The following is a 55,749-nucleotide window of genomic DNA, read 5'->3' as shown; positions in this document are numbered from 1 at the left end:
GTCGCTCTCGCGCCCGTCGATCCAGCGTTCGCCGCCAGGGGTGACTTCGCGCTTCCAGAACGGCGCCCGGGTCTTCAGGTAATCCATGATGAAGGCACAGGCCTCGAACGCCGCTTGCCGATGGGCACTGGCCACGCCGACGAAGACGATGGGCTCGCCCACCTGCAGCCACCCGACCCGATGCACCAGGCGCACCCGGTTCAGCGGCCAGCGCGCCTGGGCCTGTTGCACGATGCCCTGCAGCGAGCGTTCGGTCATGCCCGGGTAGTGCTCCAGGAACAGGCTCTGTACCGCCTCCCCCAGGTTGAGGTCGCGCACATAGCCAACGAAGGTCACTACGCCACCGACACTGGAGTCGCCGGCCTGCAGCCCGGCATTGAGTTGATCCAGGTTGAAGGCCTGGGTCTGCACCTGAATGTCCATGCCTCAGCCCCCGGTCACTTGGGGAAAGAAGGCGATTTCATCGAAGTCCTCGATCACCGCGTCGAGCTTGCACAGGTCCTGGTTCAGCGCGCACATCAGGCTGTTCTCCCCCAGCACCGCGGCCCAGGTTTCACCCCGGGCCATCAGCCGCCGACGCAGGTCATCGACGGTGCGCAAGCCGGCGTCCAGCGGCAGCTTCTCACCGCCGCTGCCCAGTTGTTCGCGATAGCGGGCAAAGTAATTGACCAGAATCATGGTGCGTCTCCTGCGATGAAAACCCCTGACTTGCCGCCCTGCTTGCTCAGCAGGTGCAGGCCCTCGATGAGCATGCCGCGATCCACCGCCTTGCACATGTCGTAGATCGTCAGCGCCGCGACGCTGGCGGCGGTCATGGCTTCCAGTTCGACCCCGGTGGCGCCGTTGAGCCGGCAGCAGGTGGTGATCTGCACCCGGTCCGGCGGCAGCGCCTGCAGCTCGACGTGGATAGCGCTGAGCAGCAACGGGTGGCACAGGGGAATCAGCTCATGGGTCTTCTTCGCCGCCATGATCCCGGCGATGCGCGCCACGGCGAACACGTCGCCCTTGGGATGCCCCCGGTCCTGGATCAGTTGCAGGGTGCTCGGGTGCATGCGCACCCAGGCCCGGGCCCGGGCCTCGCGCTCGGTGGCCGGCTTGCTGGTGACATCCACCATGCTGGCCCGGCCCTGGGCATCCAGATGAGTGAGTGGGTTCATGTGCAACCTCGGATAAGGACAGTGGTTCAGCTCAGGACATAGTCCACCGGCAACAGCACCGGCGGCAGTTCGGTGGCCCCCTGGGCCTCGAGAATCTCGCGCTCGATGTTGCGCACGATGGCGTTCAGCGGCAGGTCGTTCTCGTCGTGGCCAAAGGGGTCTTCCAGCTCGTCGCCAATGGCGTCCAGGCCGAAGAAGGTGTAGCTGACGATGGCGGTGAAAATCGGCGTCAGCCAGCCCAGGGGCTCGGCCATGGCAAAGGGCAGGAGGATGCAGAACATGTAGCTGGTGCGGTGCAGCAGCAGGGTGTAGGGAAACGGCAGCGGCGTGCCCTTGATCCGCTCGCAGGTGGTTTGCGCGCCGGTCAGCGTCGCCAGGTGATTGGCCAGCAGCTGGTAGCGCCACTCGCTGATCCGGCCCGCCAGGGCCTGGTCCGAACACTGGCGCGCCACCTGGCGCAGGAGACTGTCCGGCAGGTTGCTGGTATTGGCCGGCGGCAGCTGGCTGAGCCAGGTTTCGGCGGCGCCCAGTTCATCTTCCTGGCGCAGCCGGGCCTTGAGGGCGTGGGCGAAACCGCAGAGGTCGCCGAGGATCGCGCGGCGCGCTCCGGGCTCTTCCAGCACCTGGGTTTCGCGGATCAGCGAGCGCACCTCGGTCACCACCGTGCCCAGGGCCTTGCGCGCCTCGTACCAGCGGTCGTAGCAGGCGTTGTTGCGAAAGCTCATGAAGATCGACAGCGACAGGCCGAGCAGGGTGAAGGGCGTGGCGTTGACCTTGGAAAAGTACGCCGGGTGCAGAGTCTCGATCAGCACGATGGCCGAGGCCAGCAGGGTCACCAGCAGGCTGCGCAGGGCGATGCGCTTGGCAATCGAGCCCTTGAGGGAAATCAGTACGCTGATCAGGTTGGGTTTGGATCTGACGATCATCGGGGCGAAACCTGTGCACGAAGGAAAACGGTAAAGACCGGTGCTTCAACCGCCGGTCATGTTCATGAAGCGCACCACCTGCACCTCGTCGTTGAGTTCGAAGTGGTGGCGGTAAGGCTTGAGTTTCATCGCCTCGACCACGGCCCGCCGCAGGCGCTCGGAGTCACCGGGATGGGCCCGCAGCACGGCCTTGAGGTCCACCGAATGCTCGTTGCCCAGGCACAACAGCAAGCGCCCTTCCACCGTCAGCCGTACACGGTTGCAGGTGCCGCAAAAGTTGTGGCTGTGGGGCGAGATGAAGCCCAGGCGGATCTGCGGCGCCTCGGCCAGGCGCCAGTAACGCGACGGCCCCTGGGTCGACTCAGCGGACTCCATCAGGGTGTAGCGCTCGGCGATCCGCTCGCGGACCTGGGCGCTGGAAAAGAACGCGTCGCGACGGCTGTGCTCGCTGATGCTGCCCAGGGGCATCTCCTCGATGAACGAGAGGTCCAGGCCGCGGTCGATGGCGAAGGCCACCAGCTGATTGATCTCGTGGTCGTTGCGGCCTTTCATCACCACGCAATTGAGCTTGGTGCGGACAAAACCCGCGGCCAGCGCCGCGTCGATGCCGGCGATCACCTGGCTCAGCTCGCCGGTGCGGGTCAGCTGGCGAAACAGCCCCGGGTCGAGGCTGTCGAGGCTGATATTGAGGCGCTTGACCCCGGCGTCGAACAACGGTGCGGCGAGCTTGCCCAACTGCGTGCCGTTGGTGGTCATGCACAGCTCCCGCAACCCGGGCAATTGCCCGATGCGTTGGCACAGTTGCACCACCCCGGGACGGATCAACGGCTCGCCACCGGTGAGGCGGATCTTGCGCGTACCCAGGGCGACGAAACCCGCGGCCAGCTGGTACAGCTCCTCCAGGGTCAGGATGCGTTGGCGCGGCAGGAACTGCATGTCCTCGGCCATGCAATACACGCAGCGCAAATCGCAGCGGTCGGTCACCGACATGCGCAAGTAATCGATCCGTCGGGCAAAGCCATCCACCAATACTTGATCTGACATCACAGCCTCTGTCGACGGTTAGGACCCTGGGGTCTTAGTTATTCTTTGCGGCCATGAACGGCCATTGAACAAGTTGTTGGCGGCAAGACTAAGAGTGATTAAAAGTGGCGTCCAATCGCTATTAACAACCGATTGATCAATGCAATCTATCAGATGAAAAAGCCCCCTCTCCCGACATGAATATTTAAATACAAGCCATTGATTCATATCGAGTTAAAGACTTGATAGAGGCTTTCGATCAACCGGTCATTAATTGCGATTAGACAGCCAATACAGGCGCCGAATAGGCTTTATTCGTGGCCCATAGAAAGGGCCTTATAAGTGATTCCGTTACCCCAAGCAGATCCGAACTTGAACGGCTTCACCACAAAACCGCATTTAGCCTGTGCAGTTAAACAATCACTGACATCGATTATTGGTCGGGCGGTTGCCTGCGTGCGCTGTATTGGAGAAATATCATGAGCGAAGTTGATCGATATAAACCCTACAAGGGGGCGGCCGCCGGTTGGGGGGCACTGATCGCGGTGACCAGGAACTGGCTGGGCAGCGAGAACGCCTTCAAGAACATCCGCGCCATGCTCAAGACCAACCAGAACGGCGGCTTCGACTGCCCGGGCTGCGCCTGGGGCGAGTCGCCGGAAAACGGCATGGTCAAGTTCTGCGAGAACGGCGCCAAGGCGGTCAACTGGGAAGCCACCGGGCGCCTGGTCAACCCGGCCTTCTTCAACAAGTACACGGTCTCGGCCCTGGCCGCGCAGAGCGACTACTGGCTTGAATACCAGGGCCGCCTGACCCACCCGATGCGCTACGACGCCACCCAGGACCGCTATGTGGAAACCACCTGGGACGAAGCCTTTGAGCTGATCGCCAGCCACCTCAAAGGGCTGGACTCGCCGAACCAGGCGGAGTTCTACACCTCGGGCCGGGCCAGCAACGAAGCGGCCTACCTGTATCAGCTGTTCGTGCGCGCCTATGGCACCAACAACTTTCCCGACTGCTCGAACATGTGCCACGAGGCCAGCGCCGTGGGCATGTTCGAAAGCGTCGGCGTGGGCAAGGGCACCGTGGTGTTCCATGACCTGGAAGAAGCCGACGCGATCTTCGTCATCGGCCAGAACCCCGGCACCAACCACCCGCGGATGCTCGAACCGCTGCGCGAGGCGGTGAAGCGCGGCGCCCAGGTGATCTGCTTCAACCCGCTGAAAGAGCGCGGGCTGGAGCGTTTCCAGCACCCGCAGCACCCGCTGGAGATGCTCACCAACGGTTCCGAACCCACCTCCTCGGCCTATTTCCGCCCGGCCCTGGGCGGCGACATGGCGGCCTTTCGCGGCATCGCCAAGTTCCTCCTGCGCTGGGAGCGCGAAGCCCTGGCCAGCAACGGCGAGCCGGTGTTCGACCGGGCCTTCATCGCCGAACACACCTCGGGGCTGGACAGCTACCTGGCCGAGGTCGATGCCACGTCCTGGAACCATATCCTCGAACAGTCGGGCCTGAGCATGGCCGACATCGAGCTGGCGGCGCGCATGTACCGCAAGGCCAAGCGCACCATCATGTGCTGGGCCATGGGCCTGACCCAGCACACCCACTCGGTGCCGACCATCCAGGAAGTGATCAACGTGCTGTTGCTGCGGGGCAACATCGGCCGCCCCGGCGCCGGCCTGTCGCCGGTACGCGGCCACAGCAACGTGCAGGGCGACCGCACCATGGGCATCAACGAACTGGCGCCCACCGAACTGCTCGACGCCCTGGAGGCGCGCTTCGGCTTCAAGCCACCGCGCGAGCACGGGCACAACACGGTGATGGCGATCTCGGCCATGGAACAGGGCCGGGCCAAGGTGTTCATCGGCCTGGGCGGCAACTTCGCCCAGGCCACCCCGGACACCCCGCGCACCCACGCCGCCCTGCGCAACTGCGAGCTCACCGTGCACATCGCCACCAAGCTCAACCGCAGCCACCTGGTGACCGGGCGCGAAGCGCTGATCCTGCCGTGCCTGGGCCGCACCGACATCGATATCCAGGCCAACGGCCCGCAAGGCATCACCGTGGAAGACACCTTCAGCATGGTGCACATCTCCCATGGCCAGCTGAAACCCAAGTCGCCGCACCTGCGCTCGGAACCTTCGATCATCGCCGGCATCGCCAACGCCACCCTGGGCCCACGCCCCATCGACTGGCTGTGGGTGGTGGAAGACTACGGGCGCATCCGCGACCTGATCGCCGACACCATTCCCGGGTTCGAAGACTTCAATCTCAAGCTGCTGCACCCCGGCGGCTTCCACCTCGGCAACGACGCCAGCCAGCGGCGCTGGAACACCGCCACCGGCAAGGCGCGCTTCATTCCCAGCGTGCTGCCGGAACACCTGGTCAGCGCCGGGGTGCGCAAGCTCAAGGTCAAGCCGGACCTGATCCTGCAGACCATGCGTTCCCACGACCAGTACAACACCACCCTGTATGGCCTGGACGACCGCTATCGCGGGGTCTACGGCATGCGCGAAGTGCTGTTCGCCAACGAGCAGGACATTCGCCAGCTGGGCTTCGAACCGGGACAGAAGGTCGACATCGTCTCGCTGTGGGATGACGGCCGCGAGCGTAGGGTCAGCGGTTTCACCCTGATCGCCTACGACATTCCCGCCGGCCAGTCTGCCGCCTACTACCCGGAGACCAACCCCCTGGTGCCCCTGGAAAGCTATGGCGACCGCACCTACACGCCGACGTCCAAGTTCATCGCCATCCGCCTGGAGCCGGCGGCGGCCAGCAACCTGATCCAGTCCGTCGGCGTTTGATCCGGCCGGGGCGGCCAAGACGCCGCTCCAGCCCGCCCCGCGCAGCCTCCTTCGGTGCGCCGCGAACCCAGGTTCGCGGCGGCCGCACGGCACCTGCACGGCCACCAGCCATCACGAGGGTTTCGTCATGTTTCATCTACAGGCGCTCGACCTGGCACGCATCCAGTTTGCGTTCACGGTTTCGTTCCACATCATCTTTCCCGCCATCACCATCGGCCTGGCCAGTTTCCTGGCGGTGCTCGAAGGCCTGTGGCTCAAGACCCACAACAACACCTACAAGGACCTGTATCACTTCTGGTCGAAGATCTTCGCCGTCAACTTCGGCATGGGCGTGGTTTCCGGCCTGGTCATGGCCTATGAGTTCGGCACCAACTGGAGTCGTTTCTCGGACTTTGCCGGAAGCATCACCGGGCCCTTGCTGACCTACGAGGTGCTCACCGCGTTCTTCCTCGAGGCGGGCTTTCTCGGGGTCATGCTGTTCGGCTGGAACCGGGTCGGCCGCGGGCTGCATTTTTTCGCCACGGTGATGGTGGCCATCGGCACCCTGATCTCGACCTTCTGGATCCTCGCTTCCAACAGCTGGATGCAGACGCCCCAGGGCTTTTCCATCGTCGACGGGCGAATCATGCCCATGGACTGGCTGGCGATCGTGTTCAACCCGTCGTTCCCCTTCCGCCTGATGCACATGGCGATCGCCGCCTTTGTCGCCACGGCGTTCTTCGTCGGGTCCAGCGCCGCCTGGCACCTGCTGCGGGGCAACCACACGCCGCCGGTACGCAAGATGCTGTCGATGGCGCTGTGGATGGCGCTGATCGTGGCGCCGATCCAGGCGGTAGTCGGTGACGCCCATGGCCTCAACACCCTGGAACATCAACCGGCGAAGATCGCCGCCATCGAAGGCCACTGGGAAAACCACGGCAACGAGCCGTCGCCCCTGGTGCTGTTCGGCATTCCCAATATGGACACGGAGAAAACCGACTACGCCGTGGAAGTGCCCTACCTGGGCAGCCTGATCCTGACCCACAGCCTGGACAAGCAGATCCCCGCGCTCAAGAGCTTCCCCAGGGCAGACCGGCCCAACTCGGCCATCGTGTTCTTCAGCTTCCGCATCATGGCCGGCCTGGGCATGTTGATGATCCTCACCGGCCTGCTGGGCCTGCTGCTGCGGCGCAACGGCGCGCTGTACCGCAATCGCCTGTTCCTGCGCCTGGTGCTGTGGATGGGCCCCAGCGGCCTGATCGCCCTGCTGGCGGGCTGGATCACCACCGAAGTCGGGCGCCAGCCCTGGGTGGTGTACGGCCTGCTGCGCACCAGCGACGCCGCGTCCAACCACAGCGTGGCGCAACTGAGCATCTCCCTGGCGCTGTTCGTGGCGATCTACTTCTCGGTGTTCGCGGTGGGCATCGGCTACATGATGAAGCTGGTGCGCAAGGGCCCGCAGCCCCATCACGAACATCCGCCGAGCGGCCCTTCCAGCCAGGAGCCGACCCCGCGCCGTCCGCTGTCCGCCATCGCCGAGACCTTTGCGTCCAGCGACCACCACCACTGAAACAAGGGATATCGACATGACGATTCAAGGCATAGACCTGTCGTTGATCTGGGGCGTGATCATTGCCTTCGGGGTGATGATGTACGTGATCATGGACGGCTTCGACCTGGGGCTGGGGATTCTCTTTCCGCTGATCCCCGATGCCCGGGAACGGGACGTGATGATGAACACCGTGGCCCCGGTCTGGGACGGTAACGAAACCTGGCTGGTTCTCGGTGGCGCGGCGCTGTACGGGGCCTTCCCCCTGGCCTACTCGGTGATCCTCGAAGCCCTGTACCTGCCACTGATCTTCATGCTCGCGGGGCTGATCTTCCGCGGCGTGGCCTTCGAGTTCCGTTTCAAGGCCAGCCCCGAACAGCGGCCTATCTGGGACTGGGCGTTTATCGGCGGCTCGCTGCTGGCGACCCTGTGCCAGGGCATTGTCATCGGCACCTACATCAGCGGCATCCCGGTGCTCAACCGGCAGTTCGCCGGCGGCGCCCTGGACTGGCTGGCGCCCTTCCCGCTGTTCTGCGGCCTGGGACTGATCGTGGCCTACGCGCTGCTGGGCAGCACCTGGCTGCTGGTCAAGACCGAGGGCATGCTCGAAGCGCGCATGCGCCACTACACCCGGCCCCTGGCGTTCGCGCTGATGGCGGTGGTGGCGGTGCTCTGCGTCTGGACCCCAGTGCTGCACCCGGACATCGCCACCCGCTGGTTCAGCCATGCCCATGTGGTGATCTTCGGCGCGTTGGCGGTGCTGGGCCTGCTGGCGTTGTGCGGGCTGCTGGGGACCTTGCGCCAGCATCATTCCCACTGGCCGTTCGTGTTCACCCTGGTGCTGGTGTTCCTCGGCTACATCGGCCTGGCGTTCAGCATCTGGCCGAACATCGTGCCGCCGTCCATCAGCCTGTGGGACGCGGCATCGCCCCTGACCAGCCAGCTGTTCATCCTGATCGGCACCCTGTTCATCCTGCCGATCATCCTGATGTACACCTGCTGGAGCTACTACGTGTTCCGCGGCAAAGTGAGGATTGGCGATGGCTACCATTGATCGAGCAAAGACCCTTTCGCGCCTGCTGTGGATGCTCGGCCTCTGGCTGGCCAGCGTCCTCGGCCTGGGGCTGGTGGCCGGCCTGCTGCGCCTGCTGATGCAGGCTGCCGGCATGCACAGCCACTGAGGATGGGCGCTCACCGCTGAAACCCCGACCCGCAGCAGCGGGTCGGGGTTTTGCGGTTATTGGCCGGTCGGCGCGCGCTCGGCCAGCTGTTCCAGCAGATCGGCGGAAGGCACGAAGAACAGCCCGCCGGTGACGGCCGTGCTGAAGTCCAGCAGGCGATCGTAGTTGCCCGCCGGGCGACCGACGAACATGTTTTCCAGCATCTGCTCCACAGGGCGTGGCGAACGGGCGTAGCCGATGAAGTAAGTGCCGAACTCGCCGGCCCCAGGACGGCCAAAGGGCATGTTGTCGCGCAGGATCTTCACCTCCTCGCCGTTCTCTTCCAGGGTGGTCAGCGAGCTGTGGGAGCAACTGGGCTTGACCGACTCATCGAGCTCGATATCCGACAGCTTGGTACGGCCGATGATGCGTTCCTGGGCTTCCACCGTCAGTTGGTTCCAGGCCGTCATGTTGTGCAGGTACTTCTGCACCAGCACATAGCTGCCATTGCAGAACGACGGATCCTCGTCGCCGATCAGGGTGAAATCCACCGCCTCACGACCTTCCGGGTTCTCGGTGCCGTCGACGAAGCCGACCATGCTGCGCATGTCGAAATAGCGAAAGCCCTGGACTTCGTCCACCACCGTGACCGCCTGCCCCAGGGGCTTGAGCAGTTGCGTGGCCAGCTCGAAGCACAGGTCCATCTGCTCGGCGCGGATGTGCAGCAACAGGTCACCGGGGGTCGACGGCGCGCGCCGCCCCTCCACGCCCACCTCCATGAACGGGTGCAGCGACGCCGGCCGCGGACCGCCGAACAGCCGGTCCCAGGCTTCGGAGCCAAACCCGCAGACACAGGACAGATTGCCCCCCGGCACGCGCTTGCCCACCGAACGGGTCAGCGCGGCGACGTCGGCGCACCAGTCACGCAGGGTTTGCGCGGCAGCGGCACCGGGGGCCAGGGTGGCGACGATGAAAATTGCACTGCGGGTGATGGGATTGCAGATGGCTTGCGGCTCGGGCTTGCGCTCGGCCAGGGAGGAAGACTGGGTCATTGTGGGTTCCACGGGCTGCGGTCGGAAAAATCACCGACAGGAAAATAGCAGATTGCGCCGCCCCCGCGGCAACCATGATCTGGCCTGCAGCACCTCCTCGCCCCTGGAACCGCAGCCGAGGCGGCACCAAGGTCCGCAGGACAGTGCCTGAGGACCTCCCACCGCACACCCGCACCCTCACCCGGCCCCTCGTGGAGCCGGTCAGGCTAGGGTCGAGCGCATCACCCGCACCGGCACCGATTTGTAGGACGGCGTGCCGCTGTCCACATCCAGGTAGTCCAGGGGCACCAGGCGGTTGGCCTCGGGGTAATAGGCGCCCACGGTGCCCGGGGCGATCTTGTACTCGATGGCGGTGATGTTTTCGTAGCGCAGCCGACGCCCGCCGATGACCGTCTCGATGTCCACCAGGTCACCGTGGGCCAGGCCACGGGCGGCCAGATCCCCGGGGCTGATAAACAGCACGTCGCGACGGCCGAACACCCCGCGATAGCGATCGTCCAGAGCGTAGATGGTGGTGTTGTACTGGTCATGGCTGCGCAGGGTGATCAGCCGCAGCACATCGGCGCCGTCCACTTCCTTGTCCTCGTGCAGCCCGGGGAAGACGAAGAACTCGGCCTTGCCCGAGGGTGTCAGCCACTGCCGTTCGGCCGCCGCCAAGGGCATGCGGAAGCCGCCCGGTACGCGAATGCGGGCGTTGTAGTCGTCGAAGCCGGGCACCGTCTGTTCGATCAGGTCGCGGATCTTGTCGTAGTCGGCCACCAGTTCCAGCCAGGGCACGCGGCTGCCGGGCAGCGTGGCCTTGGCCATGCCGGCGACAATCGCCGGTTCCGAGAGCAGCGACGGCGACGCCGGGGTCAGCTTGCCCGCCGAGGCGTGGACCATGGACATCGAGTCCTCCACGGTGATGGCCTGGCGCAGGCCGTCCTGCAGGTCCAGCTCGGTGCGGCCCAGGCAGGGCAGGATGAAGGTCTCCCTGGCCACCAGCAAATGGCTGCGGTTGAGCTTGGTGGCCACGTGCACGCTCAGGTCGAGCCTGGCCATGGCCGGGAAACACTGGCCCGGGTCCGGCAGGGCCACGGCGAAGTTGCCCCCCAGGCACAGCAGCGCCTTGGCCCTGCCGTCGATCATCGCCTGCATGGCCTGCACCGCATCGTGGCCATGGGCCGAAGGCGGCGTGAAGCCGAAGGTCTGCTGGAGCTTGTCGAGAAAGGCCTGCGTCGGCTTCTCGGTGATGCCCACGGTGCGGTTGCCCTGCACGTTGGAGTGGCCGCGCAACGGACAGATGCCGGCCCCCGGCTTGCCCAGGTTGCCGCGCAGCATCAGCAGGTCGCAGATCAGCCGCACATTGGCCGTGCCTTCGTTGTGCTGGGTGATGCCCATGCCGTAGGTGACGATGGTGGCATTGGACTTGGCGTAGGCCGCGGCGACCATTTCCAGGTCCGCCTGGTGCAGGCCGCTGGCCTGCTCGATGTCCGCCCAGGCGGTGGCGTGCAGGTCCGCCGCCAGGGCCTCGAAACCCTGGGTGTGCTCGGCGATGAACGCCTTGTCGAGGACTTGCCCGAGGCTGTCCTCCAGGGCCAGCAGGGCCTTCATGATGCCCTTGATTGCCGCCGCATCGCCGCCGGCCTTGACCTGGAAGTAGGACGAAGCGATGCGGGTCGAGCCGTAGGTGGCCATCTCCACCATGTTCTGCGGGTCGGCGAAGCGCTCCAGGGCGCGCTCGCGCAGCGGGTTGAAGACCATGATCGGCACCTTGCGCCGCGAGGCTTCATGCAGGGTGCCCATCATCCGCGGGTGGTTGGTGCCCGGGTTGTGGCCGATGGAGATGATCAGCTCGCAGAGGTCGAAATCCTCCAGGGACACCGTGCCCTTACCGATGCCGATGGAGCGGGGCAAACCGACGCTGGTGGGTTCGTGGCACATGTTCGAGCAGTCGGGGAAGTTGTTGCTGCCGTATTCCCGAGCGAACAGCTGGTACAGGTAGGCCGCTTCGTTGGAGGCGCGGCCGGAGGTGTAGAACTCCACCTGCTCGGGCTGCAGGCCCCGCAGGATCTGGCCAATACGGTCGAACGCCGCCTGCCACGCCACCGGCTTGAAGGTATCGCTGGCGCGGTCATAGACCAGGGGCTCGGTGAGGCGGCCCAGGTCTTCGAGCTGATAGTCGGAACGCTGCAGCAGCGAGGTCAGCGGATGCTCGGCGAAGAAGGCCGGGGTCACCCGTTTGTTGGTGGCTTCCCAGGTCACCGCCTTGGCGCCGTTTTCACAGAACTGGAAGGTCGACTTGTGCTCCTTATCCGGCCAGGCGCAGCCCGGGCAGTCAAAGCCATCAGGCTGGTTGGTGCGCATCAGGGTCAGGGGCGCCTTGAGCGCATCCATCTGTTCGCGCACCGCCGTGGCGGTGGCCTTGAGCGCGCCCCAGCCACCGGCGGGACCATCGTAGTTGCGGATTCCGGGAACCTTGCGTCGAGTGCTCATGATCGCTCCAGGGCCGACCCGGCACGACGCGAGTCGGTGGTTGCGGATGGTCGAGGCGTACCCGGGCGGGCTGCCAGGGGCCTGGATCACAGGGGGATAGTGCGTGGCAACTGTGCCGACACTGGATAAAAGCTAGCGCTGCGCCCCGGCCTGTCAAGCTCAGGCGCCGACCGGCACAGACGCGACGCGGGCGCCCGGGCCAGCTGGCGTGCAAGCCATTGCCGGCCCCCGCCCTGCCGCCCCGCTGCTCATTGCAAAACCCTGCGCCGGCGCTTGAGGGTCCAGCCCTGCTGCATGCCGGCGGCGGCCAGCAGAATCGCGGCGACGCCCAGCCACTGCAACAACCCCAGGCGATGCCCGAAGGCCAGCCAGTCGACGAAGATCGCCGCGATCGGATAGATGAAGGACAAGGCGCCGGTCAACGCGGTCGGCAGTTTCTGGATCGCCCCATACAACAGCACATACATCACCCCGGTATGCACGATGCCCAGGGTCAGCAGGCTGGCCCAGGCCGTGGCCTGCTGGGGTGGCTCGGCCAGGTTGGCCCAAGGCGCCAGCAGCAAGACTCCGGTACAGACCTGGATCAGCGCGATCAGGTGTGGCGGCGTACCGCTCAGGCGCTTGATCAGCAGCGCGGCGAAGGCATAGAGCAACGCCGCGCCCAGGGCCAGGGCGATGCCCAGCAGGTAGTCGCTGCCGGCTTCGCCCGCGCTGCCATGGGCGCTGACGATGGCCAGCATCCCGGCAAAGGACAGGCTCAGCCAGACCAGTTTCTGCGGGGTGATCTTCTCTCCCAGAAACAACGCGCCCAGGGCCACCAGAATGAACGGCTGGACGTTGTACACCGCGGTGCCGATGGCGATCGAAGCCCGGGAGTAGGAGCCGAACAGCAGCACCCAGTTGCCGACAATCGCCACGCCGCTGAGCACCGCCAGAAACAGGCTGCGTCGAGTCAGAATATTCCTTCGAAAAAAACCGAAAGCGCCGCAAATCAGCAGCAACGCACCGGCACCGAACAGGCAACGCCAGAACACCACGTCCAGCACCGGTTGTCCGGACACCAGGACGAACCAGCCAATGGTTCCGGAAATCAGCATCGCGGCGGTCATTTCCAGTGATCCGCGACGGGTCAGTGCATCCATCATCAATCTCCTCTGACAGTGGCCAAATTATGCCCAGCGGCACACGGCCATCGCCAGTTCAAAACCTGGGCTAGTATGCATTCAGGCCTTTTTTATCAAGGCATAAACGCCCATTCACCTAACGAGGTTGCCATGCTCGACGCCATTGACCAGGCCCTGATCAGTGCCCTGATGCAGGACTCCCGCCGCTCCCTCAAGGCCCTGGCGCAGATCAGCGGGCTGTCCGCCCCCAGCGTGGCCGAACGCTTGAAAAAGCTCGAAGAACGCGGCGTGATCACCGCCTATACCCTGGAAATCGACCCCAAGTCCCTGGGCTATCAATTGCAGGCGATTGTCCGGATTCGTCCGCTGCCGGGCCGCCTGCAGGAGGTGGAGCGGCAGATCCTGGCGATTGCCGAGTTCACCGAATGCGACAAGGTCACCGGTGACGACTGCTTTATCGCTCGCTTGCAGGTGCGCTCCATGGAACAGCTGGACCGCTTGCTCGACCGCCTCAACCATGACGCCGAAACCAACACCGCGATCATCAAGAAATCGCCGATCAAGCGGCGTTTGCCGCCCATGAATTAACCCCGTGAAAGGGGCTTTTTCACCCTGGAAAATGCCCCTGGAACAGGCCTGGAACTGTGGGATGAAAAGGCCGTTCTAGAGGCGTTTCTGACAAAGAAACACCTGACTTCCGGGCCTCTTTTCAGAAAGTTTCCCCTTAGGCATAAGACGATTCTTAAAATCCCCCAGACGTCTTTTTGGCGTCAATTTCAGTGATACCCTGCGAATCCTCTGACGACCCCACTAGCAAAATGCCTGCTCCTTTGCGGAAGCTGCGCATTGTCGTGGGCTCATGCCTGTCGAAAAGCCGAGTACAAGAACCCATGCCGATCCGCGTGCAGATAGCCGATGACCATCCCTTGACCCTGATTGGGATACATACCCTGCTGGAAAACCGCGCCGAACTGGAGATCGTTGCCCAGGCCCACAGCGTGGAAACCCTGTTGGAGAACCTGCAGCGCCAACCCTGCGACCTGCTGCTGACCGACCTGATGATGCCCGGCGGCGATCAGGTGGATGGGATTCGTCTGATCAGACGCCTGCGTTCACGCTACCCGGAGTTGGCCATCGTGGTGATCACCATGCTCGACAACCCGGCGCTGATCAGCAGCCTGCTCAAACTCGGCATCCAGGGGCTGGTGAGCAAGCGTGGCTTGCTCAACGACCTGCCCAAGGCGATTGCCGCCAACCCGCGTGCGCCCTTCGTGTCGCCGTCGATCCAGCATCTGCTGGACACCAGCACCGCCCTGCATGGCAAGCCGCTGCTGCAGCCCGAACAGTTGTCGGCCAGGGAGATCGAGGTGCTGCGCCTGTATGGCACCGGCATGAGCATCGGCGCCATCGCCCAGCACCTGTGCCGCAGCAAACAGACGATCAGCACGCAAAAGAGCAGCGCCATGCGCAAGCTTGGCCTGGACACCTCGGCCAGCCTGTTCCTGTACATCCAGGAACACGGCCTGAGCTGAGCGGTCCTCAAAACTCCGGAGCTTCCCCCCTATGCCCCTGATTTCCCGTCCCCCCCAGTTCTGGAGGCTGATCCGTGTCTGCCTGCTGTTCAGCTTCATGGTCCTGGTCAGCCTGTTCTTCAGCCTGCCCGCCCACTGCACCGAGCCGCAGGAGCCGGGCAATCCGTCGCTGGCCCGGCTGCTCGACATGCGCAGCACCCTGCCCCACAAGGTGCTGCGGGTAGCGACCATCGTGCCTCCCGAGCGGCCCCTGGAAAGTGCCGGCAACCAGGTGCTCAAGGTGATCTCCGACGAGTACCTCAAGCTCATCGGCAAGCAGTTGGGCCTGCGCTTCGAGTACGTCGAGCTGGCCTCGCCCCAGGACGCGATCCGGGCCCTGCTCGAACACCGAATCGACCTGCTGCCCCGGGCCACCGCGCTTGAAGCGCAGAACCCCGGCCTGGCCCTCAGCCGTCCGTACCTGAACAACCAGCCGATCATCGTCGGGCGCATCAACGACAAGAGCCTGCCACCGGACCTGGAAGGCAAGCGGGTCCTGGTGCTGGACAACTACCTAGACCTTGAGACCGTCCGCAAGACCTATCCCCGGGCCGACATCAGCGGCGTGCACACCACTGCCCTGGCCCTTGAGCAACTGGCCGGCAAACAGGCCGACGCCTTTATCAGCGATCGCTTCCGCACCACCCTTTACATGCAGGCCCGCCCGGACCTGCGGCTGCACAGCAAGTTCTATCCACAGCTGCCCGACGCCGGCTTCGCCTTCGCCGTGCGCCATGAGGACGCCACCCTGCGGGCACTGATCGACTACGTACTCAACGCCATTCCCGAGGAGCACAAGCGGCGGATCCAGAACCAGTCGAGCCAGGAGCCCTTTCCCTTCGCCCCGACCGAGTCCTTTTCCCTGACTCCCGGCGAGCTGAACTGGCTCACCGCACACCGGCAGATCAATCTGCTGGCCGAGGAAGCGCCGCCCTACATCTACCGCAATGCCGAGGGCCAATGGGCCGGACTGAGCATCGATATCCTGCGCACCCTGGCCAGCTCGTTCCGCCTGCAACTCAACATTCAGCCCAGTCTTTCCCGGGCCGGCGACCTGGAACAGCTGGCCGCCGGCAGCGCCGACCTGACCACCCGCGACCTGGGCCTGCCCGACAACGCCCGGGGCATCGGCCTGAGCCAGAGCTACGGCACCCGCAACTGGGCCTTTGTGGTGCGTCATGGCGACAGCTCTCCCAGTTCCCTGGACGCCATGCTGGGGCGGCAACTGGCGCTGCCGCGCAACCACCCGTTGCTCGAACACCTGAAACAGCGCTACCCGGACATCCATCTGCTGCTCACCGACGATCATCGCCAGGCCCTGAACCTGGTGCTGCAACGTCAGGTCGATGCCACCCTGGACACCCCGGTGGGCACCGAGGCGCTGTCCGGCTCCGGGCTGCAGTTCGGTCTGGCCTTCGACGCCCTGCCCACGCCGCACCGCTTTGCCGCGGCCCCAGGTTCCAGGGAGTTGCTGAGCGTGCTCGACAAGCTGCTCGATTCCATGGCCAGGAACCCGCAAAGCGACATCCAGCTGATCGCCGAACAACAGTCCAGCGCCGCGCTCTGGAGCTGGGTCGCCGAGCAGGCCTGGCATGTGGGCGTGGTGATCCTGATCATCTTCGTGCTGTCGCTGATCTGGAACTGGCGCCTGAAGATCCAGGTGCGGGAAACCATCTGCGTGCAGACCCGCCTGCAGGACAAGCTGGCCTTCCAGTTTTCCCTGCTCAATGGCCTGCCGACGCCGCTGTATGTCTGCGACCTGGACGGCCGGCTGAGCACCTGCAACCGCGCCTACGAGGAGTTCTTCGCCACCTCCCAGGAACAGGTCGAGGGCTGCCTGCCCACCGAGCAGCCGAACATGCCGCGAGACTTCGCCGAAGTGCTGCAAGAGGAACATCAACTGCTGCTGGCCAATCACCGGCCACGCTTTCTCGACACCAGCCTGTGGATCAAGGAGCAGCAGTACTGCCTCTATCAGTGGCTGGTGCCGTTCTACAACGCCCGCGGGGTCCTGCAGGGGTTGCTGGGGGGCTGGCTGGACATCTCCGAGCGCAAGAACCTGGAACTCAAGTTGCGCGAGGCCAAGCAGATCGCGCAGAAGGCCAGCGCCGCCAAGAGCGAGTTTCTCGCCTCCATGAGCCATGAGTTGCGCACCCCGCTCAACGCCCTGGTGGGCCTGCTGGAGCTGGAAACCAGCGCCAGCCAGACACCCTCGCACAACCTGCGGGTGGCCCAGCAATCGGCGACCTCGATGATCGACCTGATCGGCAACATCCTGGACCTGGACAAAATAGAGAGTGGCCTGATGCAACTGGCACCCCATCCCACCGCCCTGGAACCCTTGCTCGCCAATGGCCTGGGACTGTTTGCCGTACAAGCCCGGGAGAAACGCCTGCAGCTGAATTTCGACTATCAGGCCAGCCCCAGCCGGCTGTACTGGGTCGACTCGCTGCGCCTGCAGCAGATTCTGCACAACCTCTTGAGCAATGCCTTGAAGTTCACCGACCGCGGCCACATCCAGGTCACCCTGCGCGAAACCCATGTGCAGGGCGACAGCAGCCTGCTGACCCTGAGCGTGCGCGATACCGGCATCGGCATTCCCCTGGCCAACCAGGCGGGGATTTTCGAGCCCTATCGCCAGGCCACCGCGCGCACCGCCCACCTGTACGGCGGCTCGGGCCTGGGCCTGAGCATCTGCCATCAGCTGGTGCAACTGATGGGCGGGCGCATCTGGCTGGAAAGCGAGCCCGGCCAAGGCTGCTGCATCCACGTCGAACTGCCGGTGAGCTGGCAGACGACCAACGTGGAAGTGGCGCAAACACCGGAAGTGCCACCGATCACCGGCAAAGCCTTGCGGGTGCTGGTGGTGGACGATGTCTCCACCAACGGCCTGGTACTGACCCTGCAGCTGGAGCGCATCGGCCACTTTGCCGAACACGTCAGCAGTGGCGAAGAAGCCCTGCAGCTACTGCGCCACCGCCACTACGACGTGTTGATCAGCGACTGCAACATGCCGGGCATGGACGGCTACAGCCTGGCCCGGGCGGTGCGTGAAGCCGAACAACAGAGCGGGGCCAAGCCGCGGCTGATCGTCGGCTACACCGCCAGCGCCCTGAGCAACGAAGCGACCCAATGCTCCAACGCCGGGATGAACGACCTGATGATCAAGCCGGTGACCCTGGCCCGCCTGCAGGAAGTGCTGGGCAGTCACACCGGGGCCGGCGAAGAGCGGGTGCGCGCCTTCGACATCGACCACCTCAAGGACCTGGGAGAAAACAGTCCGACCCTGCATCGGCGCATCCTCAACGAACTGACCAAGAACCTGCAGCAGGAAATCGCCGAACTGCGCACCTGCGTCCTGGCCAATACCCCGCACCTGATCAACGACCTGACCCATCGCCTGAGCGGCGTGGCCTGCCTGATCAACGCGCCGGACATGACCAGAACCTGCGAGGCCCTGAGAAAGGTCGACCCCGGCCATCCAGCGTCGGTGCGCAGTTGCCAGCAGGCACTGCTCAATGCCATGGAACAGGTGTACGCCGAGGCCCGCCAGCAGCTGGCCAGCTTGCGCGAAGCATCCGACGCCGACAGCGGCCCCCAGCCCCAGACACCCCAGGCCCAGGGTTCGCCGCCCTGAAGCGGACGCCGGTGACGGGCTGCCCGCCCCGGCCCCGGCGCCACTCTCGTACTTGTCTCATTCAACCGCCGCCCCCTGCTGCCTAACCTTGCGCCGGCTTTCGAGCACTGACAGTCAATGGCGCCAGACTCCCGGTGAGTCGCTACGCCAGCTCTCGATTGCTTGTTGAATCCAATAACGTCCAATCAGGGAACAATCGATGATCACGCGGCATACCTTCCATTCATTCCTCAAACTTCCGCTGGCGATGGCCATCGGCATGGCGGCGCTCAGCGCGCAACAGGCGGCGGCGCACGGCTATATCGAAAACCCCAAGTCCCGCTCGTACATGTGTAGCGCCAAAGGCGGCAACCTGAACAGCAACTGCGGTTCGGTGGCCTACGAGCCACAGAGCGTCGAATACCTGGCCAACGGCAGCCGCGACGGCTTCCCCAGCACGGCCCAGGCCTGCCACGGCGCGTTCACCCAGTGCGGCCCCGCCAACGGCACTATTGCCTCCGGTGGCCTGCGTCACTTCGCCAACCTCAACGAGCAGACCGCCAGCCGCTGGACCAAGGTCAATATCAAGCCCGGGCTGAACACCTTCGACTGGCGCTACACCGCGGTGCACGCCACCCGCAACTGGCAGTTCTACATCACCAAGAAAGACTGGAATCCCAACCAGCCGCTGACCCGTGATTCGTTCGAAGCGGCGCCGCTGCTGACCGACAACTGGAACAACACCCTGCCGACCAAGACCGGCGGCATCACCAGCCACAAGGTCAACATTCCGGCCGACCGCAACGGCTATCACATCGTCCTGGCCACCTGGATGGTGGGCGACAACACCAACACCTTCTATCAGGTGGTGGATGTGAACATCGAGAACAGCGAAGTCGCACCGTCGAGCTGGAAGAACATCGGTGCCGTCCAGCCCGAGCCCCTGAGCATCGGCGACAAGGTCATGACCCGGGTGTTCAACGACCAGGGCGAACTCGCGGCCAAGCAGGTCACCCTGAACATCGACAGCGCGGAGCTGGCCAAGGACAGCATCTGGCCCAAGGCGCTGGCGGAAAAGGTCAACCAGGCCAAGCTCGGCTACCAGATCGGTGAACTCAACGACAAGGACCAGGTGGTGCCGCAGTTCGGCAAGAACAGCATCTTTGTCAACCAGAACAGTGACATCAACAGCGTGCTGATCGCCAAGGAACAGGCCGCCAAGCCGGCTGAACTCAAGGTTTCCGGCATGCAGCCCGAGTACAGCCTGAAGGACGGCAAGGTCGACCTGCACTTCAACGCCATCGCCCTCAACGGCGACTTCACCATCACCGCCAGCGTGCTCAATGCCAAGGGCGAAACCGTCGCTCACCAGCAAGCCGACAGTGGCAACAATGCGCCGCACTTCAGCCTCGCGCTCAAAGGCGTGACGGCAGGCCAGTACGATCTGGTGGTGGTGGCCAAGTCGAAGAAAGGCGAGCTGCTGCAAGAAACCATCAGCTTCAAGCTCAAGGCCGAGCCAGAGGTTGAGGAAACCCCGGGCGGCGGTGGCAACGAGGGCGGCACCACCCCCGAGACGCCAGCCAAGTACGACCACGTGTTCCCTGAGGGCCTGAAGTCCTACAAGGCCGGCACCCTGGTGCTGCAACCCAAGAACGGCAAGACCTACCAGTGCAAGCCGTTCCCGTACAGCGGCTACTGCGTGCAGTGGAAGGCTGGCGCGACCCAGTATGAGCCAGGCACCGGTTCTCACTGGCAGATGGCCTGGAACCTCAAGTAAGCCAGCAACTCCCCAGTTGCTCCTTGGGGCGTGACGCGCAAGCGTCACGCTCATTTTTTTTGCTGGCCAGGCCGCGCCGCACAAGGCGCAAAAGACTCACCCGAAGTGCCGCACGAGCCGTTGTCGAACCCACCAAATGCTTGTTCTAGAGCCTTGCGACTCTCGTACTCGTCCCATGTGAACACCCGGGAGCAGCACGTAGCCTGTGCTCGCTGGCAAGGCTGCCGGAGCAGCGGACATCCAGGGTGTCCCACTGCCCCATCACCGGCCCCTCGCAGCGCTGCAACACTCATTTTTCAATTGCTCAAGGCATACACAATGATCAACTCCAACCGGACTCGTTCCTTCCTCAAACTGCCAATCGTCATCGCCATGGCCGCCGCCGGACTGGCCGCCCAGCAAGCCTCCGCCCACGGCTACATCGAAAGCCCCAAGTCCCGCGCCTTCATGTGCCATGCCGATGGCGGCAGACTGAACGCCAACTGCGGTCCAGTGATGTACGAGCCACAAAGCACCGAGTACATCGGCGTGCCTGGCCGTAACGATCTCGAGCACTTTCCAAGCAACGCCCAGGCCTGCACCGGCGACTTCAAGGTATGCGGCCCAGCCAACGGCACCATCGCCGCCGCCGGCCTGGTGCGCTTCTCCCAGATCAACGAGCAGAGTGCTACCCGCTGGGCCAAGACCACCATCAAGCCGGGCCCGCAGAACTTCACCTGGCACTACGAAGCCGGTCACGCCACCCGCTACTGGCAGTTCTACATCACCAAAAAAGACTGGAATCCGAACCAGCCGCTGACCCGCGACTCGTTCGAAATGACCCCGCTGCTGGATCAGCCATGGCCGTCCGGCACCGTCCCGGCCCCGGCCAAAGGCAAAACCCATCACACCGTGAACATCCCGTCTGACCGCTCCGGTTACCACGTGCTGCTGGCCACCTGGAAAGTCAACGACACCGACGCCACCTTCTACAGCGTGGTCGACCTGAACATCGACAATGGCGCGGTCATCCCGTCGAACTGGGACACCGTTGGCGCGGTACAACCTGAAGCCCTGAGCATCGGCGACAAGGTCAAGACTCGCGTCTTCAACGCACAGGGCGAGATCAACGCCAAGCAAGTGGTGCTGAACATCGATAGCGCCGAACTGGCCAAGGCCGACGTCTGGCCGCACGAACTGGCGAAGAAGGTCAATGCCGCCAAGCAGGGCTACCAGATGGGCCTGCTCAACGACAAGGACGAAGTGGTGCCGAACTTCGGCAGGAACGAAATCCTGGTCAAGAAAGGCAGCGACATCGTCAACGTGATGATCGCCAAGGAACAGGCCGCCAAACCGGGCGAGCTGTCCATCACCGGCATGCAGTCCGAATACACCCTGAAAGACGGCAAGACCGAGCTGCACTTCAACGCCATCGCCAAGAACGGCGAATACACCGTGAAAGCCACCGTGCTAAACGCCAAGGGCGAAAGCGTAGCCTTCCAGCAGGCGCCGGCCGGCAACACCCCGCACTTCTCCATGCCGCTGAACAATGTCAGCGCCGGGGTCTACGACCTGGTGGTCGTGGCCACCTCGAAGAAGGGCGAAGTGCTGCAGCAATCCGCCCGCTTCACCCTCAAGGCCGAAGCCGGCGGTGGTGAAGGTGGCAACGAAGGCGGCAACGGCAAGTACGACTACGTGTTCCCCAATGGCCTGAAATCCTACAAGGCCGGCACCGTGGTCCTGCAACCCAAGGATGGCAAGACCTATGAGTGCAAGCCTGGCGCCGTCGCCGGCTGGTGCACCCAGTGGACCAACGGCTCCAACGCCTACGAGCCGGGCGTAGGTTTCGCCTGGCAGTCGGCCTGGAACCTCAAGTAAGTCATAGCGTCAACCACCCGAGCGTGGCGCCACGGCGCCACGCTCCTTGTTAGCGGTAAAGCCCCCATGAGCTCAACCCCCTATTCAAGAATCCATGTGCTGCTGCACTGGACCTTCGCCGCGATCATTCTCTGGGCAACGCTCAGCGGTTTCGGCAACGCCCTGTTCGACCTGCCAGCCGGTATCGCCGAGGGCATCGGCTTCATCAATGTGTCGTTGACCTTCATCCTGATTCCGCTGTTCGTACTGCGCATTGTCTGCGCCCTGAACCATCAGCGCCCCGCATCGCGCCAGCCCCTGGCAGACCTGCTGGCCAAGGCCGGGCACCTGGCGCTCTACGTCGTGACCGGGGTCGTGCTGGTGACCGGCGTGCTGATGATGGAGCGCCCGATCGACCTGTTCGGCCTGCTGCAGATCAGCCAGCCATTGCATGAGCCAGTGCTCACCGGCTTTTTCAACAGCATTCACCGCTATGCCTGCATCGCCCTGGCCCTGTTGGTCGCCGGACACATGGCGGCCGTGGTGCTGCACCACTGGCGAGGTGAAAACCTGCTAAGGCGCATGTCCTTGTGAGCGCCCTTCGCCCCTCGCTTCGCGCTGGCCTCATGGCCGGCGCCTTGTTGTTTCTGAGTGCCTGGCTGGCCTGGCTGGCCCATGACAGCTGGCAGTTGCGGCAAGGCCTGAACGCGGCCACTCACCAGGCGCCCTCCGCCGTGGAGCCACAGGCCCGCGCCCAGCCCGACCCGCAAGCCATCGCCCGGCTGTTCGGCGTCCAGCTGCAAGAACCCAACAGCGATCAGCCCCGGGTGCCCCTGGCCCTGCTGGCCAGCCTGGTAGCAGCCCAACCGGAGCTGTCCCGGGCCCTGATCGAATCCCCGGAAGGCCGCCGCTTCTATGGCATCGGCGAGCCCTTGCCGGGCGGTGGCAGCCTGCGCCAGATCGGCACCGACCAAGTGCGGGTGCAACGCTTCGGCGAAGAGCTGGTCCTGAGTCTGCCGCTGCACGAAACGCCGTTGCTGACCCCGCAGGCAGAGGATGCCGCCACAGCCCAACCCCATCCGCAGCCAGGCAGCGGGAGCCTGCTGCAACCGTCTCTGCAATCCCCTGGAGCATCATGAATCGAGCCTTTATCGCCGGGTCCCTGCTGACCCTGGGCACCCTGATCAATCCCGTGCATGCCACGGAAAAAGCCACCGCCGCCCAGCAGTGGACCCTGAACATGAAGGACGCCGAGCTGCGCGACCTGGTCAACGAAGTGGGCCAGATCACCGGCAAGACGATGATTCTAGACCCTCGCCTGAACGGCAAGGTCACGGTGCAATCCAGCACCGCCATGGATCAGCAGGGCATCTATTCGCTGTTTCTCACCGCCCTGCGCAGCCAGGGCTTTGTCGCCATGGACCAGGGCGACCGGGTGCTGATCCTGCCGGTGGCCGAAGCCAAGACCAAGGCCCACGCCGAGCCCAGCGGTGCCAGCGAAGAGTTCGTGACCCAGGTCATCGAACTGAACAATGCCAACGCCAGCGAGGTGGCCAGCGCGGTGCGCCCGCTGGTAGCTGCGGACGCCTACATGGCGCCCTCCACCACCTCCAATGCCCTGGTGATTTCCGACAGCGCCAACAACGTCGAGCGGGTACGCCTGGTGATCAACGAGCTGGATAACGCCGGTGGCCGGCAGTTCAGCATCGTGCAACTCAAGCACGCCTGGGCCACCGAGGTGGCCAAGACCCTGACCGACAGCCTGGCCGACAGCAACAGCGCGATGACCAGCGCCAAGGCCATTGGCGACTCGCGCAGCAATCGCCTGATCCTGGTCGGCCCGGCGCCGGTTCGCCAGCAGATGCAGCGTCTGGCGCAGAGCCTGGATGTGCCGACCAATGTCGGCGACACCGCGCGGGTGCGCCGGCTCAACCACAGCGATGCGAAGAAGCTCGAAGAACTGCTCAGCGGCATTGGCAAGCGCATGGAATCCGGCAACCGTGGCGGCGACAGCCAGAAACCGGACAGCCCGGTGCTGGTCAGCGCCGACACCAGCCAGAACGCCCTGGTACTGATGGCCTCGCCAGCCCAGCTGGCAACCTTCGAAAGCATCATCAACGAGCTGGACCGACCCCGGGCCCAGGTGCTGGTGGAAGCGGCGATCGTCGAGGTCAGCGGCGACATCAACCAGGCCCTCGGCGTGCAATGGGCCGGCAACCGCGGCAAGCTGTCCGCCGCCAGCAATTTCAACAGCGCCGGCCTGTCCATTGGCACCCTGCTCAACAACCTGCAGGACGACAAGCGCCCGAACCTGCCCGATGGCGCGATCATCGGCATCGGCGGCAGCAACTTCGGCGCGCTGATCACCGCGCTGTCCAGCGACTCCAACAACAACCTGCTGTCCACCCCGAGCCTGCTGACCCTGGACAACGAAGCGGCGGAAATCCTCGTCGGCCAGAACGTGCCGTTCCAGACCGGTTCCTACACCACCGACACCGCCGGTGCCAGCAACCCCTTCACCACGGTGGAGCGCAAGGATGTGGGGATCACCCTCAAGGTCACCCCGCATATCAATGAGGGCAACTTCCTACGCCTGAATGTCGAGCAGGAAAGCTCCGAGCTGGCCGCTGCGCCGCCGGGCATCAACACCAGCGACGTGATCACCAACAAGCGCTCGGTCAAGAGCACCATCCTGGCCAACGACGGGCAGATCATCGTCCTCGGCGGGCTGATCAAGGACAACGTCAAGGTCCAGGTCAGCAAGGTGCCGCTACTGGGGGACATTCCCTGGGTCGGCCGCCTGTTCAGCAGCAGCAAGGAAGTCAACGAGAAGACCAATCTGATGGTGTTCCTGCGTCCGACCCTGTTGCGCAACGCCGCCAGCACCGAGCAGATGAGCCAGCACAAGTACAACAACATGCGCTCGCTGCGCGCCCCGGACGGCAAGACCGGCGGCCAGTTGCCTGCCGACGCCAACCGCCTGTTCGACGCCAACCGCCAGGGCGATGCGGGCCTGATCGACATGCGCGCCCCGGGCGCCCAGCGCCAGCCATGATCGCCAGCCCCGAAGACGCGCGTCTGGCCTTTGCCTACGCGCGCCGCCACGGCGTGGTGCTGGACCCTCAGGAAGGTGGCGCGGTGCTGTATTGCCGCGCCAGTACGCCATTGTCGGTGGTGGCCGAAGTGCGCCGTTTCAACGGCTCGTTGCTGCGCAGCGAGGTGCTGGACGACGAGGCCTTCGCCCAGCGCCTGGCCGCCCACTACCGCGATGGGCAGAACGGCGCCAAGCAGGTGGCCGACGGCCTGGGCGAGCAGTTCGACGAAGAGTTCGACCTCAACAGCCTGGCCGAGCAACTGCCCAGGACCACCGACCTGCTGGAACAGGAAGATGACGCGCCGATCATCCGCCTGATCAACGCGATCCTCAGCGAGGCGGTCAAGAGCAAGGCCTCCGACGTGCACCTGGAAGCCTTCGAGGAACACCTGTCGGTGCGCCTGCGGGTCGACGGCCTGCTGCGTGAAGTGCTGCGTCCACGGAGGGAACTGGCAACCTTGCTGGTGTCGCGGATCAAGGTCATGGCCAAGCTGGACATCGCCGAAAAGCGCATTCCCCAGGACGGCCGGATCGCCTTGCGCATCGCCGGTCACGAGGTGGATGTACGGGTTTCGACCCTGCCCTCCAGCCACGGCGAGCGAGTGGTGATGCGCCTCCTGGACAAGCAGGCCGGGCGCCTCAACCTGAGCCACTTGGGGATGAACGAGACGGTGCGCCAGCGCCTGGAGATCGCCCTGCACAAACCCCACGGCATTCTCCTGGTCACCGGCCCCACCGGCTCCGGCAAGACCACCACGCTGTATGCCGGGCTGGCCAGCCTCAACAGCCTGGAACGCAACATCCTGACCATCGAGGACCCGGTGGAGTACCACCTGACCGGGATCGGCCAGACCCAGGTCAACGCCAAGGTCGACATGACCTTCGCCCGGGGCTTGCGGGCCATCCTCCGTCAGGACCCGGACGTGGTGATGGTGGGCGAGATCCGCGACCGCGAAACCGCGGAAATTGCCGTGCAGGCGTCCCTCACCGGACACCTGGTGCTCTCGACCCTGCACACCAACAGCGCCATCGGCGCGGTGACCCGGCTGGTGGACATGGGCATCGAGCCCTTCCTGCTCTGCACCTCGCTGCTGGGGGTGTTGTCCCAGCGCCTGGTGCGCCTGCTGTGCCCGGAGTGCAAGGAGCCCCACAGCGCCGATAACGCCGCCTGCGAACGCCTGGGCCTGAGCGCCGATACCGCGCCGCAGCTGTACCGGCCCAAAGGCTGCAGCGCCTGCCAGCACACGGGGTATCGCGGGCGCCGTGGCATCTATGAACTGGTGCTGTTCGACGACACCTTGCGTCAGCTGATCCACACCGGCGCCGGCGAGCATCAACTGCTGGAGCATGCGCGCAAGCACAGCGCCAGCCTGTTCGACGACGGCCAGGCCATGGTGCTGCTGGGGCAGACCAGCCTGGAAGAACTGCTGCGCGTGACCCAGAGGGACTGATCATGGCCGCTTACGAATACCTGGCCATGTGCGCCGCCGGAAAAAAATCCACCGGCGTGGTGGAAGCCGACAGCCCGCGCCATGCCCGGCAACTGTTGCGCGAGCGCCAGCTGGTGGTCCTCAAGGTCAGCACCGCGCAGAACAAGCGCGTGCGTGGCAAAGGCTTGCTGCAGGTGTCCGGCGGCGGCTTGAGCAGCGCCGAACTGGCCTTGCTCACCCGTCAGTTGTCGACCCTGGTCCAGGCCTCGCTGCCCCTGGAGGAAGTGCTGGCGGCGGTGGCCGCGCAGTGCGAGAAGCAGCGAATCAAGAGCATGCTGCTGGCCATCCGCTCCAAGGTACTGGAAGGCTACAGCCTGGCCGTGGCGCTGGCGGCCTACCCTCGGGCCTTCCCCGATCTGTACCGGGCCACGGTAGCCGCCGGCGAGCGCTCCGGGCACCTGGGCCAGGTGCTGCTGAACCTGGCCGACTACACCGAAGCCCAGCAGGCGGCCCGCCAGCAGATCCAGCTGGCCATGCTCTATCCGAGCATCCTGATGCTGGCGGCGGTGAGCATCGTCGGCTTCCTGCTGGGCTTCGTGGTGCCCGATGTGGTCAAGGTGTTCATCGATAGCGGTCAGGAACTGCCGCTGCTGACCCGGGGCCTGATCGCCAGCAGCGCCTTCCTGCAAGACTTCGGCCTGCTTCTGCTGCTGTTGCTGGCGGCCCTGGTGCTGGCCGCCCGCGCCGCCGTCCGCAACCCGGCCACCCGCGAGCGCTGGCACGCCCTGGTGCTGCAATTGCCGCTGCTGGGAAGGCTGATCCGGGCCAGCAACTGCACGCGTTTCGTCAGCACCCTGGCGATTCTCGGGCGCAGTGGCGTGCCGCTGCTGGACGCCCTGGGCATCGCCAGCGAGGTGGTGGCCAACCAGAAAATTCGTACCGGTCTGAAAGACATCGTCCGGGGGGTACGCGAAGGTATCAGCCTGACCCGGGCCCTGGAACTCAACGGCAGCTTCCCGCCGATGATGCTCTACATGATCGCCAGCGGTGAGCGCTCCGGCGAGCTGGACAGCATGCTCGAACGCGCCGCCAAGCAGCAGGAAGAACAACTGGCCAACCGCATCGCCCTGCTGGTGGGCCTGTTCGAGCCGGCCATGCTGGTGTTCATGGGGGCCTCGGTGCTGATCATCGTGCTGGCGATCCTGATGCCGATCCTCAGCCTGAACCAACTGATTACCTGAATCCGGAACCCCCTACGTGCAGACTCAGAACAAGCAACGCGGTTTTACCCTGATTGAAATCATGGTGGTGGTGGTCATTCTCGGGGTCCTCGCGGCCCTGGTGGTGCCGCAGATCATGAGCCGCCCCGATCAGGCCAAGGCCGCCGCCGCCCAGAGCGACATCAAGGCCATCGCCATGGCCCTGGACATCTACAAGCTCGACAACCACCAGTACCCCAGCAGCCAGCAAGGGCTCGAAGCCCTGGTCAGCAAGCCCAGCGGCAACCCGCCGGCGCGCAACTGGAACCCCGACGGTTACCTCAAGCGCCTGCCCATCGATCCCTGGGGCAACGCCTATCAGTACCGCCTGCCGGGCACCCGCGGCAGCGGTTATGACCTGTTCTCCTTCGGCGCCGACGGCAAGCTCGGCGGCGACGGCCTGAACGCCGAGATCGGCAACTGGGACCGCTGAGTGGTGCAACGCTCCCACAACAAGGGCTTCACCCTGATCGAAGTGCTGGTGGTGGTGCTGATCATCGCCCTGTCCGCGGGCATGATCGGCCTGATCAACCCCGACTCCGCCAGCCGGCAGGCGCGTCGTGAAGGCGATCGCCTGCTGGCGCTGCTGCAACTGCTGCGCCAGCAGGCAGTGTTGAGCAACAGCGACTACGGCCTGCGCATCGAACCCGACGCCTACTCCGTGCTGCGCCTGGATGAACAGGGGCAATGGCTGGCCGACCGTGACTGGCGCAGCCAGACCCTGCCCGCCAACCTGCGCCTGCGCCTCGAAGTGGCCGAAGCCGGCCCGAGCCTTGGCCAGGCCGGCAGCCGTAGCGCCATGCCCCAACTGCTGGTGTTGTCCAGTGACGAAACCAGCGCCTTCAGCCTGTGGATCGAGCACCGCAACACCCCGCTGCTGGTCCTGTCCAGCGACGGCCTACAGGAGCCCCGACTTGAAACCGCGAACTGAACGGGGCTTCACCCTGCTGGAAGTCATGGTGGCGCTGGCGATTTTCGCCACGGTGTCGATTGCGCTGTTCAGTGCGATCCAGCATGTGGCGATCAACAGCGGCAACCTGGCCGAACGCACCCAGGCCACCTGGATTGCCGACAACTACCTGAATGAACTGCGCAGCGGCATGCAGCCGCCCAGCGTTGGCCGCCAGCAACGCCAGGTCGAGTTTGGCGGGCGCAGTTGGTGGCTGTTCAGCGAGATCGAAGCGGCGCCGGACTCGCGGCTGCTCAAGGTCAACCTGCGGGTTTCGGCCGAGCAGGACCCGCAACGGGCCCGGCAATACAGCCGCGCGCAGTTGCTGGGTTACATCGAGGCCAACCCATGAACCAGCGCGGCTTCACCTTGCTGGAGGTGGTGGTAGCGATCGCCATCTTCAGCCTCCTGGGGCTGGCGACCTATCAGTTGCTGGACCGGGTGATGCGCAGCGACCAGCGCATCCAGACCCAGGAGCTGCAATTGCGCCACCTGCAACGGGCCCTGAGTCTGCTGGAGCGGGACCTGGTGCAGGTGCAGCGCCACGCCCTCAAGGACGACCATAGCCATAGCCAGGCGCTGATCAGCCAGCCCCAGGGGCTGCGCCTGCTGCGCGGCGGCTGGCGCAACCCCCTGGACTATCCGCGCAGCGAGCTGGTGCAGGTCAGCCACCGCTTCGGCGACGGCCAGTGGCTGCGCGAAAGCCAGGGCCTGGAACAAGGCAGCCTGAGCCAGGCGCAATCCTTGCTCAGTGAGGTCGAGCTGATCCACCTGCGCTTCATCGACGCTGCGGGCCAGCCCCACGACAGCTGGCCCATCAGCGGCGAAGCCCTGAGTCTGCCGGCCGCCGTGGACATCAAGCTCAGCGCACCGGGCTTCCCGAATATCCGTCGGGTCATCCTGTTGCCGGGCGGCGCCGAAGCGGACGAGGACGCACCCGGTGAATAAGCCTCGCGCCCAGCGCGGCGTCGCCCTGCTCAGCGTATTGCTGATCACCGCCCTGGTGACCCTGGTGGTGAGCAACATGCTTGCCCGCCAGCGGCTCAGCCTGGCCAGCAGCAGCCACCTGGTGCAGCACCAGCAGCTCTGGCAACTGGCCCTGAGCGGCGAGAGCTGGGCCCGCAGCCAATTGCGGGAGGATGCCCGCAGCGAAGGCGGCCTGCTGGTGACCCATCTGGGCCAGCACTGGGCCCGGCCGGCTCCGGCGTTCCCGATCGAAGGCGGCAGGCTCAGGATTCACATCAGCGATCTGGGCGCCCGGCTCAACCTCAACAGCACGCTGGTGCAGGATGATGTGATTCCTCGCGCCCGCTACCAGCGCCTGCTGGCCCTGGCCGAGATCAAGCCCCACGACCCGGCGGCGCTGCTGCGCCCCCGGGACCGCCTGGGCCGCCCTTTGCCCCTGAGCGACATCAGTGAACTGCGGCCACTGCCAGAGGTGGGCCCCGACACCCTGCAACGCCTGGCGCCGCTGGTGGCGGCCTACGAGCCGGGATACATCAACCTCAACACCGCCGACGCCCTGGTGCTGGCCAGCATCGAAGGCATCGATCTGCCGACCGCCCGGACCCTGGCTCAGACCCGCCCGGCCAAGGGCTACCCGACGGTCGCTGCGTTTCTCGCCAATCCCATGCTTCAGGGCCGGGACATCACCGCACGCGGGCTGAGCGTCAACAGCCGCCAGTTCCGCGCCACCATCGATGTTGAGCTGCATGGCCGACGCCTGCGCTTGGTCAGCGACCTGCGGGTCATGAGTGCCGACCAGGTCCGCGTGCAACAGCGCACCTTGCTACCCGCGCCGCTCAACGCCCCTTCGCTTACCGAGTAACCCGTGATGAGCCATTGGCTTTACCTTTCACCCCATACCCCGGGCGACCGCCCCTGGCATTGCCACTGGTGGTCTGTCGACAGCGCCCCTCTGGAAGGCGATCTGGAGCAGGCCGCCGAACACTTGCGCGGGCATGCCTTCGCCCTGCTGCTGCCGATGGAAATGGCCAGCTTTCATCAGGTCAGCGTCCCGGCCCGCAGCGGTCGCTGGTTGCGCCAGGCCCTGCACAGTGCCCTGGAAGAACAACTGATCGACGATGTCGAAGAGCTGCACCTGGCCCATGGCCCCTTGCGCGAGCGACGTCACTGCGCAGTGCTGGTCATCCACCGCGAGCGCCTGCAGCGTTGCCTCAAGCGTCTGGCCGAGCACGGACTGCAACCATCGCGCATGCACATCGACGCCGACTGCCTGCCCCAGGACCGGCCACGCGCCCTGGCCTGGGACGGCCGCTGGCTGCTGGGCGGCGGCGCCGCGCTACGCCTGACTCTCAACCCGCAGGAGCTCGGCGAACTGGGCCGGCTGTTGCCGGATGGGCTGCTGTGGCAGGGCGCCGAGCCCCCGGGCATCGACGGCCTGGAGCCGGAGCACTGGCAAGCCGAAGAGCAGCCCTGGCAAGTGCTCAGCCAGGGCAGCTTGCAGGCGATCGACCTGTGCCAGGGGCAATTCCAGCGCCGCACCCGCAAAGCGACGCCCTGGCGCCTGGCGCTGCTGGTGCTGGCGATCGCCGGCGGCGCGCAACTGCTGCAGAACGTCGGACACCGGCTGTACCTGGAGCAGCGCAGCGACCAGCTGCACGCGGCCAGCCAGAGTCTCTGGCAAGAACGCTTCGGCGATGAACCGGCCAGCGCCGACCTGGCGCATCAGGTGCGACTCAAGCAACGTCAGCAGGTGCAGGAAGCCCCAGGCGTGGCCCTGCGCCTGTCGCAACTGGCGGAGCAATGGGCCGCCAGCGGCGGCGCCCTGTCACAGATCCAGCGCCTGGATTACCAGGCCGAGGAAGGCTGGAGCCTGCAAGTCAGCGCCCCGGCCTTTGCCGATCTGCAACTGCTGCGTGAGGGCCTGATCAACCAGTGCCTGAACGTCAGCACCGACTCATCCGTGCGTGACGCGCAAGGCGTCTCCACGCGTTTTCAAATCAAGGAGTAAGCGATGAAGCTTCCCATCGCCTCGATCCCGGCCCGAAACGCCCTGACGAACCCACTCCGGCACCGCTGGCAGCGCTTGGCAAAACGCGAACAACGGGCGCTACAGGCCCTGACCGTGTTCGCTGGCCTGACCAGCCTCTACCTGCTCTGGCAACCGCAACAACAGGCTCTGGCCCAGGCCGAGCGCCGCTATACCGAGGAAACGCAATTGCTTCACGATCTGCAACAGCTGCCCGCCAGCACCTCTTCCCTCCCAGGCCCGGTCATTTCCGGCGATGCCCTGCCCGGCCTGCTGGCACGCTCCAGCAGCCAGGCCGGACTCAACCTGGAACGCATGGATCAGGAGGATGAAGGACGGGTCAACCTCAGTCTGGAGGGGCCTCTCAACGGCCTGATCACCTGGATCGACCAGTTGGAACAGCAGCACGTCTCGGTCCTGTCGTTCTCCATCGAGGTCAACAAGGACGCCATGGCCAGCGCACGCTTGCAGCTGCACAGCCCTTGAACCCCTGTCACGCCGGAAACCCGGACAACAAAAAGCCCGCCGAAGCGGGCTTTTTCATGGGTTCAACAACCGGGATCAGTCGTCGCGACCCATGATGCCGAACAGCTGCAGCAGGCTGACGAACAGGTTGTAGATCGATACATACAGGCTGATGGTGGCCATGATGTAGTTGCGTTCGCCGCCATGGATGATGGCGCTGGTCTGGAACAGGATGCACACCGAGGAGAACAGCACGAAACCGGCGCTGATCGCCAACTGCAGGCCACTGATCTGGAAGAACAGGCTGGCCAGCACGGCGCCCATCAGGACGAAGAAACCGGCGGTGATGAAACCACCGAGGAAGCTCATGTCCTTGCGGGTGATCAGCACATAGGCCGACAGACCGCCAAACACCAGGGCGGTCATGGCGAAGGCCGAGCTGACCACTTCAGCGCCGCCCTGCATGCCCAGGTAACGGTTGAGGATCGGGCCGAGCAAGAAGCCCATGAAACCGGTCAGGGCGAAAGCCGACACCAGGCCCCAGGCCGAGTCACGGAGTTTGTTGGTGAGGAAGAACAGACCGTAGAAACCGATCAGCACCACGAAGATGTTCGGGTAGCCGACCCGCATCTGCTGCGCCACATAAGCCATGACACCGCTGAACGCGAGAGTCAGGGCCAGCAGGCCGTAAGTGTTGCGCAGGACGCGGCTAACCTCTAGCTGCTCGGCCTGCACGCCGTTGTTAACTGCGTAATCCTGTTCGCGCATGGCGACACTCCTGTTGGGGGAAACATTTAGTGGCAAGGATAATAACAGAGGCTCTGTAACTCGCGACGCAGAGAGTTTGACAGTGTGTTTCATTCGGGTATTATGGCGCCCGCAATGCGATCTGGAGGTGTGGCCGAGTGGTTTAAGGCAGCGGTCTTGAAAACCGCCGACTGTAACAGGTCCTAGAGTTCGAATCTCTACGCCTCCGCCAAATCTCAACGAGAAAGCCCTGATTTTTCAGGGCTTTTTTGTGTCTGGGGTATTTTCCCGGAAGCGCTTCCTGAGCATCGTTACAAAACTATTTAGTAACCGTTACAAAACTTTCCTCTCTTCGGCGTCCTGCCGACCGTAAACCATCCCCATCAGACACATTTCGTCGGCTCAAATCGCGATCTCCTAGAACCTGAATTACTGTATGCACATACAGCATTGGATTCGAGGTAGTACCGTGCACACCGAAGACGACACAGCCGATTGGCTGGGCATTCCCACGCCCCTTGAAACTTGCAGGCAGCACATCCTTCTACTGGAGAATGAGATCGCTGAGCTGACCCGCCAACTGCGCGAGAGTCGACACAACGTCTTCAAGCTCGTAGAAATGCATGATCAGGCCCTCAAAGAAAGAGACAGCCAAGCGAGGCTTTTAACAGCTGCCGAAGAAAGGCTGGCGCGTTTGGAAATTGAAGCTCGCGACCTGAACAGCACCATCTACAGCCTTCGAATGATTGAGGCTCAACGGAACCATTTGCTACGTGAAAAACTTGAGAGAGATGAAAAGGAGTTCGCCGAGAAAAATCACCTAAGCCGGAGTGAGAGCTAACCTCAAGTATTAAGCCGGAGGCCTCTATGTGCGGACGACTCTCACAATACCGCGGCATCCACGACTTCGTCGCAGCCCTGAGCATGCCCGGGGCCCTGATTAATAACGTCGGTGATCAGCCCCTGGGGCGATACAACGCAGCGCCGACGATGCAACTCGCCCTCTTCCACATCGCCGAAGACAAACTACACGCCGACGCCGTGCGCTGGGGGTGGCGGCCGCACTGGGCCACTGACCGCGCTGCCCCAATCAATGCCCGCGTAGAGAAGGTCGCCCATGGGCCATTCTTCCGGCAGATATGGCCACACAGGGCCATATGCCCAATCGACAATTGGTTCGAGTGGGTGGACGAAGGCGGCCCGAAGAAGCAGCCCTACCTGATCCGGCACCGGGACGGTTCCCCCATCCTCTGCGCCTCAATCGGACAATTGCCTGGCCAAGATCGAAGCGAGCACGAAGGCTTTGTGATCATTACAGCAGACAGCGAAGGCGGCATGGTCGATATTCACGACCGCCGGCCAGTGGTCCTGGCCCCGGACCTGGCCCGGGAATGGCTCGACCCGGCCACGCCGAAAGAGCGCGCCGAACAGATGGCATTGCTCCAGGGCGAGCCAGCCGAGGCTTTCGAGTGGTTCAAAGTGAATCCCGCCGTCGGCAACATCAGGAATCACGGGGCGGAATTGATCGAGCCCTTGGCGATACCGTCATAGGCCTGCTCGCACGTCACTCCCCTGCTCCGGCTTTGATCAGCATCTGCCGCCAGGTCTCCCGCTCGCTGGTCAGCGCGCTTGAACACGTCGGCAAGCACCAGGGCTGTGCGGGTTGCTGCCGCGCTTGCGGCGGCAGTGCAGGAATTACCGCGGCCTTGGGCTGCGAGACGGCCGGCGAGGTCGTCGACTGTCCGCTGCAGGCTCCCAGCAGCAGCGCGAGCGGTAACAGCATCAGCTGCTGCTTGATCGATTTTTCGTTGCCCATCTTGCACCGCCTTGTTAATTGAGCTCTGCCTGGCCTGCTCTTTGTCGCGCTCGGCTTGCTCGGCCAGGGCCCAGGCTTGTTTGTCGCCAGCATCACGAACTGCCCAGCGCGCTTGCCACTCACCATCCTTTACGGATAGCCCGTGCTGATAGACCCCCCCAGTAGGTGGCGAGAACCAATAGCAGGGCGCCGGCGCGCAGCACCCAGGCACTCATACCGCCTCCAGGAACAGCGCTCGCTCAGCCTCCCGGCGGCGCGTCAGGCCGGAAAGCACCTTGCCGCCGGCCTTGTTCCAGCGCAGGAACTGCTCAGCGGCACCGGAATAATCGCCGACATTGAGCAGGCGCCGCAGAGTCGACGACTCCAGATTCCCAGCGCCCAGGTTGTAGGTGAAGCTCATCAGGGCGTCCCACTGATTTTGATTCAGTGGCGCGGTGATCATGCGCTGCACCTCAGGCTCGAAGCGCTGCACATCATTCAGCAACATGCGTTCGGCTTGCTCCTTGCTGATCGACATGCCGGTCTTCACGCCGCGGGTGGTTCCATAGCCGATGGTCCAGACGCCAACGCTGTCTTGGTAGGCTTGCAGGCGCAGGCCTTCGAACGACTTGATCAAGTTCAAGCCGCGTTGTGATGTACGCATTACTTTTCTCCAGGCAATAAAAAACCCGCTCGGGGCGGGCATATCTGAACGGTGTAGTTACAGCTGTGGATTGAACGGGTACGGGTACTCAGCAATGTCTATGTATGGGCATCTCGGCAACCTGTCCCCCGCCATATTGAAGAATCGTACAGGCGTCGTTGTGTGAACACTGCCGAACGTCGTCTCAGGAGCAGTCCATATTAGGTGGTGTACTCCACCGTCCGTTCCTGAGCACCCTTCCTCACCACTACCCCTGAATTGGCCTACGTGCCCGCCACCGGTTTCGAATGGGTATACCCACTCAACGCCACGGTTCCAAGGTATGTGTGCTGCATACTTCTTAGTCGGTTCAAGATTTATCTTGACCCTAAAGTACATTGAGCCAGCCCTGCCCGAGCCCATAGTTGGGTACTGAAGTATGTATCCGCGACCTCCGGCGAATGGGCGAATACTATCTCCGCTAGCCCCTCCAACCCATTCAACGGGAGGAGGTATTGATGTACCGGCCACGTTTAGCGGCCACTGGAGGCTGTTAAATGTGAATTTTCCATTTTCGGCCCTTGTCTTAAGTGCAGGACCAGAGAATATCGGCCTCATAATGTCAAAACAGTAAACCTTAAGCTCTCCTAGTAATGGCCCAGCAAAATAGAACACATGCTTTGTGCCTTCCTTGGATTGATACGGTTTACCACAGTCTCCATACACAAACACAATAGGGCTTATGCCACCTTCTACTTCAAACTTGTAGATATCATCCTGGTAGCTCGGGTACACCCCTCCAGAAGGGTACAAGCGCATCCATCTCCCATGATATGTAACAGTACCGCTCTTAATCAGGCCGTATATGGACTTCGAGGTGTCATAGAGAACATTGCCGCTCTCGTCGCGAGCTATGAGTGCGGTCTTCATCAGTAGTACCCATAGAAAATTTCACAATTCATTACGAAGCCGGACGGGATCGCATAAGCCCACTCCAACCTGTTTTGCGTGATGGTGACGCCAGGTTTCTTGCCTGCTGTCCTTTGCGAGTCCTCCAGCGGAGATATGACATAGAAATACTCACGCCCAGCCGGAAGCGAGATCCCTATCGAACCGTTCTGCCTGTTCGTGATAACTGATCCTTCGGCCTGACTCAGTTTCGTTGTCATGTTTGCTGTGATGTTGCCGTTTGCATCACGTGTTATCAGTCCGACGGTCATGTCGCGTCCACACTCAAGTCGATGGCTTTAACGCCGTTCGGATGGAATACATACAGCCCTTTGTTGTTGATCATGAGTCTCGCGCCTCCAGGGGTATTGCCCATCATCTGGAACGTTCCGTCGGGTCGGAATGCCCAGCCAGAAACGTCGGGAACGTAGTTGTTCGACTGCAAGTTGCTACCGATCTTGAGCATGTCGATTGAGCCGTTTTTGATGAATGCAGTGTCGATATAGGCGGCGTTGTTTTGAACAACAAACGGGTAATAAATCTGCGCTGCGTTCGGGTCGACGATTGCGAATCGACTCGCGGCGATCAGCACTTGACTGGTGATGATCCCCTTGTCGTTTTCGACCCCTATCCCTATACCGGCCAGGTATGGCTTGTTGTCGACTGTGAGCTGGGTCTTGATCGAGTACATGGCCGCGAGCTCGCTTTTCAGAGCCTCGACCTCGACCTGTGCGCCACCGCCAGAGTCGATCTTTTCCAGCAGGTGCTGACTCAACTGCGTCTCTGTGATCTGGTCGTTCAGGTACTCAAGGATCACACCGGCGTCAGCGGAAGATTGACCCATCACCGGCCCGTAGAACGCCCCCACGTTGCCGATGCGATCCACTAGCCGGGCCCAGAAGAAGAACCGCACACCGGCGGCCAGACCCATGATCGTCAGGTCGGTCTGCGGATAGGCGTAGTCCCCGAACTTGGTTGCCGTCGCTACCTGGTTGGTCTGGCTGTACCAGATCTCGGTCCGCTGTAGGTCCGCGGTGGTAACTCCGGCCGGAATGCCCCAGGCCAACTTGATGCCGAACACGATCGACTCTGCGGTGAAGGACGACGGCACGGGCGGCGGCGTGGTCTTGCCGTTCAGCACGGTCTCGACCGAGGTCGCGAACACCGAGCCGATATCCAGCGAGTTGATGGCTCGAACCTTGGCCACATACCGGCCCGCGTAGATCCCGCTCACATCAATGGACGTGGTGCCCGTGCGGCCCGCAAAGATCCAGTCGCCGTCGTTCTTGCGCCAGTAGACCTCGTAGGCGATCGCCGCTTCTGGCTTCTCCCACTCAATCGTCATGACGCTGACCGCACTACCCTGGTCAACGAAGTGGTCATTGCTCAGCGTCACGTTCGCTGGCGGCCGCTGGACGCTCGGCGGGATCACGGTCACCGGTGGCCGCTCGATGCGCGTGCCGTTGTCGATTGCGCCGTACTTGCTCGCGTTGTGGCGTACCGCGCTGATCGTGAACTTGATCTCGGAGTCGGAAAAGTCCTCAGCAACCGACATCACGCGAAACAGCTGCGTGGCCAGGGTTGTCGAGTCAATCGCCCACATCGAATGCTGGGGCGGCAGTTCATCCAGCTTCTGCGCCAGTACCACCTGCTGGACTTCAGCAGGAAACCCGGTGGTATCCATCGTTACGCGGCCACTCGACCACTTGATCCCCTTGTTGCCCCAGGTCAGTGGATAGCCCACAGACTTGATCTGCCGGGAGACTGCAGTGCCCGTGGGCATGATCACGGTGATGGTGTCGCCGGGGTATGCCTTCACGTCGGCATCCAGTACCAGGGTATCGAGTGTGGACGAGCGCAGGCGCCCGCCAATGCGCCGCCCTGCCCGATCGTTGTCCGCAATGCGGATGATCTGCCCGGGGCGCGCCAGGGTGCCATCCAGGCCCACAGAGAACCCCACGCTTTCGGTTTCCAGGCGGTTGGTGAGCAGTGCCCACTTGCCGATGCGCTGGGCCTGGGCCTGGGAAGTACAGCCAGTGGCGGTGATCTCGGTCTGCTGGATCCCGTAGCGGGTGATCCCGGCCTGGTCGTCGACGTACTCGACTTTCTGTCGGTAGAAGTCGGCCGGATCGTTCCAGCTCACCAGGGCCACGGTGTAGCGGGTCTTTTTCGCTGAGCCGAAGTAACCGAATTTCCCGTCGATCACATTGGCGTTCGAGTAGGTGTAAACCGGGTCCTCGGGTATGTCGGCAATAGCCATGACCGACCCGGCGGCCCAGTAGGATGCGGATTTCGGTGAACGTGACCGAGCGTTTCGCTAATACGTGACCGGTGCTTCCACCCCGGTTGCGCGGGTTCTGGATTGTAATCGCATCGGTCACGATGCGGCTTGTTCCTCGGCTTTTTTTCGGCGCAGCGACTCGCCTTTCATCGTCAGTCGGTAGGCGTTGTGCACCAGGCGGTCGAGGATGGCATCGGCCAGGGTCGGGTCGTTGATCCAGCCGTGCCAGTGCTCGATGGGCAGTTGGCTCGTCAGGATGGTGGAGCGGCTGCCAGCGCGGTCGTCGATCACCTCCAGCAGGTCATGCCGGGCTCCTTCCTCCAGCGGGGCTAGCGCCCAGTCGTCCAGCACCAGGACGTCGACCTTTGCCAGCTGTTGCAGGGTACGGCCGAAGCTGCCGTCGCCATGAGCGATGCGCAGTTGTTCCAGCAGGCGCGGGGTGCGCAGGTACAGGGTGCTATAGCCCTGGCGGCAGGCCTGGTTGCCCAGGGCGCAGGCCAGCCAGGTTTTGCCGGCACCGGTCGGGCCGGTCAGCAGCAGGTTGTGCTGCTGGCGGATCCAGTCGCCACTGGCCAGGGTGGCGATCAGACGCTCGTCCAGGGCGCGTCCGGTGCGGCGGTCGAGATCTTCCAGGCAGGCGTTGGCGTACTTGAGCTTGGCCTTCTTGCGCAGCCGTACCAGGCGCTGGTTGTCACGCCAGGCCAGTTCGCGGTCGAGCAGTAGGCCGAGGCGTTCATCGAAGCTCAGGCTGTGGCTGGCCGGCAGCGTCCATTGCTCTTCCAGGGCGCGGGCCATGCCGTCCAGGCGTAGCTGGTGCAGTTGATTCAGGGTGTGTTGCGGCATCATCGAACAGCTCCTGTTGCGGGGGTTGGTAGTAGTCGGCGCCACGGACGTTCTCGTGGTCGCCGGGTAAGGTCGTTTCGGCGGCACGCTGGGGCAGCGGCTGTTGATCCAGGCCTTGCTGGAGCAGGTTGCGCACGCTGCGCCCGGTGAAGGCGCGCAGGTGTACGGCACGTTCGGCAGCGGCTTCCAGGCGTGCATTGCCATAGCGCCGGGCCAGCGAGAGCAGGCCGAGGCAGGCGCGGTAGCCCATCTCCGGGTGCGGCTTGTGGGTCAGTTGGTGATCGATCAGTTGGCGCGTGTAGGGGCCGATCCGCGCGCCCCAGTCGAGCAGGCGTTGTGGCGTCCATTCGCGATGCGCCTGGTGCGCCGCGGGCATGTGCTCGCGCTGGGTACTGTAAGCGCCGCGTCGCCCCAGCAGCAGGTGGCTGGCCACCCGCCGGTTGCCATGCAGCACTTCCAGGGTGTGTGCCGTCAGTCGCACGTCCACGTTCTGCCGGGCCAGGGCGGAGGGCACGCTGTAGAAGCTGCCATTGACCTCGATGTGGTAGTCGATGCTGACCTTGCAGCGCTTGAAGGTGGCGACCTCGTAGGGATGCACCGGCAGCGCTCGCAAGGCCGGGCGATCCAGGCGCTCGAACCAGTCGCGCCGGCAGCCATCGAGCCGCTTGAACGGGCGCCGATTCAGATCCTCCAGCAGCTCGGCGATGGCCTGGTTAAGCGCATGCAGGCTGAAGAACTGCCGATGGCGCAGCCGCGCCATGATCCAGCGCTCGACCACCTGCACCGCCACCTCGGCCTTGGCCTTGTCCTGAGGCTTGCGTGGCCGTGCCGGCAGGATCACCGTCTGGTAATGACGCGCGCACTCCAGCGTGGCCCGGTTCAGGCCCGGCTCGTAGCGATCCGGCTGGGCGACCAGGGCGCGCGGATTGTCCGGCACAACCATTTCCGGCACGCCGCCAAAGTAGGTCAGAGCCTGGCCCAGCGAGGTCAGCCAGTCCACCTGGGTTTCGCCTGGCGTCGCGCAGGCATAGGTGTAATTCGAGGCGCCCAGGGCGGCGACGAAGATGTGCGCCCGGCGCACTTCGCCGGTGGCCGGGTCGACCACCGGCAGCGTCGGCCCGGCATAGTCGATGAATAGCTTCTCGCCCGCACGGTGCAGCTGACGCATCGAACGTTTGAGCGTCTGGGCGTAGCGCCGGTAGTGCTCGACGAACTGGGTGTAGCGGTAGGTCGGCTGGCCCGCATGCGCGGCGAGATATTCCTCCCACAGCAGCTGCAAGGTCACGCCCTTGCGTCGCAACTCGCGGTGGATGCTCAGCACATCGGGCAGCACTCGCTCACCGCGCGGCTTGTTCGTCGACGTCGGTGCAAACAAGGCGGCCGCCAGCGCGGCCTCGTCCATGGCCACCAGCGCCGGCCAGTCCAGCCCGGCCACCCGCGCCGCCGCGATGTACTTGCTAACCACGCCCTTGGACAGCTGCAAGGCACGGGCAATCTTCTCGTGGGACAAGCCGGCCTCAAACTTGAGGCGCAGACATTCTTTGATGTTTCGCATGGCTACTCGCGGCGCCGCCATCTTCCTCTCCCGAAATCGGTCGAGGATGGCGGCGCATCAGGTCATGCGCAACGAAGGGGAAGGCTTTCGCTAAGTCGTGACCGGCGATTTCGGTAAGCCGTGACCACCTGTTTCGGAACAGGCGGAAAATCGGTCACGTTGCTACCGAAATGAGCGGTCACGCGTTAGCGAAATGACCGGTCACGATCAACCGAAACGGCCGGTCACGGTGCTCCGAAATCCGCAGTAGGACATGCCGCGGAACGTGGTGGCCAGATCCTGCAGCACGTCCAGCGCGTTCGACCTGGTCTGCAAGAACAGGTTGCAGGTGAACCGCGGTTCTTGGCCGCCCTTCCCGTCCGGCACCAACTGATCGCAATACTGGCCGATGCGGTACAGCTCCCACCGGTCCACCTGGCCCTCATTCAGCAGGTGGCCCAGGCCATAGCGGAAGTGCAGCAGCAGGTCGTAGAAGATCCAGGCCGGGTTGTCGGTCCAGGCCGTCTTGAACGAGCCATCCCAGACGCCGGCGTACTGCCGGCTTTCCGGATCGTAATTGCTCGGCACGCGAATGATACGGCCGCGCAGGTCAAAGGAACGGGTCGGGATCGCCTGGAACTGCGAGGCATCGAATTGCAGGCCGACCACCGCCGAGCCCGGATAGCGCAGCTTTGCGTCAATCACCTCGGTGATGGCGTCGATGTTCGTCTTGTCCGCGATCGCGCCGCTGGTGCTGTTCGGAGTCAGTCGGGTGACACGGATCTGCCAGTTGCTGCTCGCCGGCGGCAAGTCGACACGGTGCGAGCGCTCGTACTTGGTCGAGGTCTTGCCGCTGAAGGCACCGACAAGCACTTGCACATAGGGCCCACCGTCGGTGGATACCTCAATCTTGTACTGCACGGTGTATCCGTTGGTGTCGCCGTTGCTGGTATTGGTCTGGGCCAGGCGTGGCGTTGAAAGGCGCACGCGCACGGCCGACAGCTGCAGGTTCTGCACAGCGCGAACCCAGGGCTGACCATACTTCAGCTCAACGCCCACAGCGATCTCGCTCTCCACTGCGGGAAAGCCCGGGATGTGCAACTGATCCTGGCTACCGGTGCGTGCGTCCATCGTGACGCCGCTGAAGTTCCGGGTGCCGTCGGCATTGGCCAGCGGGGTTTCATCGAGATAGACCGAGCGCTCACCCGCGACCAAGCCCTGGATCTCGCCCTCGCTGACAAGATCGAGGATACGTGCATAGGCCGTGCTCTGCAGGCTATCCGGGGCCTCAACAGACGGCCGCGGCTTCGACTCGCCGCCCTTGGCGCCGGTGATGATCTGGTTGTTCATGGCTTTCCTTCAGGCAAAAAAATACCCGCACTTGGCGGGCCTGGTGGCGTGTTCGCTTTACATCTGGTCTTCGGAGTAGATCCCGGCGCTGATCACCGCGCTGCCGACGATCATCCGGCCATAGAGCAACGGGACAGGGTTGCCCTGGACGCTGGTGTTCACGGCACCGTTGAAGCTGTAGCTGGGTCGGTTGTTGGGGCTGTCCTGGGTGCCCAAGCCCTTGGCTTGCGGGCTGAGCATCTGGATCACGCCGCCGGCGGTCATGCCTACACCCGCGCCGAGAAATGCTGCTTGAGCGCCAGGTGCGACAAAAAAAGAAGCGATGATCAGTACAGCTCCAACGATGGTCTGCAATAGCCCGGCACGCTTCGAACCTGCAATTACTGGGACGATCCGAATCACTCCTCGCCCCGTTGGCTTTCCGAGATCATCTTCGGAAAGGTTCTGCTTGTCGTTGAAGATCGCGAAGCGCAATCCTTTGCTGGCACTTTCCAGCATGTGCTGCTCGAAACCAGGGAACTGTTTGAAATAACCACGAATATCATTGAAACCTGCGCCAGTGACCATACGGTGGCGTCTCCCAAACTTTCGAGCCAAGGATCCAGATAGCAATACGGTTTGCATCTTTTCAGCAGACATATTTCCTCCAGGCAACAAAAAGCCGCCCGAGGGCGGCTCATTAGAAATTTAGTTAGTACTCAACGTATGGCCCTATATACATGCCTGCCAAATCTGAACTTACACGGAATATTTTTTCTCGATCAGCCACAGCTTCAGCCGCCATGGTTCTAATCGCCTGCCCCATGCAAAGCCCCGTTCCAGCCAGACCTACACCGAGATTCAAAGAGCCCGGTTTAACGTAGAAGGTGACCTTCTGGCTGGACCCAAGTTTCGCGGCTTTTTTCCCATCGACATAGATAACGAAATCACAAGCTGATGCGTTTATGCCGCCATCTCGAAGAACAGTTATTGCTCCGTAAGCACCGGCAGGTCGGGCTTGAAACGCATACACCTGATCCTTCGGCACTTGCTTGGCTTGCTGAACAGTAATGGCATTCGAGGAGCACCCCGCCAGCATCACCAAAGCCACGCCCCCTACCAGAATTCGCATGTCGGTCCCTCTATATGGTTTGAGGGCAATCTACCATTGCAAATCACAAGCACCAAAACCCCGCATAGGCGGGGTTAGTGAAGCTGGGCGGATCAGACGCCCTGCAGGATCTCTCGGAAGCGCTCTACGGCAGCCTGGTTGTAGTGGAATGTCTCGACTTGCTTGCTGCTGTACCGTGACTTATCGAGCCGATATTCACCGTACTGCTCGATCTTCATGCCGTGCTGATTCGCAAGTTTGCCGATGCGGTTGCCAGTCACGCCGAACAGCTCACCCACCTGTCCAGCCAGGAGCAAGTTTTCCTCTACTTTTGGCAAGGGTATCAAGCGCTGACCATAGGCCAGCTCCGAGATATGGCTGAGCAAAGCCTGCTTGCTGGCATCGCCCAGGTTCGGCAGGTGTTCCAGCGCAAGCTTGGCGAATTCAACAGCAGAGTCGTTGGCTGCTGGTAGCTGCGCTCGAGGATTTACGGCATGCCCGTCGTTCCAGTACTGCCAGAGAGCGTCGTCGCACTCATTTTGATACTCGATGATCTTGCTCTTGACCTGGGGATTCTTTACCCGGGCCACCTGCACAGTGGATAGCCAGCCGGCCAATTTCCTTAAAGGAAGACATACCGCATCCTGACAACCGCCAGCCGAAGGGATCTCCGTAACGGAGACACCCCAGCGCCCAGGATTGGCGGTCAACTTCTTGTGCTGCCCGCCCCAATCAAGGCCAATACCCTCCACAACCGGGCGCATTGGCACAAATGGCTGGCCATCCAAATCGACGAGCATCAGGTTCACGCCATGAAACGGAACAGTCATCAGCGCGCTCATGCTACAGCTCCCATCTTGATCGCGTATCGGTGAGGCTCATCAATCACACAGGTGAGGCCATGGGCAAAGCTAGCAATCTCCCGCATCTTGTTGCGATAAGTACGGAGCTCCCACCAAGCACCCTCAACCTCATAGCCCGCCCTGCGCAGCTCAATGAGAATGGCCTCGCAAGGAGTGCTGCCCTCGTGAAAGTCGCGCAAATCGTTAAGAGACACATCGAGCCACGCATGACCATCGCCGCGCGGCTTAACCATTTCAGGCCTGCGTTGAGCGAGAGCCTCAACTGGGAAGTGGATGTTCAACGGTTGCTCAGCCTTGAGCTCTTCCTTGCCCAGATACTCCCCCTCAATTGCGTAAGCGGCGACGAAGTTACAAGCCGCATCCAACTGATCGCCCGGGATCAACTCCATGCGAGGAACATCGAAACGTGCATGCAGGGCCGACGCCAGTTTGGCTGTAGCACTGCGCTGATGCTCGGCATCAAGCTTGGCAACTCGACAGCGCATGATGTTCCCGAGCTTTCGGGCACCTTGCGGCCCAAGCAACTCATCCACCATGGGCTGCATCTTGCCTTGGTCTTCATAGCGGCCATGCTTGCGGATCGCGGGAAGGACCTCGGCGGTCACCCATTTCTTGAAACGCTTGGCTTCGACCTTACGGCTGCGCAGGATTGCCGAGTAAAGGCCAGACTCATTGATGACCAGCATTTCTTGGTCACCGCCAAGGGTCTGCACAATCGACAGACCCTTTTCGTCATCGTCCAGATGGCGAGTCATCGCCGACGCTTCGCTGTACTGAAGGGCAGCGGAAACATCGTTGGCCACAAACCATGGCTGATCATCAATCAACAGCGTGCGCACTTGCTGCTTGCCGAAATTGAACGGGATGACATTGGGTACTGCTGTGCTATTATCGCCCATGACGATTTCTTCTCCGAAGTTGATCTCGTTTCCCGAAGCCCTGGCGACTCTCACCTCGTCGGGGCTTCTTCGTTTCAGGCGCTTGCCTGCTTGCTCTGATGTTCCCGCCACCTCAACCCCTCCTCTATAAGCAAGCCAAGTTCGGCATTTAAGCTCCGACGGTTCTTCTTTGCTTCGCTCTCAGCTTGATCCTTTACTTCGGAATGCAGATTGAGGGGATACCTGGATTTGCTTGCACCTTTCATGACACCTCCTTACACATCACTTGACATCATTAGGCATCACTTAGGACGTCAAGTCAACATCATTTGCCATCATTTTCTTGCGGGAAATATATTTCGCCGACATCATGCATTCCATACGAAACTGTGGAGTGATCATGAAGCATCCAGAGGGATTCCCGTCAAAGCTGGCACGCCTCCGCGCCAAAGCTGACATGACCCAAAAAGACCTAGCCAAGGCGGCTGGTATAAGCGTTCCTCAGATCGGCCGATATGAGACAGGCCTGTCGAAGCCGCGTATGAATGCGCTAATAAAATTAGCCAATGCGCTAAGCGTTGACGTGAGCGAACTCCAAAATGCTGAGGATGAACCAGCTTCAGTGTCGGTCATCTTTAATGAGGAAGGCACTCTTCACCCGACAAACATGCCGCAAAAGCTTTTTGAAACAATAGAAATGGTTTCTGAAAAGCTGGGCATTTCGCTGAATGCTGCGATGATGGTGAGTATTGATGCGCTATCGGCGAGCATGAGGGGGGATGAGCCACAAATTGATGAGTACATAAAAAAAGCTCTGCACTTTCTCAACGAAGAAGCCCTCCCAAAAAAGAAAAAAAAATAGGTCTTTTACGACCATCCTCTTCCTGTCTGTACGCCCCCAGTAACGCGCATAGTTACCGCTCCTAGTGAGATCGGCAGACGATAGCATTTTGATCAGGGCCTTGCGCCCCGGTGTCGCCAGTAGCTGACGGTCACTTCTCGCCAGTAGCCGCCGTAGGGGTCGCGCTTGCTGTCTCGGCCGTACAGGTGATGCAGTATCGATCCGGGCGCTGGGAAGTGCTGAGGCTCGGTCTTCAGCACGCCATCAGCCAGATAGACCCCGGCATGATTCGGCACCTTCGAGCGGATCTGCATCAGCACAATGTCACCATGCTGCGGCGCGCTGACTTGCGCGAAGCCGGCGGCCGGCAGGTTCTCCAGGTATAGGTTCCCGCCCTTCTCCCACCACCCGTCCTCCCGCTCGTACCGGCCCAGGTCGATGCCCATTTCGCGGCAGTAGAAGTCGAGGATGATGCTCAAGCAGTCGTGCACGCCGTGGGCGAACTTGCGGCCGATCAGCGGGGCCTGGTAGCCCTCAGGCGCGAAGCTCACAAGCTCACCTGCACGCACCTGCTCATCATCGCCCTTGCGGACCTCAAGGATGTGCCAGGGAAGTCCGGAGGCCTCGCAGGAGACGCGATCAGCCTCGCTGGGTGCTGCTGGGTGGTCTGGGTGGCTGTGCACGACCGCTAGTACCTGGCCGCGGTCCTCGGCGGCGGCGAAGTCCTCGGGCGCCAGGCGGAAATGCTCGCTGGGCGTCGAGGCCGTGTTGCGGCAAGGCAGATAGACCTCCTTTCGCCCCTCACGAATCACCAGGCCGCAGCACTCACGCGGGTACTCGGCCAGCGCATGCCGCTCGATGGCGGCGCGGGTGGACTTGTTCATGATCAGCTCCGAAGCAGGCCGGCGGCCGGGAATGAGCCATAAGGCAGAGGGTTGTTCGCGCCGAAGCGCAGCTTGCAGCTACTCAGGCGCCCGCCGCATTTGTCCTTGGAGGCGTCCGTGACGATGATGTCGTTCTCATCCGCTACAGGCCCACCGTTGTAGCCGCAGTAGGGCCCGCGGTAACCGCCGCAACTGAGCCACCAGCAGACGTTGGCCACGATCTGCCGGCGCGGCAGCTGTACACCGGCAAAGTCCAGGGCTGATGCTAGCTCGAACTGCACCGTTTCGTTGTTCTCGGCGGCCTTGCGCTCGACGTACCAGATGTCCGGCGGCAGCTCTTCGTCTGGGTCGGCTTCTGGCTGGCCGTCCAGGTACTTGCCCAGGGTTCGATGTCGGATCAGCTTGGCCCCGACAAGATCCTCGAAGTACAGCACCAGAGCCGTGATGAACCCACCGACGTTGCCGACAGACAGGGTCGGCATCGGCTGGGCGCCCTGCCCGGTCATTTCGAAGCCCTCGGCCTTGATCGGCCAAGGCGAATACTCCTCGCCCTGCCAGTAGATCGACGACTGCTGCGGGTAGCCGTGAAAGCGGTACAGCTCGGCGCCCAGCGCGGTAGCGTCGAGCTCGAAAAGCTCCACCCACGCGCCAGGCTCTAGGGTCTGGATATCGGCCGTAATCGGCATCGTGTTTCCTCAGGCAAAAAAAATCCCGCTCAATGGCGGGCGTGGCTGGGTGTTGCAGATTTAGATCAGGCTGCGCGCCTCGGCACGCTTCTCGGCGATATCCGTGGGAACGTCCTTCCCGGTTTCCAGCTTGCGCACAACAAGCCAGTCGGTTTGCTGCAGGTACTCCCTCGCCTCTTGCACCTTTTGGTCATGCTCAGTGAAAGTTTTCTTGCTCTTCGAGAAGTCCATGGTCGCCCTCGATGGTTGGGATCTCTGGAGGTTGTGCAGGGTGATCGGTGGGAATGTCCACGGGGCCATCGGTGGTCACCATCACAGGCTCAGGAAAGCGAATGGCATCGGTAGCCGTGGCTTCGTCGTAGGGCATGAGCAAAGTGACTGTAAGGATCCCGTCGACGGACATCACGGCTTTGTCGGCGAACAGGGGTGATCCGATGGCCTCAAGCGAAAGTTCGTAGCCGGGCAGGAGCGGAGAAAAGTCGAACTGTTCACCGTTGATAATCAGCTTGTGTCCTTTGACGGTTACCGACTCAAGGGGCTGCCAGTGCGGCGCGTACACCGGTGAAAATATGATCGTCACCATGTTATTTCCACCTTCCGATAGCCATATACCGTATGACGTACTTACCGTTTGAGCCGCCGCTGAAGCCGTTAATCGTGCACTTAACAAGATCCTGCCCGGCGCCCACGCAGCACCAAACATAAGCATTCAAAGAGTACGCCACGGTCGGAATCACACCCGCCAAAGTCTTGAAGGGGACGGGGTATGTGAAGGTGTCGTCGTTCCCGGCCCAGATAGACCCATTAGGGTTGCTTGTCGTTTTCTCCGCGCCCCCTTGGGCGTAGCAAATCATGGTTCCGTCTGGAAACTTTACGGCGGTTCCGTTGGCATTCGTAACTACTTCAGCCGGGCCATCAGGAATCCGGTACAGCCCATCCGCGCCAAGAAACTTGAGTTGGTCACCCGCTGCCGGCGCAGGAACTAGCCCTTTAATCCCGGCAGTAGATGCAGTAGCCCCGACGAATGGAGCGGTGTAAAACGCCGCCGGCTGCCCGCCAAGCTTGTCAGAGTCCGTCGCAACTTCGCTCCTGCCCAGCTTTGCGTTCAGCTGTCCCTGCAACTTTGCCAAGGCCTGCAAGACCGTGTCGCCAGCCACGATAGCCGCATTCACAAGCGCTCCCAGGCCTGCAAGAGTCGTTGATCGAACCCTGGCCGCACTGAAGTACTGGTTTGTCGCCCCTTCCGGGACCTGGTCCGTAGAGCCAGGCGAGGACGGAATCAGCACATACGCCGCGCCGCTCCAGCGGTACTGACGCGTCGGATTTGTAGGGCTGTCGCCGTCGTTGATTGCGATGTAGATCTTTCCTGTTTCGCCAATTGCCGGGAAATCGGCCCGCGCTGGAAACTCCAACACATCATCGACGAAACTCGGCAGCTGTGAAGCCGGCACCACTCCATTGACCAACTGAGCAACGGAGGTGCCAAGTGCCACCGCGGGCACTGCTGCATCCGCTTTGGCCTTAGCCACCGCAGCATCCGCTATACCCTGATCAGCCTTTGTCCGTGCTGCCGCTGCGTCAGCAACACCTTGCTCAGCCTTCGCTTGCGCTGCCGCAGTTCGGTTATCGAGCTCCGCGAAGTTGGCATTGATCTTTATCCCGCCATCGCGCAACGGGTCGCCTGTTTCGTCGTTTGGCTCTTGGCCAACGTCAATTGGAACAATGCTCATGGGTGGAATGCCTGTTCGAAAGTTGCGGTCAGGGTGTAGGCATCGCCCCCCATAGCCTTGGGCTGATACTCGGAGCATCGGTAGAGCATTTGATCGCCCAGTGGGTCAGCCCAGAAAAACGGCGTTGCGCCGGCATGCCGGTCGAGAAACGCCATGATCTCCTTGATGCGCGCCTTCTGGCCCGTGAATGTCAGGGGCCAGGACTGCGAGCGGTTGTTGATTCCGTCCTGGGCCCGCTGCTCGTAACCGTCGCCGAACTTGGCCGACTTGGTTCGAAACGCAATGGTCGCCGCCGGATCGTTATTCGGCTTCCAAGTGAAGGTTTCAGTTGCCATATTTTCTCCAGGCATAAAAAAGCCCGCCGGAGCGGGCAACACCAATTAACCACGTCCCCTAATGGCCATGTAGATCTGACCTCCTGGTCGAAGGTCCTTCGCGATCTGCTCCTGGGCGCCCTGCTTGGCGGACTTGGCATAGGCCTGCGCTAGGACCTGGCCATCAGCCTCGCTGGCCCCGCCACTCCCTTCAGGGACGTTGAAGGTCTGCTGAATCACCACCTGGTTATTGCTCGAGCTTGAAGCACCGCCCAACGCTCGAATACCCAGCTGGCCGCCTGACGTCCTGGCCAGCGGAACAATCGCCTCGGGCCCGGCCTCACCAACGACTCCGGTCTTGCCGCCTGCCATACCGAAAGCAGTCGGCTTGCTTACGATGCTGTTCGTGAAGGCGCCGCCATCCTTGAAGAACTGAACGCCGCCATCCCAGCCTCCGCCATTGGCCTGATAGCTGGAGAAGTCCACCCCGGTATACCCGGCCTGCGTTGAACCGGCCGAGGCGGTCCCTCCGCCGAAATACGAGCCCGCAGCAGAAGCGGCCATACCGAACAACGAACTGAGCGCCGAGGAGCTGGCCTGGCGAACGGCGATCCGCGCCATATCAGCGAGCACCGACTTCGCGAAGTCAGCGAACGAGAGCTTCCCCGTCATCGCAAACTGGACGATTGCGTCCTCCATTGAGCCGAAGGCGTTGGTGAACAGGCTCTTGGTCTGGCCAGCAACATCCCGCGCCGACTCCAGGTAGTTCTGCCAGGCCGAGGATGCTCCATTCCTCCAGTCGCCCTGGGCTGCCGTCATGTCGTCGTAGTTGCTGACCACGGTGTCGTGCAGCTTCTGCTGAGTGGCTTCCAGCGCCTGCAGCTTCTGCGTGTACTCATCGAGGCTCATGCCCCGGGAGCCATCGCCGTACTGGTTGGCCAGGTCCAGCTTCTGCTGGTTGATGCGGTCGTCGATCGCGTTCTGCTGGTTGGTCAGGTCGCGCTGGCGATCACCCTGGCCAAGGCCAGCGGCAGAACGCATACCCTGCTCGCGCAGCGTATCGACTTGCTGCTGCAGGGCGCTGGTGTAGGTCTTGACCGCCAGTTCCTGCTTCTTCAGCCGGCCCTCTTCGTTCTTGGCCAGTACGCTCAGCTCAGTGTCAGCGTCCCGCTGAGCCTTGACCATGGCGGCTCGGGCATCGGCGATCTTCTGGTCCAGCTGAATGCGCTGGGCAGCGGAGGTACTGGCCTTGCCCTTCGCTGCTTCGAGCGCCGCAATTTCCGCCTGATAGGCAGCCGTTACCTCGTCCCGCTCATTGCCAATCATGGCCTGGCGTTTGAGCAGGTAGTCGGCCTGGGACACAAGCCCCGCCTTCTGCGCCGCGTCCAGTTCCTTCTGGGCGTTTTTGTACTCGGACAGGATGCCGGAAAGGTTGTTTTTCGAGTTGTTGAAGGCCGTCAGGTCTACCGCGCTGGCGGCAGATTTTGGGTCCTTTTTCTGCTCGTCGATTGCCTTGCGCAACTGGTCATAGGCGCCGCCGGAAAATTTCTTCCCGTCAAACTGAACGCCATCCAGCAGAGCCGACTTCTGGCCAGTTTTTTCCGCGTTCTGATAGAGCGTGGTGAACTGGTCGTTGAGCTTTTTGTAGGCCTCCTGACGCTTTGCGAGCGGGTTCAGGTTGTCCATTTGCTTGTCCAGATCCTTCTGGACCGCAATGAGCTCCTTGTTCGCCCGCGTTTCCTCGCCAGTTGCTACCGCATTACTCTGGCTGGCTGCCTGCCGTGCCTTCAGCGCTGCGAGCCTTGCTTCCAGCGCAGGCGTGGAGTCGTCGTTCTCCCCGTCAGCCAGCCCAAGGAAGGAGTTGAGCGAGCTGAGACCATTCGAAACAGCACCAGCGACACCACCACCTTTACGGGTATCCAGCACCCGCTGGGTGATCTCGATTTGCTTGGCTAGGTCCGGGAAGATCTCAGACCGAATCTCAGCGTAAGCACCCTTGATGGCGACCTTCACCCGATCCCAATCGCGCTCGATGTCCGACAGCGAGTCGCGGTAGTTTTTTAGCCGCTCCTGCGCAGACTGATTCAGGTTTTCACTGAGTGTATCCAGCGCGCGCTGGTGGTCACCCTGCTCATCGATGGCCTTGATGACCTGGTACTGCTCGTAGGTCAGCAGCCCATATTGATCGCTGATCTTCGAGGCCGCTTCCGTTGCGGTGTTGCCGGCATTGGCCAGCGACTTCGCAATATCACCCGCCCCCTTCCCAGTGACCTCACCAATGGCCGCTGCGGCCTCGGCCAGGTTCTGCATCTGGACACCACTGGTGGCCGCTCCTGATGCCAGAGCGATTACAGCCTCGCGCGCACCGGCCAGGTTGCCGGTCAGCGTACCCGCCGAATCACTCATGGACTTGAGACTGGCGACACTTTGCCCCGCATCGTTTGAGCCACCATTGATGGCGCTGTTGAACTCCCGCGCCTGCTTCATGGCGTCGAAGTAGGCATACCCGAGACCACCGATGACGCCCGCCAGCAGCCCCGCGGGTATCAGGGCGGCCGCAAGACTCTTCGCAGAGGCCCCGGCCCCAGCGCCAAGCTGTGCAATAGCCCGCGCACCACTCCCCCAATCTCCAGATTGCAGGGCGTTGGTCAGCTGCATGACGTTTTCTTGAGCCTGGCGGGTGCCGAGCTTCAGCTTGTCGAATGCGCCCTCTGTCGCGGTGATACCGGCCCGATCCTTGCCGACCTTGGCCAAGGCCTCGCCGTAGCGTTCCGCGTTGATTGCGCCAAGGCGGAAAGCCTCATGGGCGGCCTTTTCCTGCGACTCCAGCTTGGCCAGCTTCACATTCAGGGGATCGATGCTGTTGACCGTGCGCTTCAGTGCCTCAATCTGCCGGTTCTCGGCGTCGATCAGGCGCTGCTTCTGCGCCATCTCCTTGGCTTCGGCCTTCTCGATCTTGTCGAAGGATTTGCCGAGACGCTCCTGGTAGGCCTCCTGCTGCTCAATGGTGACCAGGCCACCCTTGCGGGCTCGCTCAAGCAATCCCTCCGCCTGGACCAGCTTCTCCATGCTGTCGATATTGCCGGTCATCGCCCTGTCGAGCTGGCTGATGATGGCGATTTCGCTTGCGGCGCTTGTTCCGGCCTTGCGGCTGGCCTCGACCTGACGTTCCTTCGCACTGGTAGCTTTATCGATGCCCTGGGCGGCCTCCGCCTCAGCTTGGCTGATTTTCTTGCCGGTGTTGGCCAGGCCCTCCCCAGCCTTGCCAAGGTCATCGACGGCCTTCTCTGCCCCTTCGGCAGCGTCGACCAGTTTATCCAGGTCATCGGCAGCCTTGACCGCCTGAGACGACTCAACCGCAATGCCAAGCGAAGCGAAGGTAGTGCTCATTTGTTGTCTCTCTGTTCAGCCATTACGGCCAGGACCTCAGCCTCCATCTGCCGGATGTCACTGAAAATGCTTTGCCTGGAGCTTGCCGGCACGCCACACATTCGAATGACGCTCGGCAGGACGCCGTAGTCCAGGCCAGTAGCGCCGCACGCGCCGACCCGCCACTGGGTGCCCATTGCCTCGAAGACGGTGAAGGCCGGCCAGTTGTCCGGCCATACCTCGCAATCGCCCGTGAGGTCGCCCACCCGAAAGCCAAAGACCTTCAGTTCCTCGGCCAAAGGCTCTTGCTGATAGAGGGCCCGCGCGGCGCTTAGGAGTTTCCCAGGCGGGCCTGGTTGAACGCCTCGGAATATGCGGCCAATACCGCGCTGGGTATCGAGACAATCGAGGTGACCAGAATGCGGATGTTCCGGTCGTTGAACTCTTCTTCGAAGTCCCAGCCGGCCACCACAGCCTTCACCTGATCCACCTGCAGGTCGATTTGGGCTGCAGTGAAGGCTTTCAGGTCCATCTCGTCAGCCTTCAACCCCAGGGCCTTGTGGCGCTCGCCCCACTCAGCGTAGAGCTCGGCCAGGCCGGTCCGGTCCAGGTACTTGAACTCAAACCCCACCTTCACCGGCTCGCCGCCCAGCTGCGGGATCAGCACGTCGGCCTTGAAGGTTGGATTCTGGATCAGCGAGAACTTGGCCATGGATTACACCGAGGTCAGATAGCGGGTTGGCTCGGACTGCAACGCCAGGTTGACCGTCCGAGTCAGCAGGTTGTTGCGCGATACTGCCGGCTGCTTGGAGAACGAGGTGTAGGCCCCGTACAGCAGCGTGTCATTGCCCGGGAGATTGAGCCGTGCAGCCTGCACCTTCTTGCCCGCATCAGCCGACATCAGCACCGCGTTGAAGGGTTGGGCCGGATCATCTGCGATGGTCAGCACCATGCTGGCTGCGGACTTGTCGGTAGGGATCTGCTTGCCCTGGTCGTCTTCCAGGAAGGTGACATCGAGGTAGTTCTGCTCGCCGCCGGAAAAAGCCAGGTCGGTGACCTGCGGAATCAGTACCCAGGTGAGGATCTTCTTCATGGTGCCTGCACCGTTACCCGCCGGGAACAGCTGCGTATCGGTGGTATCGATCCCTTCAAGTGTGATCGCCGTGGCAGTCGCGGCTTTAATCCGCGCCACCTTGTTGTCCAGCTTGCTCCAGCCGGAGGTCAGCAGCACGATGTCGCCGGCGTCCAGGTCGGCGCCCACAACGGTGGCGACAGCCTCGGAGGCGTTGGAAATTGCAGTGAAGGACAGAGCGGTTGCGTAAGTCGCGGCATGCTGGAAGGTGCCGCCGTTCGGAATCTTGTAGCCCATGGGTGTTTCCTCTCTTCAGAAATAACGAAACCCGCTCAATGGCGGGTCTGTGGGGTTGCCCGATGGGCGGAATCAGTTGGTATCGGCGCGGTACTGGAAGGACACGGACACGGTGTAGGTAGTGTCACCCTGAATGCCTGGGCCCTGGTCTGGTGGCGTCATGGTGATCACCGTCAAACCGGCCTTCTCGTTCCGTTCATACAGCGGAAACAGCGCGCTGATCTCATCAGCCAGGCCTACGGCCGGACCGCGGCGCTTGCCCGATGGCGTTACCACGCTGGCCTGGAAGACGCCGGTGTACAGCCGGTGATCGCCGCCCAGGGTGTTGCTCGCAGTGTCTGCCGGCAGCGTGTAGACCCGGAGGTAGGTTTCTCCGTCCTTTGGCGTGTAGGCCTCGTTCTCGACAACCACTTTCAGTGGAGTTGTCCTGGCTTTCGCCCAGGCGATCACCCGAGCTTCGAATATGGACGCAATGAGGTTGTGGCTCATACCTGGTTGTTCCTGATGGCTTCGTCGACGATCTGCTGGAACCTGGCCAGCGTGATCCGGACCATGCCGCCGGGGGCCTGCTTGGAGTGCCCGTACTCGAGCGGCACCGCATAAGGCAGGTTGTTCACGATGTAGGCTGTCTGGCCTGCTGTCAGCTGCCCGACCTGCAGCCGCAGCTTGGCCAGAGTCACGCCGCCAGAAGGGTCGACCTGATCCAGCGTGCCGTCGGCGGGTGTATCGATTGAGAACTGCCAGTTCCCCCGGAAGCGACCGCCGACATAGTCCTTCCCGGCGACCAGGCCGTTCACGTTGAAGTTTTGGTCGCGCTCGGTCTTGGTCAGGGGCTTGGCGTACTTCACGCCGCGGCGCAGCTTGCCGGCCTTGGTGAAGTTGCTTTCGTCCAGGTTGATCAGCGTGTTGCGCACCGAGACTTTGAAATCGTAGTCATCAGCCGCCCGCGTGTTGGCCGCACGGTGCGCCACGTTGGCCGCCCAGATATCCGGATTGCCCACCGGAGACATGCGAATCACGCTGCTGCCGATCTCGATCACGATCTCGCGAAAGGTGGCGTCAATGCCGGCCTGGGCCTGCTCAGCGAACTGGCGGATGTTCTCGGCGAAGCTGCCGTTCCTGCCGGCGTAGCGGTTCATGACCGCACCTGCAGCTCGTACAGAATCGGCGTACCGGCGGGGTTGATCTCTTTCAGCGGCGGAACGATGGACCAAGTGCGGCCCTGAATGATCACCTTGTTCAGCAGATCAGGCGCCCACTCCAGCCCCTGAGCGGCGACCTTGAGTTTCTTGTCGCCCTGCTTGATGAGGCTGTTGTTCTGGAACTCCAGGCCTGTGAAGTCGAGC

At 62.7% G+C, this 55,749-nt stretch carries 57 protein-coding genes, 1 tRNA gene and 2 pseudogenes (2 of these 60 only partly in view); 25 read left to right on the top strand and 35 right to left on the bottom strand.

Translation table 11 applies throughout. From position 1 onward, the window contains the following. The 5 genes in view from moaE to moaA are tightly spaced (at most 45 nt apart) and all read right to left on the bottom strand, a layout consistent with a single transcriptional unit that may run on beyond the window. Positions 1-423: the 5' portion of a molybdopterin synthase catalytic subunit MoaE gene (gene moaE, locus BLV47_RS11600; RefSeq protein WP_092313556.1), read on the bottom strand. 33 nt of this gene lie to the left of the window's left edge; only the first 423 of its 456 coding nucleotides appear in the window; it begins with the start codon at positions 421-423; its stop codon lies beyond the left edge, outside the window. 3 nt (positions 424-426) lie between these two features. Beyond that, the gene (locus BLV47_RS11595) at positions 427-678 is read right to left on the bottom strand and encodes a MoaD/ThiS family protein (protein WP_060840024.1); all 252 of its coding nucleotides are present in this window, start codon (positions 676-678) and stop codon (positions 427-429) included. Further along, the gene (gene moaC / locus BLV47_RS11590) at positions 675-1,157 is read right to left on the bottom strand and encodes a cyclic pyranopterin monophosphate synthase MoaC (RefSeq protein ID WP_092313553.1); all 483 of its coding nucleotides are present in this window, start codon (positions 1,155-1,157) and stop codon (positions 675-677) included. The genes BLV47_RS11595 and moaC overlap by 4 nt, the downstream gene beginning before the upstream one ends. A 26-nt stretch (positions 1,158-1,183) precedes the next feature. Further along, positions 1,184-2,083, bottom strand: coding sequence for a bestrophin family protein (locus tag BLV47_RS11585; RefSeq protein WP_092313551.1), 900 nt, complete (start codon positions 2,081-2,083; stop codon positions 1,184-1,186). A 45-nt stretch (positions 2,084-2,128) separates the two neighbouring features. Next, positions 2,129-3,127 carry a GTP 3',8-cyclase MoaA gene (moaA, locus tag BLV47_RS11580; RefSeq protein ID WP_092313548.1) on the bottom strand — a complete coding sequence of 333 codons (999 nt, stop codon included), beginning with the start codon at positions 3,125-3,127 and terminating at the stop codon, positions 2,129-2,131. 458 nt (positions 3,128-3,585) lie between these two features. Here moaA and BLV47_RS11575 point away from each other — a divergent pair, with 458 nt between their 5' ends. The 4 genes from BLV47_RS11575 (at position 3,586) to BLV47_RS11560 (ending at position 8,619) form a co-directional block, all read left to right on the top strand. After that, the gene (locus tag BLV47_RS11575) at positions 3,586-5,910 is read left to right on the top strand and encodes an FdhF/YdeP family oxidoreductase (RefSeq protein WP_092313545.1); all 2,325 of its coding nucleotides are present in this window, start codon (positions 3,586-3,588) and stop codon (positions 5,908-5,910) included. 127 nt (positions 5,911-6,037) lie between these two features. Further along, positions 6,038-7,459, top strand: a complete 1,422-nt coding sequence (locus BLV47_RS11570; protein ID WP_092313542.1) for a cytochrome ubiquinol oxidase subunit I — start codon at positions 6,038-6,040, stop codon at positions 7,457-7,459. 16 nt (positions 7,460-7,475) lie between these two features. Then, positions 7,476-8,492: a cytochrome d ubiquinol oxidase subunit II gene (cydB, locus tag BLV47_RS11565; protein ID WP_092313539.1), complete on the top strand. Its 1,017-nt coding sequence runs from the start codon at positions 7,476-7,478 to the stop codon at positions 8,490-8,492. Further along, the gene (locus BLV47_RS11560) at positions 8,479-8,619 is read left to right on the top strand and encodes a DUF2474 family protein (RefSeq protein ID WP_092313536.1); all 141 of its coding nucleotides are present in this window, start codon (positions 8,479-8,481) and stop codon (positions 8,617-8,619) included. The genes cydB and BLV47_RS11560 overlap by 14 nt, the downstream gene beginning before the upstream one ends. Positions 8,620-8,675: 56 nt before the next feature. On the opposite strand, the gene BLV47_RS11555 is transcribed toward BLV47_RS11560, so the two are convergent. The 3 genes from BLV47_RS11555 to BLV47_RS11545 form a co-directional block, all read right to left on the bottom strand. Next, positions 8,676-9,650: a Dyp-type peroxidase gene (locus BLV47_RS11555; RefSeq protein ID WP_092313533.1), complete on the bottom strand. Its 975-nt coding sequence runs from the start codon at positions 9,648-9,650 to the stop codon at positions 8,676-8,678. A gap of 201 nt (positions 9,651-9,851) precedes the next feature. Further along, on the bottom strand, positions 9,852-12,125 hold the full coding sequence (locus tag BLV47_RS11550; protein ID WP_092313530.1) for an FdhF/YdeP family oxidoreductase: 2,274 nt from the start codon (positions 12,123-12,125) through the stop codon (positions 9,852-9,854). 248 nt (positions 12,126-12,373) lie between these two features. Beyond that, entirely contained in the window at positions 12,374-13,267 is an 894-nt protein-coding gene (locus tag BLV47_RS11545; RefSeq protein ID WP_092313527.1) for a DMT family transporter, read from the bottom strand. 132 nt (positions 13,268-13,399) lie between these two features. Between BLV47_RS11545 and BLV47_RS11540 the strand changes: the two genes are divergently transcribed. The 17 genes from BLV47_RS11540 (at position 13,400) to gspM (ending at position 32,259) form a co-directional block, all read left to right on the top strand. Further along, positions 13,400-13,837, top strand: coding sequence for an Lrp/AsnC family transcriptional regulator (locus tag BLV47_RS11540; protein ID WP_016963354.1), 438 nt, complete (start codon positions 13,400-13,402; stop codon positions 13,835-13,837). Positions 13,838-14,139: 302 nt separating this feature from the next. Continuing rightward, positions 14,140-14,781: a response regulator gene (locus BLV47_RS11535; RefSeq protein ID WP_060840035.1), complete on the top strand. Its 642-nt coding sequence runs from the start codon at positions 14,140-14,142 to the stop codon at positions 14,779-14,781. Between the two features lie 31 nt (positions 14,782-14,812). Next, positions 14,813-18,457, top strand: a complete 3,645-nt coding sequence (locus tag BLV47_RS11530; protein WP_092313524.1) for an ATP-binding protein — start codon at positions 14,813-14,815, stop codon at positions 18,455-18,457. A gap of 199 nt (positions 18,458-18,656) precedes the next feature. Further along, complete coding sequence (gbpA, locus tag BLV47_RS11525) at positions 18,657-20,213, top strand: N-acetylglucosamine-binding protein GbpA (RefSeq protein ID WP_092313521.1); 1,557 nt, start codon at positions 18,657-18,659, stop codon at positions 20,211-20,213. 318 nt (positions 20,214-20,531) lie between these two features. After that, complete coding sequence (gene gbpA / locus BLV47_RS11520) at positions 20,532-22,070, top strand: N-acetylglucosamine-binding protein GbpA (protein WP_092313518.1); 1,539 nt, start codon at positions 20,532-20,534, stop codon at positions 22,068-22,070. A gap of 66 nt (positions 22,071-22,136) precedes the next feature. Continuing rightward, entirely contained in the window at positions 22,137-22,643 is a 507-nt protein-coding gene (locus BLV47_RS11515; protein ID WP_092313515.1) for a cytochrome b/b6 domain-containing protein, read from the top strand. After that, positions 22,640-23,188, top strand: a complete 549-nt coding sequence (locus tag BLV47_RS11510) for a type II secretion system protein N (RefSeq protein ID WP_143038266.1) — start codon at positions 22,640-22,642, stop codon at positions 23,186-23,188. Before BLV47_RS11515 ends, BLV47_RS11510 begins: the two co-directional genes overlap by 4 nt. Further along, positions 23,185-25,104 carry a type II secretion system secretin GspD gene (gspD, locus tag BLV47_RS11505; protein WP_092313509.1) on the top strand — a complete coding sequence of 640 codons (1,920 nt, stop codon included), beginning with the start codon at positions 23,185-23,187 and terminating at the stop codon, positions 25,102-25,104. The genes BLV47_RS11510 and gspD overlap by 4 nt, the downstream gene beginning before the upstream one ends. Further along, entirely contained in the window at positions 25,101-26,594 is a 1,494-nt protein-coding gene (gene gspE, locus BLV47_RS11500) for a type II secretion system ATPase GspE (protein WP_092313506.1), read from the top strand. The genes gspD and gspE overlap by 4 nt, the downstream gene beginning before the upstream one ends. Positions 26,595-26,596: 2 nt before the next feature. After that, the gene (gene gspF, locus BLV47_RS11495) at positions 26,597-27,814 is read left to right on the top strand and encodes a type II secretion system inner membrane protein GspF (RefSeq protein ID WP_092313503.1); all 1,218 of its coding nucleotides are present in this window, start codon (positions 26,597-26,599) and stop codon (positions 27,812-27,814) included. Between the two features lie 16 nt (positions 27,815-27,830). Further along, the gene (gene gspG, locus BLV47_RS11490) at positions 27,831-28,265 is read left to right on the top strand and encodes a type II secretion system major pseudopilin GspG (RefSeq protein WP_092313500.1); all 435 of its coding nucleotides are present in this window, start codon (positions 27,831-27,833) and stop codon (positions 28,263-28,265) included. A gap of 3 nt (positions 28,266-28,268) precedes the next feature. Next, the gene (gene gspH, locus BLV47_RS11485) at positions 28,269-28,763 is read left to right on the top strand and encodes a type II secretion system minor pseudopilin GspH (protein WP_167365648.1); all 495 of its coding nucleotides are present in this window, start codon (positions 28,269-28,271) and stop codon (positions 28,761-28,763) included. After that, positions 28,747-29,133, top strand: coding sequence for a type II secretion system minor pseudopilin GspI (gene gspI, locus BLV47_RS11480; RefSeq protein WP_256596333.1), 387 nt, complete (start codon positions 28,747-28,749; stop codon positions 29,131-29,133). The genes gspH and gspI overlap by 17 nt, the downstream gene beginning before the upstream one ends. Then, complete coding sequence (gspJ, locus tag BLV47_RS11475; RefSeq protein WP_092313497.1) at positions 29,130-29,729, top strand: type II secretion system minor pseudopilin GspJ; 600 nt, start codon at positions 29,130-29,132, stop codon at positions 29,727-29,729. The genes gspI and gspJ overlap by 4 nt, the downstream gene beginning before the upstream one ends. Beyond that, positions 29,722-30,609 (top strand): type II secretion system minor pseudopilin GspK, encoded by an 888-nt coding sequence (gspK, locus tag BLV47_RS11470; RefSeq protein WP_167365647.1) that lies wholly within the window; start codon positions 29,722-29,724, stop codon positions 30,607-30,609. The genes gspJ and gspK overlap by 8 nt, the downstream gene beginning before the upstream one ends. 6 nt (positions 30,610-30,615) lie before the next feature. Further along, positions 30,616-31,755, top strand: a complete 1,140-nt coding sequence (gspL, locus tag BLV47_RS11465) for a type II secretion system protein GspL (RefSeq protein ID WP_092313494.1) — start codon at positions 30,616-30,618, stop codon at positions 31,753-31,755. 3 nt (positions 31,756-31,758) lie between these two features. Continuing rightward, positions 31,759-32,259, top strand: a complete 501-nt coding sequence (gene gspM / locus BLV47_RS11460; RefSeq protein ID WP_092313491.1) for a type II secretion system protein GspM — start codon at positions 31,759-31,761, stop codon at positions 32,257-32,259. A gap of 75 nt (positions 32,260-32,334) precedes the next feature. On the opposite strand, the gene BLV47_RS11455 is transcribed toward gspM, so the two are convergent. After that, the gene (locus BLV47_RS11455) at positions 32,335-33,006 is read right to left on the bottom strand and encodes a Bax inhibitor-1/YccA family protein (protein ID WP_011062013.1); all 672 of its coding nucleotides are present in this window, start codon (positions 33,004-33,006) and stop codon (positions 32,335-32,337) included. A gap of 123 nt (positions 33,007-33,129) precedes the next feature. Between BLV47_RS11455 and BLV47_RS11450 the strand changes: the two genes are divergently transcribed. The 3 genes from BLV47_RS11450 (at position 33,130) to BLV47_RS11440 (ending at position 34,536) form a co-directional block, all read left to right on the top strand. Further along, positions 33,130-33,217: transfer RNA gene (locus BLV47_RS11450), tRNA-Ser, on the top strand. A 237-nt stretch (positions 33,218-33,454) separates the two neighbouring features. Then, positions 33,455-33,826 (top strand): hypothetical protein, encoded by a 372-nt coding sequence (locus BLV47_RS11445; RefSeq protein ID WP_143038265.1) that lies wholly within the window; start codon positions 33,455-33,457, stop codon positions 33,824-33,826. A gap of 26 nt (positions 33,827-33,852) precedes the next feature. Further along, positions 33,853-34,536 carry an SOS response-associated peptidase family protein gene (locus BLV47_RS11440; protein ID WP_092313485.1) on the top strand — a complete coding sequence of 228 codons (684 nt, stop codon included), beginning with the start codon at positions 33,853-33,855 and terminating at the stop codon, positions 34,534-34,536. Here BLV47_RS11440 and BLV47_RS11435 read toward each other — a convergent pair. From BLV47_RS11435 to BLV47_RS36175, 13 genes and pseudogenes are all read right to left on the bottom strand, one after another. Continuing rightward, positions 34,494-35,012: a DUF2514 family protein gene (locus BLV47_RS11435; RefSeq protein ID WP_244168864.1), complete on the bottom strand. Its 519-nt coding sequence runs from the start codon at positions 35,010-35,012 to the stop codon at positions 34,494-34,496. The genes BLV47_RS11440 and BLV47_RS11435 overlap by 43 nt on opposite strands. Then, positions 35,013-35,444 carry a lysozyme gene (locus BLV47_RS11430; protein ID WP_092313482.1) on the bottom strand — a complete coding sequence of 144 codons (432 nt, stop codon included), beginning with the start codon at positions 35,442-35,444 and terminating at the stop codon, positions 35,013-35,015. Positions 35,445-35,501: 57 nt separating this feature from the next. Continuing rightward, positions 35,502-36,353 carry a hypothetical protein gene (locus BLV47_RS35345; RefSeq protein WP_143038264.1) on the bottom strand — a complete coding sequence of 284 codons (852 nt, stop codon included), beginning with the start codon at positions 36,351-36,353 and terminating at the stop codon, positions 35,502-35,504. Continuing rightward, positions 36,353-36,643 (bottom strand): hypothetical protein, encoded by a 291-nt coding sequence (locus tag BLV47_RS11425; protein ID WP_092313479.1) that lies wholly within the window; start codon positions 36,641-36,643, stop codon positions 36,353-36,355. The genes BLV47_RS35345 and BLV47_RS11425 overlap by 1 nt, the downstream gene beginning before the upstream one ends. Further along, a pseudogene (locus BLV47_RS36985) lies at positions 36,640-38,664 on the bottom strand (TipJ family phage tail tip protein); the annotation flags it as partial. The pseudogene BLV47_RS36985 and the gene BLV47_RS11425, both read right to left, overlap by 4 nt. Before the next feature lie 84 nt (positions 38,665-38,748). After that, positions 38,749-39,498, bottom strand: a complete 750-nt coding sequence (istB, locus tag BLV47_RS11415; protein WP_062838242.1) for an IS21-like element IS1474 family helper ATPase IstB — start codon at positions 39,496-39,498, stop codon at positions 38,749-38,751. After that, positions 39,386-41,071 carry an IS21 family transposase gene (gene istA, locus BLV47_RS11410; protein ID WP_062838241.1) on the bottom strand — a complete coding sequence of 562 codons (1,686 nt, stop codon included), beginning with the start codon at positions 41,069-41,071 and terminating at the stop codon, positions 39,386-39,388. The genes istB and istA overlap by 113 nt, the downstream gene beginning before the upstream one ends. 225 nt (positions 41,072-41,296) lie before the next feature. After that, a pseudogene (gene gpJ / locus BLV47_RS11405) lies at positions 41,297-42,379 on the bottom strand (TipJ family phage tail tip protein); the annotation flags it as partial. A gap of 57 nt (positions 42,380-42,436) precedes the next feature. Then, on the bottom strand, positions 42,437-43,018 hold the full coding sequence (locus BLV47_RS11400) for a tail assembly protein (protein WP_092313476.1): 582 nt from the start codon (positions 43,016-43,018) through the stop codon (positions 42,437-42,439). 52 nt (positions 43,019-43,070) lie between these two features. Beyond that, entirely contained in the window at positions 43,071-43,490 is a 420-nt protein-coding gene (locus tag BLV47_RS11395) for a hypothetical protein (RefSeq protein WP_092313473.1), read from the bottom strand. A gap of 92 nt (positions 43,491-43,582) precedes the next feature. Continuing rightward, the gene (locus tag BLV47_RS11390) at positions 43,583-44,311 is read right to left on the bottom strand and encodes a phage antirepressor N-terminal domain-containing protein (protein WP_092313470.1); all 729 of its coding nucleotides are present in this window, start codon (positions 44,309-44,311) and stop codon (positions 43,583-43,585) included. After that, positions 44,308-45,342, bottom strand: a complete 1,035-nt coding sequence (locus BLV47_RS11385; protein ID WP_244168862.1) for a BRO-N domain-containing protein — start codon at positions 45,340-45,342, stop codon at positions 44,308-44,310. Before BLV47_RS11385 ends, BLV47_RS11390 begins: the two co-directional genes overlap by 4 nt. Beyond that, positions 45,306-45,476, bottom strand: a complete 171-nt coding sequence (locus BLV47_RS36175; protein ID WP_167365646.1) for a hypothetical protein — start codon at positions 45,474-45,476, stop codon at positions 45,306-45,308. Before BLV47_RS36175 ends, BLV47_RS11385 begins: the two co-directional genes overlap by 37 nt. Before the next feature lie 134 nt (positions 45,477-45,610). Here BLV47_RS36175 and BLV47_RS11380 point away from each other — a divergent pair, with 134 nt between their 5' ends. Then, a complete protein-coding gene (locus BLV47_RS11380) occupies positions 45,611-46,072 on the top strand; it encodes a helix-turn-helix domain-containing protein (protein WP_167365645.1) in 462 nt (153 codons plus the stop codon). A 92-nt stretch (positions 46,073-46,164) separates the two neighbouring features. Here BLV47_RS11380 and BLV47_RS11375 read toward each other — a convergent pair whose 3' ends face one another. The 13 genes from BLV47_RS11375 to BLV47_RS11320 all read right to left on the bottom strand — a co-directional run. Beyond that, positions 46,165-46,935, bottom strand: coding sequence for a C40 family peptidase (locus BLV47_RS11375; protein ID WP_092313464.1), 771 nt, complete (start codon positions 46,933-46,935; stop codon positions 46,165-46,167). 2 nt (positions 46,936-46,937) lie between these two features. Beyond that, on the bottom strand, positions 46,938-47,621 hold the full coding sequence (locus tag BLV47_RS11370) for a phage minor tail protein L (RefSeq protein WP_092313461.1): 684 nt from the start codon (positions 47,619-47,621) through the stop codon (positions 46,938-46,940). A 60-nt stretch (positions 47,622-47,681) separates the two neighbouring features. Next, the gene (locus tag BLV47_RS36170; RefSeq protein WP_167365644.1) at positions 47,682-47,852 is read right to left on the bottom strand and encodes a hypothetical protein; all 171 of its coding nucleotides are present in this window, start codon (positions 47,850-47,852) and stop codon (positions 47,682-47,684) included. Beyond that, entirely contained in the window at positions 47,818-48,204 is a 387-nt protein-coding gene (locus BLV47_RS11365) for a hypothetical protein (RefSeq protein ID WP_208605255.1), read from the bottom strand. The genes BLV47_RS36170 and BLV47_RS11365 overlap by 35 nt, the downstream gene beginning before the upstream one ends. Before the next feature lies 1 nt (position 48,205). Next, positions 48,206-49,351: a hypothetical protein gene (locus tag BLV47_RS11360; RefSeq protein ID WP_092313458.1), complete on the bottom strand. Its 1,146-nt coding sequence runs from the start codon at positions 49,349-49,351 to the stop codon at positions 48,206-48,208. Further along, the gene (locus BLV47_RS11355; RefSeq protein WP_092313455.1) at positions 49,348-49,686 is read right to left on the bottom strand and encodes a phage tail protein; all 339 of its coding nucleotides are present in this window, start codon (positions 49,684-49,686) and stop codon (positions 49,348-49,350) included. The genes BLV47_RS11360 and BLV47_RS11355 overlap by 4 nt, the downstream gene beginning before the upstream one ends. A 45-nt stretch (positions 49,687-49,731) precedes the next feature. Then, positions 49,732-53,055, bottom strand: a complete 3,324-nt coding sequence (locus BLV47_RS11350) for a phage tail tape measure protein (protein WP_092313452.1) — start codon at positions 53,053-53,055, stop codon at positions 49,732-49,734. Then, positions 53,052-53,300: a DUF1799 domain-containing protein gene (locus BLV47_RS11345; RefSeq protein WP_092317170.1), complete on the bottom strand. Its 249-nt coding sequence runs from the start codon at positions 53,298-53,300 to the stop codon at positions 53,052-53,054. Before BLV47_RS11345 ends, BLV47_RS11350 begins: the two co-directional genes overlap by 4 nt. 65 nt (positions 53,301-53,365) lie before the next feature. Continuing rightward, entirely contained in the window at positions 53,366-53,746 is a 381-nt protein-coding gene (locus tag BLV47_RS11340) for a phage tail assembly chaperone (RefSeq protein ID WP_092313449.1), read from the bottom strand. A gap of 3 nt (positions 53,747-53,749) precedes the next feature. Then, the gene (locus BLV47_RS11335; protein WP_092313446.1) at positions 53,750-54,403 is read right to left on the bottom strand and encodes a phage tail protein; all 654 of its coding nucleotides are present in this window, start codon (positions 54,401-54,403) and stop codon (positions 53,750-53,752) included. A gap of 72 nt (positions 54,404-54,475) precedes the next feature. Beyond that, positions 54,476-54,892, bottom strand: coding sequence for a phage tail terminator-like protein (locus BLV47_RS11330; protein WP_092313443.1), 417 nt, complete (start codon positions 54,890-54,892; stop codon positions 54,476-54,478). Beyond that, a complete protein-coding gene (locus tag BLV47_RS11325) occupies positions 54,889-55,542 on the bottom strand; it encodes a hypothetical protein (RefSeq protein WP_092313440.1) in 654 nt (217 codons plus the stop codon). Before BLV47_RS11325 ends, BLV47_RS11330 begins: the two co-directional genes overlap by 4 nt. Next, positions 55,539-55,749 carry the 3' portion of a hypothetical protein gene (locus tag BLV47_RS11320; RefSeq protein WP_092313437.1) on the bottom strand. 158 nt of this gene lie beyond the right edge of the window, so only the last 211 of its 369 coding nucleotides appear in the window; its start codon lies off the right edge, out of view — the gene reads right to left on this strand; the stop codon is at positions 55,539-55,541. The genes BLV47_RS11325 and BLV47_RS11320 overlap by 4 nt, the downstream gene beginning before the upstream one ends.

The organism is Pseudomonas saponiphila, assembly GCF_900105185.1.
Lineage (GTDB): Bacteria > Pseudomonadota > Gammaproteobacteria > Pseudomonadales > Pseudomonadaceae > Aquipseudomonas > Aquipseudomonas saponiphila.
Note: the sequence above shows the minus strand (reverse complement) of the source record. Positions and strands in the feature narration are given on the sequence as shown.

What these genes read in the sequence shown, in the direction of transcription:
- BLV47_RS11380 (WP_167365645.1), top strand. Translation starts at nt 45,611, where the DNA reads ATGAAGCATCCAGAGGGATTCCCGTCAAAGCTGGCACGCCTCCGCGCC.
- BLV47_RS11425 (WP_092313479.1), bottom strand. Translation starts at nt 36,643, where the DNA reads ATGACCGTCGGACTGATAACACGTGATGCAAACGGCAACATCACAGCA.
- BLV47_RS11550 (WP_092313530.1), bottom strand. Translation starts at nt 12,125, where the DNA reads ATGAGCACTCGACGCAAGGTTCCCGGAATCCGCAACTACGATGGTCCC.
- BLV47_RS11335 (WP_092313446.1), bottom strand. Translation starts at nt 54,403, where the DNA reads ATGGGCTACAAGATTCCGAACGGCGGCACCTTCCAGCATGCCGCGACT.
- gspL (WP_092313494.1), top strand. Translation starts at nt 30,616, where the DNA reads ATGAGCCATTGGCTTTACCTTTCACCCCATACCCCGGGCGACCGCCCC.
- istB (WP_062838242.1), bottom strand. Translation starts at nt 39,498, where the DNA reads ATGATGCCGCAACACACCCTGAATCAACTGCACCAGCTACGCCTGGAC.
- gspF (WP_092313503.1), top strand. Translation starts at nt 26,597, where the DNA reads ATGGCCGCTTACGAATACCTGGCCATGTGCGCCGCCGGAAAAAAATCC.
- BLV47_RS11350 (WP_092313452.1), bottom strand. Translation starts at nt 53,055, where the DNA reads ATGAGCACTACCTTCGCTTCGCTTGGCATTGCGGTTGAGTCGTCTCAG.
- BLV47_RS11540 (WP_016963354.1), top strand. Translation starts at nt 13,400, where the DNA reads ATGCTCGACGCCATTGACCAGGCCCTGATCAGTGCCCTGATGCAGGAC.
- BLV47_RS11370 (WP_092313461.1), bottom strand. Translation starts at nt 47,621, where the DNA reads ATGCCGATTACGGCCGATATCCAGACCCTAGAGCCTGGCGCGTGGGTG.
- BLV47_RS11585 (WP_092313551.1), bottom strand. Translation starts at nt 2,083, where the DNA reads ATGATCGTCAGATCCAAACCCAACCTGATCAGCGTACTGATTTCCCTC.
- moaC (WP_092313553.1), bottom strand. Translation starts at nt 1,157, where the DNA reads ATGAACCCACTCACTCATCTGGATGCCCAGGGCCGGGCCAGCATGGTG.
- BLV47_RS11545 (WP_092313527.1), bottom strand. Translation starts at nt 13,267, where the DNA reads ATGGATGCACTGACCCGTCGCGGATCACTGGAAATGACCGCCGCGATG.
- BLV47_RS11535 (WP_060840035.1), top strand. Translation starts at nt 14,140, where the DNA reads ATGCCGATCCGCGTGCAGATAGCCGATGACCATCCCTTGACCCTGATT.
- BLV47_RS11455 (WP_011062013.1), bottom strand. Translation starts at nt 33,006, where the DNA reads ATGCGCGAACAGGATTACGCAGTTAACAACGGCGTGCAGGCCGAGCAG.
- BLV47_RS11375 (WP_092313464.1), bottom strand. Translation starts at nt 46,935, where the DNA reads ATGAACAAGTCCACCCGCGCCGCCATCGAGCGGCATGCGCTGGCCGAG.
- BLV47_RS36170 (WP_167365644.1), bottom strand. Translation starts at nt 47,852, where the DNA reads ATGGACTTCTCGAAGAGCAAGAAAACTTTCACTGAGCATGACCAAAAG.
- BLV47_RS11515 (WP_092313515.1), top strand. Translation starts at nt 22,137, where the DNA reads ATGAGCTCAACCCCCTATTCAAGAATCCATGTGCTGCTGCACTGGACC.
- istA (WP_062838241.1), bottom strand. Translation starts at nt 41,071, where the DNA reads ATGGCGGCGCCGCGAGTAGCCATGCGAAACATCAAAGAATGTCTGCGC.
- BLV47_RS11595 (WP_060840024.1), bottom strand. Translation starts at nt 678, where the DNA reads ATGATTCTGGTCAATTACTTTGCCCGCTATCGCGAACAACTGGGCAGC.
- BLV47_RS11400 (WP_092313476.1), bottom strand. Translation starts at nt 43,018, where the DNA reads ATGTCTGCTGAAAAGATGCAAACCGTATTGCTATCTGGATCCTTGGCT.
- gbpA (WP_092313518.1), top strand. Translation starts at nt 20,532, where the DNA reads ATGATCAACTCCAACCGGACTCGTTCCTTCCTCAAACTGCCAATCGTC.
- BLV47_RS11570 (WP_092313542.1), top strand. Translation starts at nt 6,038, where the DNA reads ATGTTTCATCTACAGGCGCTCGACCTGGCACGCATCCAGTTTGCGTTC.
- BLV47_RS11365 (WP_208605255.1), bottom strand. Translation starts at nt 48,204, where the DNA reads ATGGTGACGATCATATTTTCACCGGTGTACGCGCCGCACTGGCAGCCC.
- BLV47_RS11360 (WP_092313458.1), bottom strand. Translation starts at nt 49,351, where the DNA reads ATGAGCATTGTTCCAATTGACGTTGGCCAAGAGCCAAACGACGAAACA.
- BLV47_RS11330 (WP_092313443.1), bottom strand. Translation starts at nt 54,892, where the DNA reads ATGAGCCACAACCTCATTGCGTCCATATTCGAAGCTCGGGTGATCGCC.
- BLV47_RS11560 (WP_092313536.1), top strand. Translation starts at nt 8,479, where the DNA reads ATGGCTACCATTGATCGAGCAAAGACCCTTTCGCGCCTGCTGTGGATG.
- BLV47_RS11395 (WP_092313473.1), bottom strand. Translation starts at nt 43,490, where the DNA reads ATGCGAATTCTGGTAGGGGGCGTGGCTTTGGTGATGCTGGCGGGGTGC.
- BLV47_RS11530 (WP_092313524.1), top strand. Translation starts at nt 14,813, where the DNA reads ATGCCCCTGATTTCCCGTCCCCCCCAGTTCTGGAGGCTGATCCGTGTC.
- gspD (WP_092313509.1), top strand. Translation starts at nt 23,185, where the DNA reads ATGAATCGAGCCTTTATCGCCGGGTCCCTGCTGACCCTGGGCACCCTG.
- gspE (WP_092313506.1), top strand. Translation starts at nt 25,101, where the DNA reads ATGATCGCCAGCCCCGAAGACGCGCGTCTGGCCTTTGCCTACGCGCGC.
- cydB (WP_092313539.1), top strand. Translation starts at nt 7,476, where the DNA reads ATGACGATTCAAGGCATAGACCTGTCGTTGATCTGGGGCGTGATCATT.
- BLV47_RS11555 (WP_092313533.1), bottom strand. Translation starts at nt 9,650, where the DNA reads ATGACCCAGTCTTCCTCCCTGGCCGAGCGCAAGCCCGAGCCGCAAGCC.
- gspM (WP_092313491.1), top strand. Translation starts at nt 31,759, where the DNA reads ATGAAGCTTCCCATCGCCTCGATCCCGGCCCGAAACGCCCTGACGAAC.
- BLV47_RS11430 (WP_092313482.1), bottom strand. Translation starts at nt 35,444, where the DNA reads ATGCGTACATCACAACGCGGCTTGAACTTGATCAAGTCGTTCGAAGGC.
- BLV47_RS11355 (WP_092313455.1), bottom strand. Translation starts at nt 49,686, where the DNA reads ATGGCAACTGAAACCTTCACTTGGAAGCCGAATAACGATCCGGCGGCG.
- moaA (WP_092313548.1), bottom strand. Translation starts at nt 3,127, where the DNA reads ATGTCAGATCAAGTATTGGTGGATGGCTTTGCCCGACGGATCGATTAC.
- BLV47_RS11340 (WP_092313449.1), bottom strand. Translation starts at nt 53,746, where the DNA reads ATGGCCAAGTTCTCGCTGATCCAGAATCCAACCTTCAAGGCCGACGTG.
- gspJ (WP_092313497.1), top strand. Translation starts at nt 29,130, where the DNA reads ATGAACCAGCGCGGCTTCACCTTGCTGGAGGTGGTGGTAGCGATCGCC.
- BLV47_RS35345 (WP_143038264.1), bottom strand. Translation starts at nt 36,353, where the DNA reads ATGAAGACCGCACTCATAGCTCGCGACGAGAGCGGCAATGTTCTCTAT.
- BLV47_RS11440 (WP_092313485.1), top strand. Translation starts at nt 33,853, where the DNA reads ATGTGCGGACGACTCTCACAATACCGCGGCATCCACGACTTCGTCGCA.
- BLV47_RS11575 (WP_092313545.1), top strand. Translation starts at nt 3,586, where the DNA reads ATGAGCGAAGTTGATCGATATAAACCCTACAAGGGGGCGGCCGCCGGT.
- BLV47_RS11390 (WP_092313470.1), bottom strand. Translation starts at nt 44,311, where the DNA reads ATGAGCGCGCTGATGACTGTTCCGTTTCATGGCGTGAACCTGATGCTC.
- BLV47_RS11325 (WP_092313440.1), bottom strand. Translation starts at nt 55,542, where the DNA reads ATGAACCGCTACGCCGGCAGGAACGGCAGCTTCGCCGAGAACATCCGC.
- BLV47_RS36175 (WP_167365646.1), bottom strand. Translation starts at nt 45,476, where the DNA reads ATGAAAGGTGCAAGCAAATCCAGGTATCCCCTCAATCTGCATTCCGAA.
- gbpA (WP_092313521.1), top strand. Translation starts at nt 18,657, where the DNA reads ATGATCACGCGGCATACCTTCCATTCATTCCTCAAACTTCCGCTGGCG.